A 57671-nucleotide genomic window follows, 5' to 3' on the forward strand; every position below is an offset into this window, starting at 1 on the left:
AATGCCGATCGTCACGACACCGTCCGAAATGTTCTGCTTCGGCAAGAACGCGACGGCAAGGAAATAACCGCGCTGGCGATAGAACGCCTTCACCTTGTCGACGATCTCGTTCAGACCGTCCAGGTCCACCTCGTGAAACGCATACGGGGCGAGCAAGGCAGTCAGTTCTTCGCTTGAGATGACGGTGTTGCCGGTAAAGCGAAAACCTTGCGGCGTAAAGCGCAGATCCGGCGCTTCGACCTTCGGCGCTGGCGGCGTCTCAGGCGGCTTGACGACCACGTTCGGGTCGGCAGGTGGCACCTGCTGCTGCGGCTTGATCGCCTCGAGCAATTGCCCCGAAGTCGGCGGAGCCGGCGGAGTCTGCGGGAATGCGGGCCATGCGGCACACAGGCCTGCCGTCAGCCAGGCTTTGCGATGCAACACGTTCAAGCGTGTCGGCGTCCTGCACGGGAAAAATGGCATTGGATGAAAACCCGGACGGTCCTTTTATGTTTCTTTCGCGTGCGATGCGCCACGCCCCCTAACCTGCAATTCGCCGAACCCTGAACGACCTGCCTGCAAAGTTCAGCGAGTTGCCGCCATGATGGGAAGAGCGCGTTTCCGAAACGTTCCCGTCCTTGATAGAAGCGCTTCAGCGCCTAAGATGCATGCGCGGGTGAGCGCTGCAGCACGCACAGCGCGAGCTTCCTTGCGAAGCCCGCGTCGCAGCTATGCGTTCGATTTCGGCACGCCTTCGAGTGCGAGCCGCGCACCGGCAACGCGCTGATGCGCCCATTGCCGCCGCTCGCGTGAGAGCGATTGATAGGCCGCTTCACGCAGCATCGGATGGCGGAATGCATAGCAGCCCGCACCCGTTGCCACGATGAGCCGCGCTTGCAAGAGCGTGGTCAGCAGCGGCTCGATCTCGCCGACACTGCGCCCCGCCACCTCAGCGAGTAACGCAGCGGTGAAGTCCCTGCCGCTCGCGGCCGCGAGCTGTGCCAGTGGCTTGGCAGCGCCGACGGAATCGATGCGTCCCATCAGCAATTCGTGCAGGCACGGCGGCACGGCGTTGGTCGGGATGCGCTCGGCATCGGCCGCCGCACGCGCGAGCGCCACCAGGTAGAGCGGCACCCCGTCCGCACGCCTCGCGATTTGCGCCTCCGTATCGGGCTCGAGCGCGGCGCCCTGCGTGAGTGTCGCGATCAGCTCCATACTCGATTCGGGTGACAGCGGTTTGAGCTGGATGCGGGCGATCGCGGTCGTCGACAGCCATGGCGCAGCAAAGTCGTCGCGTCCCACCAGGATCGGCAAGCGCCGGTGCAGCGGCGTCTCGACAAGGCGCGCCACGAGTTGCAAGGTGCCAGGGTCGGACCATTGCAGATCGTCGAGACAGATAAGGCCGCCATCCGGCACGGCTTCTTCGAGCAGCGCGAGCAGGTGATTCACAATCGTATCGGACTGGTGCGACGCGCATTCGAGCCGTTTCGACCGATCGCTGAACGTATCGCTCAAGGATTCGAACGCCGCTTGAGCGCGCGCGGTGTTCGGCACTGCGGCGTCACGCAGCCAGCGTCGGAACGGATGAAAAAGTGTCGTCGCCAATTCGGGGCAGCAGCGCAATTCGATTGCCGGCACGCCCCGGCTCTTCACAAATTGCCTGACCAGCGACGATTTGCCCGTACCCGCGTCACCGGTCATCAGCAGCGCGCGCATCGATAGCTGAGCGCACTGGCGCAATGCGTGGTTCAGTTGCGTCAATTGCGCATCGCGTCCGATCAGCGTGTCGCGCTCCTGCGCCGGCAGCGCGGCGTCCAGCGGCATCGCCAACAGCGCTTCCACTCTTTCGCCAGTGGAGGCATCGCTGACGAACACCTGACGCACGGCGCGGAAATCGCATTCCGGCAACAGCTCGGCAGTCGCGTCGCTCATGAGGACTTCGCCGGCGCGCGCGCTGTTGGCGAGCAAGCCGACGATACGCGTCAGCCGGCAGCCGAGATCCGGTTGATTCTCATGGGCGGCGCTGAGCGTGAGCCCGGTGTGGATGCCGAAGACGATATCGACGCTGCCGCGCTCGGGCGTACCAACCGCCCCGTCCGCCTTGATCGAATCACGGCATTCGAGCGCGGTTGTCACGGCCCGGCGGACAGCGCCCTCCTGCGTGACCGGAAAGCCGAAGTACGCGAACATGCCGCCGCCTGGCGCGTGCACGATATAGCCACCCGCTGCCCGCAGGATCGCTTCGCAGCGTTTGCGCGGCGCCACGAGTGCGGCGGCCCAGCTATCCGGATCGTCGCAACGCGGCACGGTGAGCTGGCAATACGCGACTGTGATCTGGCGACGCTCCGCGGCCTCTGCAAACATCGGCGCAACCGAGCGCGTCGGCGTCGCGACGAGTGCGAGCGTGTCGCGGTGCGGCGGGACGTCGAGCGCGGCCCGGCAGTCTTCGAGTTCGGCTTGCGCCTCGGTTCGGCGGCCGGCGCGCATCAGCAAACCGATCAGCAGTTGCCACGCGGATTCGTCCCAAGGTTCTTCAGCCGTCAGGCGGCGAGCATGGGCGGCCGCGCGGGTGAACTCGCCCTGCTGCGCAAATCCTTCAGTCAGGAATCGCCGCAAGCGCGAGATCGCACAGCGGTAAGCGACGCGGCGCGCGTCCATCCAGCGTCCGAATTCACCCGCGTCGTTGATCTGGATATCGGCGAGGAATTCTCCCCGGTAGAGCGCCGCAGTTTCGGACAACGCTTCGAGCCGGTCCGGCGCTGCGTCCGCGGCGGCCTCCACGAGCCGGTCGTCGGGCGGCAACTCGCCAATCGCTGCGGACAACGCATGAACGTCGACCCACGGCAGCGCGTCCGGCCTCAGGCACAGCAGATCACGATGAATCTCGAAGCACTCTTCGCCAAGCGCCGCTTTCACGTCGAACAGAATGCGTTTGAGCTTGCGCCGCCCGCTCCCAGGTTCTTCGCCGGGCCAAAGCAATTCGGCCAGCCAGTCGCGCGAATGCGCAGCCCCCGGTTGCGACACGAGCCACGCGAGCAGTGCACGCGACTTGTGATACTTCAGTGGGAGTACGATGTCGCCACGCTCGATACGCATCGGTCCAAGTAACGCGATGCGATTTGCATGCGGCACAGCAAGTTCGTCACTGTCCGAGCGATAACGCTGCAGCAGCGGCAACACCGCCGCCTGTCCTGCCGAATTTGATTCGATCACGAGCATGTCGTGTCCGCCCCCGCCGTGCGACGCCTCTCAGGTGCATCGCCGGACTGGATGCCTGCTCCAGTTAATTGTGAATGAACTCGCCCTGAGTCAGTGACCCGGGTTAGTGGTCTTTACTGTTAAGTATTGGCAGAGGACCGGATCCAAACTGGGAAGGTCCATTTTTTATCCCCATGGTCCGTAAGATTTCTAACGTCTCTTGCTGCGGCGGGTTCCGCTGCCCGGTCGCGGCAAGGACTTTTAACAAATAATATTCATCGTACTAATACAAAGTCGGCACTTGATTTGTATGCTGTGTTGACCTATGACAGCTATCGCCGCGACCCGCTCGGCCACGGCCAGAAAGGCGGCAGTGGCCCTCGCGCGATAAATCCACCTCGTCCTGCCAACTCCACTTACCGGCTCATCTCGGCGCGCATCCCGCCGCTCAGCACCCCCAGATCGCGCGCCGCCTTTGCTGCTTCGCTGATATGACGGACCCGCAGTTTCTCGACGATCTCTGGATAGATCCTTCGGTATACCTGGTTTGCAGAAATCTTCAGTGCCTGTGCGATGAGTGCCGCCGCCATGCCGCGGCTCAACATCTGCAGGACTTCAATATCACGTGCGGAAAGCTTGTATTCGTCGGTCGCCGCACGCGCCCGCACCTCGGCGCGCCACTCCACCAATTCGGCCGCCAGCACCCGCAGCGTATGACGACGCCGCAGCAGCAGATCTTGGGCTCTCGCGTCGCTCATCCCCGCAACCAGCAGATACGCCACGAAAGACTCGCCCGCCGTGCGGGCCGGTGAAATCACGCCGGTGGCAAAACCTGCCTCAGCAAATGCGTCGAACGCCTGACGCTGGCCCGCACTGCGGATCTCGATCTGGTCGCTCGGGCACGGCGCGCTGTTCGAACGTGCGTACTCCAAAAACAGGTCGTTCATGTACCAGCGCCGCTGCACGAACTTTTGCAGCAAGGAGAAACAGCCTTCTGACATGAAATGACACCAACTGATGCCCTGTTCCCGATTGGAGAGTTGATACGACGCGAAGATGTACTTCGCCGGCGCCTGGCCGCGCTGGGCGAGCACGGTCGATATGAGCTGCGCGAGCCGGGGTTCGCTGCGCGTCGCGCGAATCGAATCGAGGTTGCTCGCCCCCATTTTCAAGGTCCCGCCAGTTGTTCCGGTGCGCTCGCGCAGCAACCGATCATGACGCTCGAAAGCACGCTGATAGGCGACCCTCAACACGTCGCGATGAGGATCGCTCGCGACTGCCTCCATCAAGTCATTGGCACCGCGAATCCGCGTCGAAATGGTGACGCACATGCCATCAGGTTGCACGAGTTGCCGTTCGATCAGTTGTCCATCGGGGCTCGCCATCAACGATAGCCGCAGCCGCTCTTTCCCCGCCCAGGCGGTCTCAACGAACTCCAGGTCCACGGTACAAGATCCCCTTTCTCCGCGCCAGAAGACGCGGGAAGTCCAGCATTGCCTCGAGATCATGTGCACGCAGCCATGGGGGAGATGCGAGGGGGAGCTTTTCTGCAAGCAGCACATAGACGCGCAATATGCTTATTGCCACCTTAGGTCACCCGTACGTTCATTTTTTTCATCGGTCGTCGAAAGATCCGGTTTGCCGTGACGTTAGTGCAAAGCGCGGCGATAGAACATACCTGGAAATCAGTATTCCCACGCTGCTGCTGAACCTCGTTCGACATCCAGTCCGCGAATCTTACGAAGATTGCAGGCGTCGCGCATCGGACTAAAGTCCCATGCCGACGATAAATATCTGTGGGAGACTCCCGGTGCGAACCGGTCGTGACTAACGCCAAAGGCACTAGAACAATGAATCCTCAAGCGGCGCCGATGGCCGTGACCCCTTCCCCTTATGCCGATCAGATCTTTGCGGCGCAGATGGCGGCGCTGCGGCGCAACTTTCCTGTCGCGCTCGCGGGCTCGTTGCTCACGGTCGGCCTGATCGTCGTTGTATTAGACGGTAATTTTCCGCTGCGCGAATTGCTGGGTTGGTTCGCCGCGAATGCGTTCGTCACGCTCACGCGTACGGTGCTGGTGGTGAAGTACGAACGTGCGAGCCGGCAAATGGCGTCACTGCGGCGCTGGGAGCGTTCGATACGATGGTGCACGACGCTCGCCGGCGCGCTCTGGGGTCTGCCTTATGCGTACTGGCTATTTCATGCGCCTTTCGAACACCAGATGTTCCTGATCATTGGTCTGCTCACGCTCGGCACCGGCGCGATTTACGCGTATTGCATTCACCTGCCGCTGCTCTATGCGTTCGAAGTGCCTTATTTCATACCGTCGTTCGTCGCGCTTGCGCTGCTGCCGGGCACGATCGCCCATGCGCTCGGGTTGGCGGGTGTGCTGTACCTGGGGGTCACTTTCGCCTTTGCGCATCGCATGTACCGTACGCAGCTCGACTCGCTGCGCATCCGCTTCGAGAACACCGATCTGTTGCAACGTCTGGCGATCGAGAAAGAAGCTGCTGAGCGCAGCAATCTGGCCAAGTCGCAATTTCTCGCCTCGGCGAGTCACGACCTGCGGCAGCCGGTTCATGCGCTGAGTCTATATGTCGGAGTCCTACGCGAGGAGAAGCTGAATGCAAAGAGCCGTCAACTGGTCGATCACATCGGCCGGGCGACCGCGGCGATGGGTAGTCTGTTCGACGGCTTGTTGAATATCTCGCGACTCGACGCGGGCGTCATCAAACCGCGACGCCGCCATTTCCCCATCGGCTCGCTGCTCGATCAGATTCAACGCGAGTACGCACCGCAGGCGGCGGCACATCGGCTCATCCTGCGTTTGCGTTGCCCCGGCGCGCCCGTCGTCCATTCCGATCCGGTGTTGCTCGACCGCATCCTGCGCAATCTGGTCGACAACGCGATCCGGCACACACGACAAGGCGGCGCGTTGATCGCGTGCCGTCACCGAGGTGCGAACTTGCATGTGGAAGTGTGGGATACCGGCGTCGGCATTGCGCCTGAAGAACATGAGAGCATCTTTCTCGAGTTCCGCCAGTTGAGCAACCCTGAACGGGACCGCAACAAGGGCTTGGGCCTCGGCCTTGCCATTGTGCGTCGCACCGCCGACCTGCTCGGCCATCCGCTCGAATTGCGCTCGCGGCCCGGACGCGGCAGCGTGTTCGCGATCACGTTGCCGATCGGAGAGACGACAGCCGCCGCGCCGCTGTCGTCGCCTGCCGATACCGATACCGATACCGATAAGCAACGGTCCCGGGGCCAACTGATCTTCATCGTCGAAGACGATGCGGACAATCGGCATGGCCTGCGACTGCTGCTGGAAACATGGGGCTATCGGGTGATGGTCGGCAGCAGCGGCGATGATATCTTGCAGGCGACAGTCGACGCTGCCGAGAAGCCGGCGCTGATCCTGTGCGACTTCCGGCTGCGCGATCATGAGACCGGCATCGAGGTCATTGACCGTCTGCATGAGGAGTACGCCGACGACACGATCCCAGCGCTGTTAATTAGCGGTGACACGGATCCATCCCGGCTGATCGAAGCGTCCGCTCGCGCGTGGCCACTGCTGCACAAACCGGTCGACTCGGTCTATCTCCGGAGCGTGATCACGCAACTGCTCGCGCCTGCTACGCTCGAACGGGACGGCAACACTGTCTAGCGGTCAGTTCAGTTCGGCTTGCCGAATAGCCCACCACGGCGCGCGATGAGTACCGCTTGCGTGCGATTGATTACACCGAGCCCGGCCAGGATCGCAGTCATGTGCGCTTTGACGGTTTTCTCGGTCGTGCCCAGGCGCGCTGAGATTTCGCTATTGCGCAGGCCGTCGCAAACGAGTCGCAACACTTCGATCTGACGAGACGTCAATGCGCTTAGCAAGGCTGCGTCGTTGGATTGAGCGAGGCGGCGCCCGTTCGGGTGCATGGCCGCATAGGTGTCCGGCACGATCTGTTTGCCTTCGACCACGCCGTGGAGTGCGTCCAGCAATGTCTTGCTCGAAGCAGATTTGTGAATGAAACCTTGGGCGCCGGCGGACAAAGCCGCGTGCACGTCATCGGGGTCTTCCGAAGCGGACAGCACGAGAATACGAATACCCGGGCGCGCTTGCCGAAGACGCCGCAGCAAGGTACGGCCACCCAGGTCCGGCAAGTAGTAGTCCATCATCACGACGCTGATATCGGCGTGCGCGTCGAGCGCGGCAACGGCTTCTCTGCCGTTGGAAACCGCGTGCACGATGAAATCAGGCGTAGCTTGCGTGAGTGCGAGGACGAGTCCTTCGCGAAACATTGCGTGATCGTCAATCAACAGGATTGCTCGCATCAGATCCTCGGTCTCCGTGGTTGGGTCAGACGGCGGTAACGCTGGAAGTCGGACAGGACAAAGACAGGGGGAAACAGAAAAACGAAAAAGACCTTATGGATATATGTCCCTAAGGCTTTGATTTCTTTGGGCGACGCGAGAGGATTTGACTCTCCCTATCCCCTACAAATCAACGACCCACCATCGAACGTGCGGCGCCGGATGCACGGAAGTGTAGCAGGAACACGGCCTATGTTTGAGCCTCCGTCCGTAAGGGCTGCGGTGCAAATAAAAGGTGCGAAGAATCGCGGCTCGTTGATGGGTTGGTTCAAGATGCAGAAAGAACGGCATTCCAGACAGCGGGCGCAGCGGTATCCTTGAGGAGCAATTTCGCGAGGTTGAACTGACCTTTGCGAATGCGATGCATCAGTTCGATGCCGGAGATCGTAACGGCGCCGCGCCTGAAATGTTTGAAGCCGAGCATCACGTTCGTTCTGGACTTGGTGTTTTGATGGTTCTGCTCGATCAGATTGTTCAGGTACTTCGAGGGTCGGACCTTCGTGTCCTCAGGCAGCGGGCCATCGGCCTTCATTTCACTCACCGGGTTCTGTTGCAATAAGGCGATCCGCTATGATGTGCGGAACAACGTGAACGGCTGAAAGCTTGATGACGACGTTGAATCCGGCGGTGGCCCGAGGGCGTTGTCAAGTTGGCGTCTGTAGGCAAAATGTGCTGCGCATGCGTAGTTATCCTGATCAGATTGCTGTCTCGATTGCGGCTGATAAAGTCCAGCCATGCCATGTGGCGAGGCGTTCTATTAGTATGGCGCGATGACATGCCGCGTTCATCTGATGTCTGGGCAACGCGAAGTGCTGCCGAATCGGGCCGAAGCATGAGAGAAACGCCTGCGTGCGACGGGCGTCGCGAAAACCGCACATCTGGCGTTCGCGCCTACGGGTTGGCTGGTGACTGTTCTCGGCGCGGTTGTTTACGCGTGCGGCCGCTTTGACGAAAACGTGCTTTACCTGAGCGAGCTCAGGAATACCAGCCTTCGCCGCCGGATAACTGCGCAGTTGGTCGGTAACGATTTTGCGCGGCACCGGGTTTGAACGCAGCACCCGCCGAAAGAAGCGCTTGGCTGCAGCCTTGTCGCGCCGCTTTTGCACCAGCACGTCGAGTTCGACACCGCGCTCGTCAACCGCTCGCCACAACAGATATGGCTCGCCGCGCAGCGTCACGAACATCTCGTCCAGATGCCATGTGCTGCCCGGCTTGCGCCGCGCCGCTTTGGCGCAATGTGCGAATCCAGCGCCGAATTTGTCGCACCAGCAACGGATCGTTTCGTACGTGACCACGACACCACGCTCGAGCAACAACTCTTCGATGTCGCGCAGGCTTAGGCTGAACCGGAAATACCAGCGAACGGCGCAGCTGATGACGATAGCTGGGAAACGGTGGCCGTAATAAAGCGATTTCGTCTTCTTCATCGGTTCATTCTACCGCCACATCTCCAGCAACCTGACAGTGCCGTTTGCAGGTGTGGATGAAAGAAGACGAGGCAGCCAGGGCGATCGCAGCGATACCCGGCGTGGGCCTTCTAACCGCAACAGCAGCGGTCGCGACGATGGGGCATGCGAAGTCGTTCAGGTCCGGCCGCGAGTTCTCTGCCTGGCTTGGTCTTGTACCTGGGCAAACCGGTTCTGGCGGCAAGATTGAGCTATTGGGAATCAGCAAACGCGGCGATACGTATTTGAGGACGCTGCTCATTCACGGCGCCCGTAGCGTGATATTTCACGCGAAAGAATCCGGCGCATGGATCGAGCAGTTGCAAAAGCGCCGACCGCTGAACGTGGTGGTCGTGGCGCTGGCCAACAAGATGGCCCGAACGATCTGGGCGATACTGGCACATCAAAAGCCGTATGAAAAAGGCTACGTGAGCGTGAGGCCGATCCAGACAGTTAGTGTTTTGCGTTAGACAGCTTCGTAACATGGAATGGAACGTCAAGGTTGCGTTGGCATTTGAGTGTGATGACGAAACAGGTCGGACCGGGACTCACCAAGCCTGAGAACTTGTCAGGGACTAATGATCTCGTGGTGTGAATGAGGCGTGAGTCAGCGGATTTCATAGGGGCCCGCAGTGAAGCAGACTGCAAAAAGGCCGAATGTAGAGCTGCAACCCATCCTGTCGATCAAAACACACGAAAGCCTAGCGCAAAGGGGGCCGTTCATGTAGACAAGTTTGGTAAGGGCTTTGCTCATCGGGTGAAAGCGGCGCGGCGCAAGCCCGGTAGTACGTGGCACCTCGACGAGATGTTCATCACGCTGCGAGGTGAACCGTACCTGTTGTGGCGTGCGGTCGACGAACACGGTACCGAACTCGACATCCTAGTGCAAAAGCGGCGCGACAAAGCCGCAGCCAAACGTTTCTTCAAACGGGTGCTGCGCTCGAGCCCCGTGCCGCGCAAGATCGTCACCGATCAACTGCGCAGTTATCCAGCGGCAAAGGCTGAAATCCCAGAGCTTGTGAACGTGAAGCATGTGTTCGTGAAAGCAGCCGCTCGGTTGAACAACCGGGCTGAGAACAGCCATCAACCGACGCGCGAGCGCGAGCGTCGCATGCGCGGCTTTCGCGACCCGAAACGCACACAAGAATTTCTCTCGTGCTTCGGGCCGATCCGACAACACTTCGCACTGAAGCGGCATGTGATAAGCGCCTCACTCTATCGCAAACAACTCACAGCCCCGTTCGTTGCATGGCGAGAATTCGCCGAACTCGCCCAAAATCCGTCGGCTGCTTTCTGACCAGTCGTTACGTCCGCCGTCGTACCGTCTGACCCTCGACAAGTTGACAATGCCGCTCAGAGGACTGGTTCGAAGCATTCCTTAAAAGCGATGCTGCAAAATAAGTTTAACCGCCACCTGATTCGCCGTCGTCGAAGGCGAGAGTGATGAGATATCGGCCACTGCCGCGTGCCCCGTCGAATCGACGCCGCTGGCGTGCTGCCATACGCCGACCAGATTCACATTTGTGCGCTTCGAAATGAAATAGTTTCCGCCTAGGTGCCATTGCTCATAGTGTGCTCGCTCTGCACTCGTGTAGTCAAAAGAAGTGCCGACATCAATCGTCGGAGTAATTTGATATCGGGCGTTGACTTCATACGCATTAAATGTTGCAGACCCGCCCCTAAATGGCGTTGTCGTGGTCGGCAGAACATTGACGAACCGGGTGTTGGTAAATACTGCGCCTACGGTAACGGGATCAACGCTGTACGACGCCGCGACTCCCAGTACGTGCAGATCCTGAGCGGACGCGTAGCCAGAATACACAGGGCTTGCCTCCGGCGACGTGTACCCAGTGGCGCCAGGGTCCACAGATGATCCATACCCGACCACTGAAGGATTGTTGACATTTAGAAACGACACGGCTGCCAACAAGGAGCCTAAGGAGTACTTGGCGCCAACGCTGTAAATTCGATTGTGCTCTGTGCTGCCCGGCTGGCCGCCCGGGGCGTATAAACCCTCAAGTCCAAACCCACCTATCAGAGGGCTCGTGTACTTGATGGCATTATCAATTCTGAAAGTCGCGTTCAGGTTATCGAAGTCTCCCGGATGTGTTCCAAACCAAGACCACATCGCCGCCGCGCTTTGCCTACCGATATAGTCGAAACCGGGATCATACTGGCGGCCCAACGTGCCGGTACCAAAGGGCGTCTGCAAGCCGACAAATGCTTGTCGGCCGAATTCCCGGCCTCCTTGGGAAAGCTTGCCGTTGGAAGGATCAAAACCATTCTCCAACGTAAAGACTGCCTTGGTGTTTCCACCGAGGTCTTCGACACCCCGGAAACCCCACCGACTACCGTTAGTTTGGCCCGTGTCCATCTGCCATGCGGAAGCGCCTTTCTGATTGTTGGTATAGAGAATCCCCTCCTCCACCCAGCCATATAACGTTATCGAGCTCTGCGCATGAGCACTTATAGACAACAGTGAAAATATCAGTAGTGAAAACTTCTTATCCATCTTCTCCTCCTTTTTATTTTATAATCCTACCCTTAGTCTCGATCGCACGCGACTTTGATTAAGCGAGTGACGCACGATATACCACCTTCAAGAACCTCTGTATGTCGGACCTCCTAAATCAAAAACAATGCGCGTTCCTGGTTCCCTCCGATTTACAGAAAAACGTCGATAACCTTTCTCAACCCGAATATCAGAAACAACTCCCTAGACCTTATCCAATGAAATACCTTTCGTTTCGGGCATCTGCCAGGAAACTAGGAATGTCGCGGCACAGATTGCGATCACGTAAGAAACAAAGAGGTAATGGACGCCTTTTCCTGAGAGATATGCAGCCAAAAACGGCGCAGTGCCGCCGAAAACAGCGACCGAAATGGAATTGATCGCACCTATGGCTGTTGCTCTGACGCCAGTAGGAACTTGCTCGGACATGAGGGCAGGATGAATTGCCGTTATCATGGCCCATATAACTAATGCGACTGACTGAGAAACGAACAAGGTCCATGGTTGATTGGACAACATCCGATCTAACGGAAAAGACAAAACAATAAACCCGGCCGAAAACGCCATGCAGACGGTTCGACGTCCCACTCGATCGGACAGGGCACCGCAAATTGGTAAGGCGACAAGACCTACTAGTTGTGCCCCAAGACTGGCTATGAACGCGTCCTTACTGGCCATTCCTTTGACCGCAACGGCATAGGATGATGCGAACGCAGACCAGGTGTAGTACGTCACGCTTGCGCCAGCGGTTAATGTGACCAGTCGCAGAACGGCAGCCCGTGACAGCCCGCGTCCCCCTTGCGTTGCCTTTGCCTTTTCGACCTTCGGTGAGTTAACGCTTTCTTCGAAGACCTTGCTCTCTGCCATACCTCGTCGCATGAAGCTTGCATAAACGCCAAGTAAGGAACCGCCCAGGAATGGGACCCTCCACCCCCATGCCAACATTTGGTCACTTGATAGCAGGTGTGTCAACGAGGCGCCTAAGCCCGTCGCAATCAAGGCTCCAACAGAGACCGCGCCAAAGACAACGCTCGACCATAACCCGCGCGACCGGGCCGGAGCAATCTCGCAAATGTACGGATAAGAGGTAGCCCCTTCCCCGCCGTGTGCCAAGCCTTGCGCTAATCTCGCAACAATTAGGATTACCGCGCTGTAGATTCCGAGATGGGAGTACGAAGGAATCAAGCCGACGACGGCGCTGCCGATGGCCATCATCACTGTTGTTACTACCATAACGTACCGGCGCCCCCGAGTATCCGCCAACCGGCCGAAAAGAACGCCTCCGATCGGACGCGCGACAAATCCGACTGCAAACACAGCCAGCGTGTTCAGAAGAGCGGTTTGATCCTTTGTAGAATCGAAAAGATTCTTTGCAAGATACCCAGAGAAGATCGCATAGGACGTCCAGTCGAACCACTCCATTGCGTTTCCGATGCTAATAACTAGGAGCGATTTCAGAGCAGATACGCGCCCCATTGATTCGGATCGATTCTGTCCGACGCTGGCTTCCTGCAACGATTGAGAATAGGCATTTTTCATTTCGCATCCCGACATGAGAGGTATCCACCTACACGCCGCCAGAGGTCTATCATCTGCGTGATCCCGTGGTTGCGGTCGGCACCATTGAAGAAGTACGAAACAGCTCTTCTCCGCACCCTAGATCATTTGCGCTCACCGGCGGAATTGATTGCAGATGACGGACGCTGGCGATGTGTCACCTCCGGGGTTCATGAGAGCATGAACCTGAAGGAATGCCATAAGTACCAGGATGAGCCGTACGTCTGCGATTTCACTAACAACGTGGTCGTTTCCGTTGACGCTGGCCAACGGAGTTCACGCGCATCCTAATGTGGCGCTTGATACCCACGCTCCGGTCGTCGCATAGATGTCCACGTCGGGGAAATGCAGCTATACGCGATTGCGCCGGGAGCAAAGCCAGCAGCCAGCCGAAATCGATTGGAACCGACGTCGGTCCTCAACGGGCCGAGATTGATTTTCATTAACGTCTCCAATATTTTTTTTTATTTTCAATATTTCGAATGACGCGTACCGGCTGCGCATCCTGTAGCGAACGGAAGCGTCCATGCAGACTTGGCGTTGGCGTCAAGTCTCATTTCACCCAAGCTTGAATGGATCTCGCGGTTCGCCTGTCATTTCGACATAGACCGACTTCGTTTCCGTGTACTCACGGATGCCGTCGAGGCCGTTCTCGCGCCCGATACCACTTTCCTTGTATCCTCCGAACGGTGCGGCGAAGCTAACGACACGGTAAGCGTTGATCCATACGGTTCCAGCCCTCAGCTGATGGGCGACACGATGACCGCGATGGATATTTTGTGTCCAAACCGCCGCCGCCAAGCCAAATCTCGTGTCATTTGCGAGAGCAATCGCCTCGGCTTCATTGCGAAATTTGATTACGGACAAAATCGGACCGAAGACTTCCTCTCTCGCGATTCGCATATCGTTTGTGACGTTAGTCAGAATCGTGGGCTCTATGAAAAGCCCCCCGTTCTCTGAGTCTGCTGCCCCCCCGCTCGCAACGACGGCCCCATCACGCGCCGCGACATCCAGATATTCCAAGACCTTGTTGAACTGCGGAACGTTTGCCATCGGCCCCATTTCGGTATCGGAAGATATAGGGTCGCCGAGCCGGATCTTTCTCGACAGCGCGACGATCTTCTCCAGTAATGCATCGTGTACGCTCTCTTCGACGAGTAGCCGCGAGCCGGCCATACACGTTTGGCCAGACGCACCAAAGATCCCTGCGATGGCGCCATTCGCAGCTACGTCCAGGTCTGCGTCTGCAAACACTACGTTCGGCGATTTTCCTCCGAGTTCGAGAGAGACGCGAGTGAGATTTTGAGCAGCCGACGCCGCAATGGCCTTGCCCGTTTCGGTTGCGCCAGTGAAGGCTACTTTGTCGATACCCGGATGCTTTACCAAGGCAGCGCCGATTCGGCCCTGGCCGGTGATCACGTTATAAACGCCATCGGGAAAGCCGGCCTCCTTGATACGCTTTCCAAGCTCGATCGTCGACACGGACGCGTGCTCTGACGGCTTTACGACAAACGTACAGCCGGCGGCCAATCCTGGGGCAAGCTTATACGTAAGCAGTAGGCCCGGGGAGTTCCACGGCGTAATCGCAGCGACAACGCCGAGTGGCTCGCGGCGAGTGTAAATGAAGAAATTCGGCCTATCGGAGGCAACGACATCACCCTGAAGCTTGTCCGCCATCCCCGCAAAGTAATAGAAATGCTCTGCGATATATTGCCACTGGCCGAAGGTCTCGCGATACAACTTGCCATTGTCGGTAGACTCTATACGCGCAAGTTCTTCCGCGTCACGTTTTATGATGTCGCCGAGACGTCGCAACAACGCCCCGCGCTGGGTGGCGGTCAATGAGTGCCAAGGCCCTTCGTCGAAGGCGGACCTAGCTGCAGCTACTGCTCGGTCTACGTCAGCCTCTTCAGCGTCCGCCACCATTGCCCAAGGCTCACCCGTAAAAGGGTTCATGCATTCCATCAGCCGGTCCGTCGGGACCTCTTTCCCGTCAATAAACAGGCCGTACTTTCGGATAGCCTCGGCATTTCGATTCACACTACTGGTCATCTGATGTCTCCGCTTCATCTCTTTTCGGTGGCCTTTGTCGACAGGACACTCGAAGTCCGTCGGACGGCACGCAACGCAACGCACCGTGGCAAAATTCACGACGCGTGGCGCGCGCCTTGAGCCGCAGTCGAACGCGGACATGGGGAAGTCTTGCGTCCTACACTGCAAAGCCACAACTTGGTGACAACTAACCGCGATTAGCAAGTGAAGCGCGATTAGTCCCGGGCCAGAACTGCCTTACTTCTGTTCACCATTATGGGTGAGCAACGTGCCGAGTTCGAAGGGACCGTGAGCCGGCTTGTAGGTCTTCTTGTCGATGAATTGCGTGATCCCCGTGTTGTAGGAATCCTCAGGATCATTCGCACGAATCGCAATGTTCTTCGCGAGCAGATAGTCGTACGCCTGATCGAATGTCATCGTGCGCACCTGCCGCATTGCTTGCTTTGTAGCCCGAAGGACTGCGGGGCTCTTTTTCATCAGTCGCTGACACAAACGATCGATATCGGCGTCCAGCTGGTCAGCCGGGACGGAGTAGTTGATAATGCCGATCCGAGTCGCTTCCGTGGCGTCGAATGCATCGCCGAGGCAGGCATGATACAGCGCATGACGATAGAGAACGGAGTCAGCCACAACCTTCGCGACTAGCGCGCCAGGGAGAATCCCCCAATTAACCTCAGCGAGAGAGAACTGGGCTGTATCGGCAGATATCGCAAAATCGGTCGCTAGAAGTTGCATGAAGGCGCCGCCAACGCAGTAGCCTTCGATCACCGCAATCGTTGGTTTGTCGTAGTTATAAAGTCGGTCCCAGCGCCAACGGTTAGCGGTCTGCGCCATCCGCTTTGCCTGAAGGGGGTTCTTGTCCATTCCGCGGAAGAACTCATGCAAATCTTGCCCAGCCGAGAAATTGCCACCGGCACCCCGGATGATCACGATTTTGGTGTCGGGATCTTCCTCCAGTTCGACCAGTGTGCGATCCATCGCATCATGCAGTTCCGGACTCATGGCGTTACGCTTTTCTGGTCTATTAAACCAAATAGTCGAGACGCCGTTGTATTTCTCGACACGAACTACTGGCGGTTTGCTCTTCGTCTCCATCTTAATTCTCCATCATTTCACGTGGTTGGTGCTAACAATATCTCCCAAGCAGCCCAAGCGTGCCAATGAAATCGGTTCATGGCCTCATGATTCTTCTCTACGGCGGGGCACCCCAGTCATGCTCTCGCCGTTCATGCAGATTCGAGGGTAGTTTGTCGGATGCCTTGTTTGCTTCGATGTCGATGCGGGGAGACGCCAACGCTGCCCTGCGGGAAGGTCATTCACTATCAGCTCGTCTGAAAGGGCAGACTTCAATGGGAATCATGGCTCTCTCTCTGCTTACGCACGAGCCGTTACAAACGGTCTCTCACTGTAATGCGGACTTGGTAACGGCGGGTCACCACTGAGGCCCGCAATAACGAGAGTCCAATGCCAGATTTTTTTCGCTGTCTTACCGTTAGAAAGCGAGATAGGGCGTGATGTCAGGCGCTGGACCGATCGGCGACTACGGATGCCTGATCGCCTGAGCACTGCGGCTCGTGAGGACTGTCCGTCGTTATTCCAACTTCTCAAGCCTCTGCCGCAACTGCGCCCGAACATTGTTATAGCGACGACACTTCGGCTCAGATCGGCCGGTATCGGTGCGCAGGTAATGTGCTTCGTGGTCGAATCTTCGTGCTGGAAGGCTTAGCAGGTGATCTCGTCATATCGTCGCCGAGACGCCAAGTTCGTGCGTGGAATAATACTTTTGAGCCGCTTAGTATCGGGGACCGCGATAGCCACGCTGGCGTACCGAAGCGCTGGGCTGTCCATAGCCTTGCTGTCAAGCATTGGTACGCTATGCCATGTTTAAGCTGCACCTAGAGCTGAATTGATGATCCGCGACGACGTTTGCACCTTGCATGCTTATAGTAGATGAAGGCTTCTTTGCCGCAAGCCAGTCGGGTACATCAGCTCTGATCCGGCCGTTGTTGAACCCGAAGCAGCAGTGCGCATAGAACCGCTTATTCACGATCGCCACCATTACATTAGGATACCGAAATGTATCCACGATCCGCAACGAGGACGTCCAAGGGGCTCGGCCTCATCCGTAGCTACCGCTGCCATCAGGATCAGTGAGGTGGTGGCCAGCCGCGAGCGAAGGCTGACGGCTTCCCCGGACGTGAAAGACTTTAATCAAAGCATCATACCGTGCTCGCTCGGTCACAACACGCTGATGCCAGTCTTGCTAATCTCCGCCGCTCATGCCCCACGTCAGGAACTCGCGTGTCGCATCCGACAGTTCCAAAGTGAAGATGCTCTCGACTGACGTGTAGTCCGTATAGCCTAGCCTGGCCAGAGGACGAATCTTGACAATATCAATCTTGCCATCAGCGTCAATGTATTCGTCCTTAATGTGGACACCAACGACGCGGCCAATAACAACATGATGAGTTGTCTTCCAGTCAAGCCCGGGGAGAATCACGGTGGTGTAATACTTGCACTCAATACTGATTGGAGATTCAGCAACCCTTGGCGGTTTAACCAGCCTTGAGGGTGCCGCAGTCAATCCGGCTGCTTCCATCTCGTCTACGCCAGAATCAGTGATTTGCGCACTTAGGCTTACCGCCTCGCGCAGATCAAATGTCGCCATGTTGTACACGAACTCACCGGTCTCCTCGACGTTGATGACGGTGTCTTTGCGTCCGCCGTCCGGGTGTTGGCCTCCGCCGGAGAACATCAGATATCCAGGCTCGTAACCAACGTTGTTGAACTGGCTAAATGGCGCCAAGTTGATTCGTCCGGAACGCGACTGTGTGGAGATCCACCCTATCGGTCGCGGAACCATGCAACTCTTGTATGGCGAATGTTTGAGTCCATGGTCCTTTTTGTCCGGTTCATAAAACATTCCGCTTCTCCTTAAATAGATCTGTCTGAGCCCTTCGACCGGAATGGACGGAGGCCTTTATCGTTCTAGCGAGGCGTGGATCCGCCCAAGTCAACAGATTTTTCACCTGTACGAATCGCAATTCCTCGCGCGGGGAGGTCGTCAATTTCTGTTTGAAACGTCTTACGACGCCGAAGCATTCCGTGTAAACCCGCATATATCCGCTGCTTTCCCCAATCAAGAGGACGTGTAGCCAGCATCTACATGCTCCCTTACGCCCGAACGGCAATGCCGTGCTGATAGACAAGTAACCAAGACGCGCGCCGCATTAATCGACCGTTTGCCATGCAAGTTTCCACTTGCAAAGGACGACCCCCACGTCGAATATGGCCGCGGTTGGTCACACTGGCGAATGAAATTTTCTCATGGCTACATGTAGGCGCGCTGCACGCGGCAATGCGAAGCAATGTCATAATATGCAGTTCATATCGACACTGGTTTACGTCAGACACAAATATGCCGACAGGTCTGCCCTCGTTGAACCTCTTGCGTGCGTTTGAAGCCACGGCGCGACATCTCAGTTTTACACGCGCCGGGATCGAACTAAGTCTTACCCAGACGGCGATCAGTCATCGCATACGGGAACTCGAGGAGCTTTTGTCCGTGCAGCTGTTTGTCCGTCTGCAGAACGGCATTTCCTTGACTGCGGAAGGGCGTGGTTACCTGGAAGCAGTTCGGCCCGCTCTGTCGCAGATTGCTGCAGCGACCTACAGCGTTTCTTCAGCGCGCGACGACGTGTTAAACGTTGTTTGTCTGAGTGCGTTCGCCATCAGTCGCCTGCTCCCAGCATTGCCACGTTTTCAAGCGCTTTATCCGGATTTTCGCCTAAGAATTACGCCGTCCGCAGTGGCGGAACGTGCTACCTTAAAAGACTTCGATGTGGCGATTGCCTATGGGCTGGACGACTGGCCCGATCTCCACGCACAACGGATCAGTACGGAAGAAATATTTCCGGTCTGCGTACCGGCGCTGCTCGCGAAGGGCCCACCGCTACGTGGTCCGAGCGATATCACGCAATACCCAATCATCCGAACTGTTTCACCAATCATAACGGACGAATGGCCGGCATGGTTTCAATTTGCGGGAGTCAATTCGACTGATTTTTCCTCCGAGCTCTACTGTGAAGGCCTTTACTTCTCCATGTCGGCAACCTTGGCGGGCTTGGGAATTGGACTTGGACGAACGTCTCTTGTCTCTGACGAACTTCGAACGGGGCGTCTGGTCATGCCGTTTAACAGCCGAATGCCGTCTGATAGCGCCTACTTCGTCGTTAGCCGCACGGACCGGAGCGCTCTGCCGAAGGTGAAGGCATTTCGGGAGTGGCTGCTTGAAGATCTGATAGAGCCGACTCCCGGCACATCACGTTAAAAAACACCTCTGCCTTCGGGCTGATGCTAAGAAGCTGCGCGTTCCAACTCGACGCCGACTTCCCGCAGCACATCCAAAGTATGCTCGCCAAGTTTCGGCGGCGGGCGGTGCGGCTGATCTCCGCGGCTCCTATCCCTATAGACGGGTCGACGGATCGACGTCACCGCACCCATTTCAGGATGCTGGAGCACCATGAAACTGTCCAGGTGTTTGACCTGGGGATCATCGGCGACTTCCGTTACGTCATAAACTGGCGCCACCGGGACATCAAAACCGCTGAGCACGTCAAGCCAATGGTCCCTGCATTTGTTGGCAAAAATTTTCCCCGCGATGACTCGCAAAGCCTCGTAATTTTCGATACGGTCCATCCGTGTTTTGAACCGATCATCATCGAGCAGCGACGGACATTCAATCGCTTTGACGAAATTCAGCCAGAATTTTTCCTGAGACGACAGATGCACGGCGAAAAGCTTCTGGTCGCTCGACTGGAATACATAAGACTGTGAAGTATGCGCTCGTAGGTACGGGTCGGAGACGAGTTGCATTTGCGTGTAGTACGCGAACGGATCCGGAATGAATGCAAGCGTCGCATCAAGCATGTTGACCTCAATGCGACGCGCTACACCAGTGCGCTCCCGCTCCAGCAGCGCGGCAAGAATTCCTTGGCACGCATAATGGCTCGTCACGTTGTCGCCAATAGTCGGACCTGTGATGCGAGGATTCTGCGCGTCAACGAACAGGCTAGACATCCCGCTCATTGCCTGAGCAATCGCGTCGTACGCTGGTCTGGTCGCATATGGGCCATCAGGTCCGAAGCCGGTAATGCTGCAGCGGACGAGGCGTTTGTTGAGGCGAACCAAGTCGTCATCGCTGAAACCCAACCGGTCCAAAACCCCCGGTCGATAGTTTTCGAGGAGGACATCTGCGCTTCGCACCAAAGCAGCGAATGCCGATTTACCCTCTGCTGAACGTAAATCAAGCGCTACGCTTCGTTTATTCCGGTTGTATGCGCAGAAGTGCGGACTATAGCTACCGCCGCGAAAACTACGGAATGGATCTCCTCCGTCCGGGTTTTCCACCTTTATGACATCCGCGCCCCAATCGCCAAGCATCATACCCGCGAGCGGACCAGTAATCATGGTGCTCAGTTCTACAACTCGAATGCCTCGAAGCGTCTCCACAACTGTCATTTGAATTCTCCGGCCTCAGTGTCAACGAAACGACTATCGCCGCGAAATTGGACAATTACCAATGAAATTGGCTCATGAGCGTATGACATTTGACGGCATTGGCATTCTCAGCACGAGCGGGCTTTCCAGATCTCGCTCGGGGTAGAGACGCTCGCTTACTGCCTGTATGCAATCGATAATAACGGTTCAGAGGTTGGAGGAGCCATAGACCTGTCGCCCTGGGAGGCCACAGTGAAGACATAACCGCCTCATAGATAGCTCGGCGAGACAGTCCCCACGTCTCAATTCCGAGCTGTGCTATGGATGCCCCACTTCGAAAGAGCGCGGCGATACCCCATCACATTCGCTTGCCCCATCCTGTCAGAAAAAGTGATGTATCCCGATCCGAAATGCAGTCTGGTTGGGGCTGTCAGACGGCGCAAGCAACGGTATCGCGGCCTTGCCGACCCCATCCGCGTGCTGGCAGGTAACTTGAGCATAGACAACCGTCCGCCTCGACAGCGCATAAACATCGCCGATTCCTAATTCGGCGTAGCGGGTTCCCGCGAGCCACGAAAGATAGCCCCCCAGCGTCAACGAATTGGCCACGGTGATGTGATAGTCCGCACCGAGTTCCGCTGTGCGCACCCGTGTGGACTGTGTCTCTGTCGAGAGATTCACCTGGGTGAGCACGCCGTGCAGATCGAGCTTCGACGTAGCCTTGTAAAGCGCGGACAGACCGAAGATATCCTGTGTCTTCGCGACGAAGGTCTGACCGGCTGAGAGCGGCTGCCCAAGCAGCGAACTCAGGCCCAAGCCCGACACCAGCGGAATCGCATGATTGCGCCAACTGCTGTAGACAGCCGATACACGCAATGGCCCTTGCGAATAGACGATATCCGCGCTCACCACACGGCCGGGTTGTGTACTGGTATCGGCAAAACCATACAGCGCGCTCGCGGTGAATCCATATAACGTCGGTGTCGTGTACTTGACCGAATTGTTGACCGAATCACCAATGATTCCCAGATTGTCGAGATTCGCCGGATGAAACAGGTAGAACGTATATTGCACGCTTCCGTTCGAATTCACGCGCAGCGCATCCGCGGCAAGATCGAGTTGACGGCCCAACGTCAGCGCACCGAAGCGGTAACTCGAGAGTCCGACCCACGCAAAATGGCTGAACGCTTCGCCTGCTATCGTCCCTTGTCCCGTGTTTGATTTAAAGCCATTTTGCAGCGCGAATAATGCTTTGAGATCACCGCCCAAATCTTCGGCGCCGCGCAGTCCGAAGAAATCAGGAACGGCAACGGGACCGAGAGTCGCGGTACCGTGACTCAAATTATTGGTGTTGTACGTGATACCCTCGTCGATGCTGCCGTAGAGTGTGACGCTGCTTTGCGCATAAGCGCCAGATGCCAGCATACTCGACGCAATCATAGCCAGAGTCAGTTTTCTCATTGTTGACGGTCTCCTCACTTTTTGTTTTGCTTGTATCTCCACATACACACAGTCGCTGCAATCAGCGCGCAGGACACCGCGACGTGCCTGCCTGCGCGTCGATGCGGAGAGGGAGTGGATTGGCATGCAGCCGTGGTGCACGCCGATGCAGCATGAGCGAGCGTTACACGTCTTCTGGCAGAGGTTTGCCGTTGGTTTCCGGCAGGAAAGGTGTGAGCGACAGCCCGATGAGGTAGATAAAGCCCACCGTCACGGCCGCGTGACCGTAACCGCCGAAGCGCGCGATCAACGTACCCGCGACGAGCGGGCCCGACCACGCCAGCAAACGTGGCACATTGAAACAGAACGCAATTGCGGTGCCACGGATGCGCGTCGGGTACAGCTCAGGGAGCCATGTTGGCATCCACGTGTACTGACCGAGGCTGAAGATGCCAGTCACCGCCGACACCAGCAACAACAGTCCGATATCGTGTGTCCATAGGAACAGCACCGGCGTCATCACGAGGGCCATCGCGAAGAACGTGAAGGTCACGCGTTTGCGGCCGTACGCATCGGCGAGAAAACCGAGTCCGATATAACCAGCGATCGCGCCAACGTTGTATGCCATGCCCGCAAAGCTTGCCCAGCGCGCCGCCGACAGGCCCGCATGCGCGGCTACCGAGCCAATATACGGTGGCACCCACGTCGAGATACCCCACCATCCGAGCGTCGTCGTCAGTGACATGATTACGGCGATCAGCGTGCGACGGCGCAGCGCGGGCACGGAAAACAGATCGACCAACGTGAAGCGGCTCAGCACCTGCTCATGCTCGGACAATTCGCCGCCCTTGCGTTTGCGCGCGCGAATCTTGCGACGGTCGTCGTTGACGCGTTCCCACTGTTCCGATTCGGGAATACCCCTGCGCATCCACAACGTGACGAGTCCAGGCAGTACGCCAAGCAGATACATGTAGCGCCACGCCATTTCGCCGGACTGGCTCATGAACAGCCACACCAGCGACGCCACGAAAAAACCCATTCCGAGCCCGCATTGCATCAGCCCCGCGCCCTTGCCGCGATGGCGGTCGGGCCACAGCTCGGCCGTCATCGCCGTGCCGGTGGCCCATTCGGAGCCCATCGCAAGTCCGACGACAAAACGCAACACCGCGAACGATTCCCAGTTCCACGCGAACGCACTGAGGCCCGTGGTCAGTGAATACGCGAGGATCGCGACCATCATCATGCGTTTGCGACCGATATAGTCGGTCAGCACCCCGCCGACCAGGCCACCGACGCCCCAGCCGAGCAGCGTCAGTGCGATCACGAGACCGGCATAAAACGGAATCTGCGTGTACATCGCCGGGTCGAGCAGCTGACGCAGCGCGATACCAACGGTCAGGATGAGTGTGTAGGTTTCGTAGCCGTCGAACAGCCAGCCGAGATTGGAAGCGAACAGCGCGTTCCATTGCTGCCTGTTGAGCGAGCGATACCAGACCGGCAATGGTTCCGCATCCGACGGCGCCTGTGCGGTCAATGGCGTTAGATCGGACGTGCCGCGCCCGGGACTACCTGCGGGGTGTTGCATCGATTGTCTCCTTTGCTTCTTAGAATGCCGCGCGTGGCGCGCGGGTATTGCGTAACGCATCCCGATCTTATGGGCTGGCACATCCTCCTGGCGCGTGTGCCTTCGGCGGGCAATCAAGCGCTACTGTCGAGCAGCTTCACCAGTTCTGAGACGACGATGTCTGGCGTTTCCAGCGGCGTCAGATGACGTGCGTGAGGAATCACTGTCAGCGACGACCCCGCGATGCCGTCGTGCAGCGCACATGCCATCTCCGGCGGCGCCGCGTAATCCTGCTCGCCGACTAGCACGCTGCATCGCGCACGCACCTTCGACAATAATGGGCGGCCGTCAAACGCGCCGAGCATCCGGCAAGTCGACGCAAACGCGTGCTCGTCGTTGCGCAAAAACGTATCAATGCAGCGCTGCACGATCTCCGGATGCGCAGCGCGGAACGCGTCGCTAAACCAGCGCGTCGACTGGAATTCGACCATCGGTGTCAGCCCACCGGTTTCTGCTTTTGTCGCGCGCTCTTCCCAGTTTTCCAGGGCCGCTTCGCCATACCACGCGGTCGTGTCAAACAGTCCGACGCCGCGCGTGAGACGCGGCCACGTGCCGGCGAACTGCAACGCGACGCAGCCGCCCATCGACGCACCCGCGATTACCACGTCGTCGAAACGGAAAGCGGAGACCAGTTCGTGCACGTCCTGCGCAAACCGTTCGACGGTGTACAGCCCAGGCGGTTTGTCGGATGCGCCATGCCCGCGGCAATCGACGGTTAGCACGTGTGCGCGCGTCGCAAGTTGCGCGACGACCGGCTGCCAGAAATTGCGATCCATGCCGAGCGAGTGCAGCAATACGACCCGCGCGTTGCTATCGACATCGCCTTGAAGGCTGTACGCGATGCGGGTGCCGTCGCGTACGCGAATGTATCCTGAATCGACGCCACGCAAGGTATCCATTGAGGCTCTCTTAGTTACGGGTTGTTCAATTGAAGGTCGATCGGATGAACATCAAGCGATGGGCCGACTCAGGTGACTCAGGTGTGACCGATAACCGGATGCGGCTCGTAAGGCGCTTCGAGCGACGCTGCTTCTTCGTTCGTCAACGTTACGTCGAGCGCCGCCACCGCCTGATCGAGATGAAACAGCTTCGTCGCACCGACGACGGGCGCCGTCACGCCTTTGTGCAACAACCACGCATACGCGAGCGTCGCGTTGCTGATGCCCTTCTGCGCAGCCAACCCGCTGAGCACATCGACCACGCGTTTATCGCTATCACGGCAGTAGTACTTCTGCACGACGTCGTCGGTTTTCGCGCGGGTCGTCACATTGTTCTCGATGTTTCCCGACTCGCGCTTGCCCGCGAGAAAGCCACGCGCGAGCGGGCTCCATGGAGTCACTGCAATACCCTGATCGCGGCACAACGGGATCATTTCGCGCTCTTCTTCTCGATACGCGAGGTTGTAGTGGTTCTGCATGCTGATGAAGCGTGTCCAGTCATGCTCTCGCGCGATCTGCTGTGCTTTCGCGAACTGCCACGCTGCCATACTGCTCGCGCCAAGGTAGCGCACTTTCCCCGCCTTCACGACGTCGTGCAGTGCTTCCATCGTTTCTTCGAGCGGCGTGTCGTAGTCGAAGCGATGGATCTGGTACAGATCGATGTAGTCAGTGCCGAGCCGCGCTAGGCTGTCATCGACGGCCTGCAGGACGCGTTTGCGCGACAGGCCATCCGCGTTCGGACGCTTCGGCGGTTTGGCGCCGCCCACCGCGCCGCCTTTGAATGCCATCTCGACCGGATAGAACACCTTCGTCGCGATCACCGCTTCGTCGCGCCGGCAGAATTCGCGCACGAACTTGCCCGTCAACACTTCCGATTCGCCGGCCGAATACATGTCGGCGGTATCGAAGTAGTTGATGCCCAGTTCGACCGCGCGTTGAAAGAGCGACCGCGACGGCGCTTCGTCGAGTACCCATGGCCGCCATTCCGATGATCCGTACGACATCATCCCAAGTGCAATGCGTGATGCGGTCAAACCGCTATTGCCGATTTTTGTGAATTGCATGCTCACTCCTGCGTGGCGGATCGAATGGTCAAATCGGGTAAATAATCGAGTTGCGGATCCACTCGCTATCGAACACACAGGTACGCGCTTTGAACTTCAATCCATCGGGCGTGCGGCGGATCGTATCGATATAGCGGCCGACGTTGAACAGCTCGGAGAACGTATCGCGCTTAGTACGGATCACAATGTAGTTCGTCTCCGTGTGAATTTCTTCGTCGGTCGCCGCGACGATACGCGGTGTCGACACGACGTGTCGCTGGTAATACGGATCGTGATAGAGCGTCTCGCGCACGCCATACACACGGTCGAGCATCATGCCCTTGCCTTCGAGCCACATGATCGACAGCGGCAGCTTGGCATCGAAGTTTTCGCGCGACTGGATGCGGTAGTCGCATTGATCGATGAAGAAATCCGGCCAGCGCTCGAATTCGCCCGCATCGAGGCAGGCCGAATACTCGCTGTGCAGCGCGAGCACTTCCAGATAAACGTTTGTTGTATCAAGGGACTGCATCGCGTCAGATCTCCATCAGCTTGCGCCAGTATGCGTACATGCCGCGCAGCACGTTCTCGGTAATCGTGTGGGTCGATCCGCTCCAGTCGCGACCGCCCTGCTCGGCAATCGTCGAGCGTGCGCTGTCGCCCTGTTCATATGACTCCTGGCAGAACTCGAGCACTTCGCCGTCGTCGGCCGATACGTAGCCCGCAGGACCAAACATGTTGGCTTGCCGCATCCGGCGCGTTTCCATATCTGCGTCGTCGTCTTCGAAGCCGAAGTGCGTCCAGACGAAATCGAATGCACCCGTGCCGCGCGGAATAATCTGCCGCACCGACATGCTGTTCGACTGCTGTTGGACAATCAGATTGGGGAACAGCGTCAGCATCACGACAGTCGGACCGTTCCACCATTCCTCGCGCTTGATGTCGATGATGCGTTCATCGTGCAGATGCATATCTTCTTTAAAGCTGTGCAGCCCTGCGCTGACCTCGCCCTTGCCGGTCGCTTCACGCGTGGATTCCATCGCACCGTGACGTCCGTGCCTGTCCATCACGATGCGCGATTTCTGGTCTCCGCGGATCAGGCCGAACATCAGGAACCACGTATGTAACAAACCAACGTGATACGGATCCTTGATGTTCTCCTGCATCAGCTTCCAATTGCCTGGAATGCGCTGGCGAGCGTGGCCGTGAATCTTCAGCTTGCGGCCGTCGAACGTGCGGTCAAAGTACGGCAGGATTTCCGGGCCGAGATAGTCTTCGAGCGGTTCGACGTCGTGGTCAAACGACGCGAAGATCACGCCGTGACGCACCGCCACGTTCAGCTTGTTCAGGCTGTGATTCGCCGGATTGAAATCGGCGGGCATTCCACCGCGCACTTCACCATCTTTCTTCAGGCCACGACGGAACGGCACGCCGGTCAGGTTGCCTTTGAGGTCATAAGTCCATTGGTGATAAGGGCAAAGAAATTCCTTGCGGTTGCCGCTGCGCTCGCGGCAAAACGCGGCACCACGATGCGCGCAGATATTTTCGACCGCGTTCACCGAGCCATCATCGTTGCGCGCCAAAATCACCGAACGTTCACCGACCCATGTACGCTTGAAATCGCCCGGATTCGGCAGTTCGGCTTCAAGGCCGACGAAGTTCCAGTGCTTGCCATAGAAGATCAGTTCGAGTTCGCGCTGATATACCGTTTGATCGGTATAAACCCAAAACGGGATGCGGCTCGGCCCTTCGTCTTTCCATTTCGGGACGAACGAAATCGGAACAGGCTCAATGCTCATGCGTTGTCTCCAAAAATAGTACTTGCTGGACACATGATCAGCGAAAAGTCATGAAGGACCAATAAACGCCCACGAATGCACGATATAATCTGCAGCAATATCAGGACGAAATTGATGGAATTACGAGACCTCGACCTCAACTTGCTGCTGGTATTCGCCGAACTCGTCAGCGAACGAAGCGTCTCGAAGGCGGCGCAGAATCTCGGAATGTCACAGCCGGGCATGAGCAACGCTCTTAGCCGGCTGCGCACCCTGCTGGGCGATGACCTCCTGTTGCGCACGGGCCGCGGCATGCAGCCCACGCCTTACGCCGAACGACTTGCAGGCCCACTCAACGAAGCCTTGCGGCTGATCCACGGCGTCGTCAATCTGGAGATGGATTTTGATCCATCGACCAGCAATCGCAGTTTCACCATTGCAATGACGGATATCGGCGAGATCGACTTTCTGTCGAATCTGATGCATGCACTCGAGCGCATCGCGCCGGACGTCTCGCTTAGCACCGTGCGCAAAGGCGCGGACAATCTGAAAGACGAACTCGAAGCGGGCGCGGTCGATCTGGCTGTCGGGTGGCTACCTGATCTGAATGCGGGCATCTTCCAGCGGCGCCTGACTTCCAGCCAGTACGTGTGTACTTTCCGGAAGGGCCATGCGCTCGACAAAGGACACGTTACTCTCGAGGAATTCTGCGCAGCGGACCATCTTGTCGTCATCGCGGCGAATACCGGACACATGTTGGCGGAGCACGACCTGGAGAGGATGGGCATTCGCAGAAACGTAAGATTGCGCATCCCGCACTTCGCGGCTGTGGGTCATATCCTCAGTGAGACCGACCTGATCGCCACCCTGCCGGGACGGCTCGTCAACCGCAGCATCGTTCCGTTCGATCTGGCGTGGGCGCCGCTGCCCATCAAACTGGAACCGATTCCGCTCAACGTCTTCTGGTCGGCAAAATATCACCGCGATCCGGCCAACCAGTGGCTACGCAGCCTGCTGTTTGACACGTTCCGCGAAGCGGCACCCCGCCTTCCTTCCGCCATGACGGTCCCCACGCCTTGACATAGCGGCTTCGCCGCACATATTCAGCCGGGAAATATCGTTCATTGCTGGTATGGGGTTCCTGCGTGACTGCCATCACCTTAAGATCGGCACAAATCAGATCTTGAGGCGGAGACACTCATGCAGTTGCTTGTGCAACCCATCGGCCAGTCGATCGACTTCGGGGTCGGTGACAATCTTCTAGACACTCTGCGGCGGGCAGCCGTCCCGATCTCGTATAGCTGCTCTGCGGGCCGCTGCGGCACCTGCCGCTGCAAGATTATCGACGGATCGATCGAGGTGGGCGGCGATCGCGCCGACTGCTCGACGGATGCCGTGCTCGCCTGTCAGGCCACGCTGACGGAGAATTGCACAATCGAAATCCCCGAGCCGGATGAAATCGTCGTGCACCCAGCGCGCGTTCTGAAGGGCACGGTCGACTCTGTCGAGGCCCCTGCGCACGACGTGCGCATTGTGCGCTTTCGCACCAATCGGCCGCTGTCGTTTTCACCAGGCCAGTTCGCGACGGTGCAGTTCGGGCGGGGACTCGAACGCCCCTATTCGATGGCGTCCGTCGAAGGCGATGATCTGCTCGAATTTCATATCCGCATCGTGCCGGGTGGCGCGGTGAGCGGGCACGTCGCACGCACGCTCCGGCGGGGCGATACCGCGCGTATCAGCGGCCCGCTCGGTACCTCGTATCTGCGCCGCAAGCATGATGGTCCGATCATTTGCGTCGGCGGCGGCACGGGGCTTGCCCCGGTTCAATCCATCGTGCGGGCAACGCTAGAATCCGGCAATCGCAAGCCGGTTCATCTGTACTTTGGGGTGCGCTCGGAAGCGGATCTGTACGGCGCACCGACGCTCGCCGAACTGCATCAGCGATATCCGAATCTTCACGTACAGATCGTCGTCGCAAGCGGATCTGTGCATGCTGGACACCGTGCCGGACTCGTTCCCGATGCAATCGCCGCCGATTGGCCCGACAACCATGCATTGCAGCATTTTCGTGGATATGTCTGCGGTTCACCCCCGATGGTCGCGGCGGTAACGACTGCGCTTGTCGCCCAAGGACTGGACGCCGGCCGCATCTACGCCGACGCATTCTTTACGCAACCACAGGTCGTTTCACAGCCAGCGTGACATGACACCTCATACTTTTAATCAGGAGGCATCCCCCATGACAGAAGACTGGATTGATGTCGCGGCGCAAGCCGATCTGCCCGCCAACGATGTCATCGCCGTCACGGCCGGTGCACGCGAAATCGCGCTGTATTCGATTGATGGCGAGGTGTTCGCAACCGACAACATCTGCACGCACGGACATGCGCGCCTTTGCGATGGTTTTCTTGAAGGCAACGAAATCGAGTGCCCCTTGCATCAAGGACGTTTTGACGTCCGCACTGGCAAGGCAATGTGCGCGCCACTGACTGAAGATGTTCGCTCGTTTCCGGTCAAGGTCGTCGATGCGCGGGTATTCGTTCAGGTCGATTGAACGGCGACCGTCCCACCAACACAAGAATGCTGCATGGGAGACACGCTTGGAACTGAACCTCGAACACAAGGTCGCGATCGTCACAGGCGCCAACCGCGGCATAGGTGCCGGCGTTGCCCGCCAACTCGCCCAGGAAGGCATGAGACTGGTGCTCGTCGCGCGTGATGCCGCAAAGCTTGAAGAGACTGCCGACGACCTGCGTCGCCGTTACGGCGTTACCGTGCTGCCGCTCGCCTGCGACTTGCGCGAGGGCTCGTCGGCCTCAGCCGTGCTCCAGCAAACCATCGGGCGGTTCGAACAGCTCGATCTGCTCGTGAACAATGCGGGCGCGACCCGGCGCGGTGATTTCTTCGAGTTGACCGACGACGACTGGCAGGACGGTCTTGCGCTCAAGCTGCATGGTTACGTGCGCATGACGCGAGCGGCATGGCCACATCTCGCGAAAACCAACGGCACGACCGTCAACATCGTCGGAGTCGGCGCGTGGACCGGCATCGGCGAGTTCACGATTGGCGGCGCCGTCAATGCCGGGTTGATGAACTTCACGAAAGCAATGGCCGATCTCGGCAAACGCGATGGCGTCCGCGTCTGCGCAGTCAATCCCGGGCGAATCAAGACGGATCGCCTCGAACGCAACATTCAACGCATCGCGCAAGCCTCGGATATCGCGCCTGAGGAGGCCAGCGCCCGGCTGCTCAATGAATGCGGCATCAACCGTTTCGGCTCACCCGACGAGATTGGCCTGGCAGTCGCATTCATGGCATCGTCTGCCGCATCCTTTGCACAAGGTGCTATTTTAGACATCGATGGCGGCGAGACCCGCGCCATCTGACTTTCAACCCGACGCGCGCGCCAGGATGGCCGAATCCGCGCAAAGCCCCCAACCTCACATCGCCCAATATGTCCACCCCTTCGTCAGGAACCGAATCCCTGCCCGTGCTGCAACGTGCCTTTGCGCCGAAAGGGAAGCTACGTGCATCCATCAATCTCGGCAATCCAATCCTCGCGAAGCAGGATCCCCTCTCAGGTGAGCCCGTAGGCGTATCGGTCGACCTGGCGCGCGCGCTTGCCGAACGGCTCTCGCTCGAACTGGAACTGCTCGTATTCGACGCGGCCGGCCAATCCGTCGAGGCAGTCAGCGACGAACGGGCCGACGTCGGGTTCTTCGCCGTCGATCCCCTGCGTGCCGAAAAGATCGCATTCACCCCGCCCTATGTGCTGATCGAAGGGTTCTATCTTGTGCGCGCAGACTCGCCCGTGAGAAGCAATCGTGACGTCGATCAGGTGCACAACCGGGTCACCGTCGGAAAAGGCAGCGCATATGACCTTTTTCTCACGCGCGAGTTAAAGGCTGCGCAAATCGTACGTGCGCCTACCTCACCGGCTGTCGTGAAAATCTTCCTCGAACAGGGTCTGGAAGTTGCGGCGGGGGTCAAGCAACAACTCGAAGCCGACGCGAGCATAGCTACAGGACTGCGGCTGCTCAATGAGCGCTTCATGGTGATCCGACAGGCGATGGGTGTGGCGAGAAGTCGCGGCGATGCGACTGCTTCTGCCCTGCAGCGCTTTGTCGAAAACATGAAGGCATCTGGATTCGTTAGCTCATCGCTGACGCGGCACGGAATTGCCGGAGCTTCGGTTGCCCCGGTGCATTGTAAGAATACGAGGACGTAAGTAATCGTTCGGCTGGATGTAGCAAAGGGCCACGACAAAACAGAAAGTCGGCTTTCGACGTCCACTTGGATTGCCAGAGGCCGATGCCAACGTCAGCTACCACCCTTTTCGTCGCGGCTAGCATTGCAGCAGAAGGTGCTGCGACGCCCGGTCAAGCTTGGGCGGCAACGTTACCGCTCACTTCGACTTTCTTCGTCGAAGCGAGGCGGCATGTACAAGTAAGAAAATCATATGCCCGTGAGCAAATTTCATTGATACGGGTCTGCCTTCGCGGGGCACTGTCAACTTGCGGGACTTCGTCGATGTTGATGCATAAGGCACTGTGGCTCAGAAAGTATTCGACGGAGCTTGGGTGACATTGGTAAATTCGCGCCATGCGACGAACCGGGCCGCGAGGCGTTTGCGATAGAGAGAGGCGCGCAGCAGATGTCGTTTCAGTGCGAAGTGCTGCCGGATCGGACCGAAGCTCGACAGGAAGGCCTGCGTGCGCTTCGGGTCGCGAAAGCCTCGCATGCGTCGCTCGCGCTCCCGCGTGGGCTGATGGCTGTTCTCCGCACGGTTGTTGACACGGGCCGCAGCCTTGACGAACACATGCTTCACGCCGACCAGCTCCGGGATGTCGGCTTTCGCCGCCGGATAGCTACGCAATTGATCGGTGACGATCTTGCGTGGCACCGGGTTCGAGCGCAGCACCCGCTTGAAGAAACGTTTGGCGGCGGCCTTGTCGCGCCGCGTTTGCAGCAGGATGTCGAGTTCGACGCCATGCTCGTCGACTGCACGCCAAAGCAGGTAAGGCTCGCCACGCAGGGTGACGAACATCTCGTCGAGGTGCCACGTGCTACCCGGCTTGCGGCGCGCCGCTTTCACCCGATTGGCAAAGCCCGCGCCGAACTTCTCGCACCAGCGGCGAATCGTTTCGTAGCTGACCGTCACGCCGCGCTCGAACAGCAACTCTTCAATGTCGCGCAAGCTGAGCTGGAACCGAAAGTACCACCGCACCGCATGGCTGATGATCGTCGCCGGGAACCGGTGGCCGTGATAAAGCGATCTAGTTTTCGTCATCGCTTCATGTTACGCGAACACCCCGCCGACGTGACAGCGCCCTTCGCGGCGATAGTGACCGAAGCCGAAAAGGCATACAAAAAGCAGCTTGCCAGCATCCAAGCGCTTGAACCAGCTAGAGAGACGGTTCAACCCCCGAGGAAAAATAACAATTTTTATGACGATACACGGCGGTCGGCATGGTGGTTGGTGCTTCGATAGTCTTCGCCCTCTGATGGAAAAGCGCGGGCATGGACTGCTTGCGCCTGACCTGCCTAAAATGGGCGGGGCACGATGCCGCCGAGCGACGTGACGCTCGGGCATTGTCAACTTCAGGAAACGGGTCTGCCAAGATTCGGTTCTGTCGCATTAAGAACGGTGAGCAGAGAAATATCGAAATAATAAGGGATGCTTATTTTGATAACGAGTAGAACTGCTCAGCGGGAGTCTGACCGCTACTGCTGTTTTGCATCTGCCCTTTCGCAATCATGTGCATGAGCTCGATACCGCCCAGCAAAATACGGGCACATCGAAAGGTCTTGAACCCAAGCATCGGCCGGGTACGTCGCTTGATAGCCCGGTGGTCCTGTTCCACGATGTTATTCAGATACTTGTTCTGGCGGATCTTGATCGGCGTGTCGCGCCCGGCGTTGAGGGCCTCGAGCGCGGCCAGATTCGCCCCACTCTTGTCGATCGTGACCGTCTCGGGTTCGCCGTTATGGTCGATCGATTTTTCAAAGTAGCACTGCGCTGCAGCCAGCGTTGTCAAGTTGGCGTCTGTAGGCAAAATGTGCTGCGCATGCGTAGTTATCCTGATCAGATTGCTGTCTCGATTGCGGCTGATAAAGTCCAACCATGCCATGTGGCGAGGCGTTCTATTAGTATGGCGCGATGACATGCCGCGTTCATCTGATGTCTGGGCAACGCGAAGTGCTGCCGAATCGGGCCGAAGCATGAGAGAAACGCCTGCGTGCGACGGGCGTCGCGAAAACCGCACATCTGGCGTTCGCGCCTACGGGTTGGCTGGTGACTGTTCTCGGCGCAGTTATCCGGCCGCAAAGGCCGAAATTCCAGCTTTGGTGAATGTGAAGCATGTGTTCGTTAAAGCGGCCGCCCGCCTGAACAACCGCGCGGAGAACAGCCACCAACCGACACGCGAACGCGAGCGTCGCATGCGTGGCTTTCGCGACCCGAAACGCACGCAAGAATTCCTCTCACGCTTCGGACCGATCCGGCAAGATTTCGCACTGAAGCGGCACCTGCTACGCGCCTCACTTTATCGCAAACAACTCGCAGCCCGGTTCGTTGCATGGCGCGAATTCGCCGAACTCGCCCAAAATCCGTCGACTGTCTTCTGACCAATCGGCACATCTGCCGTAGTGCCGTCCCACTCTCGGCAAGTTGATAGTGCCAAGCGAAGCATTCGGCCTGACTCTTTGCGTTGTTGAAGATTCGATTAGTAACGTCGAAAGAAGGCCGGAATTGGCCCGCTATTGCCTAACGGCAGTCGGTGGTGTGCGACCCATTGCGGTCCTTCGATCTTCCTCGAAGCGGTCATCCTTCGAGCGTATTAACTAAGCCGCTGCTAGCCGCGAAACTGGGGCGCCGGTCGCAATTACGCTTGCGCCCCATGCTACTGAAGCGCTTGTTCGCTTTGCGCTTGCGTCTATTCGCGGCTAGTTGTCATCCTTACCAGCGCCTATTGGCCGGCGGCCGGTGACACTACGCTCGGGGTCGCGAGCGTGTTGTTACTCTTGGGAGCGCTGGTGCCAGACGTCGAACTGCTGTTCGTGCCATTCGGCAGACCCGAGTTCGGCGATCTGGTGGCCATGCCGCTGTCCGATTTGGTGGCGCCTGGCGTACCATAGCCGCCCGTTGCACCGTTCACCTGGTTCGTCTGGTTCGCCGGGCTAGCCGTGCTGCCGGCCGTGCCGCTGCCGTTTGAGCCTCCGGCCGTCTGTGCATAAGCGCCGCCCGACAACGTGAGTGCGGCGAGGGCCGCGATTAATGTGCTGGTTGCCTTGCTCATGATCTGTCCCTCCTGGGTTGGACTGGAATATAGACGCAGACGATCGCCGCCTGCTTGACCACAAGTCCAGCAATCACCGTGCCCCGTGTTTTTATCCGCACTGAAACGATGTGCGTCGCAGCGAGCATGGTGTGATCGATCGCCCCCCTACGTACACTGATCGCATCGCTCAATCTTGAAATCGAATCTTTGCCACTGTTCTACGGTCTCCACGCCGGTGCAGCGGATAGTGCAGTCTGCGTCGGCCGAATCGGTCATGAATCCATCTGATAAATCCACGACTCACGAAACGTCAACAAATCCGTTGGTCGATGAACGGGGCTCACTCCCTTCTGCAAACGCGAGTAGAACTGCTCGGCGGCAGGCTGGAGACCTGTTTCGTCACGCGGATCCTCCACTTTAGATCGCCTGAATTCACTCGACAGTCAACGCCCCCCCCGATTTCTTATCCGCTCCCAAATACCGTGAACATGGCTAGCAGAATCAAGGTGTCGTCGGCGTTGCGTGGGCACTTTAACGGGGTGTCGGGTCCACGGGTGAGCCCTATTCGAGCGGGCATTTTCTTTGCTGTCCGGTAGTTGGAGTTGGTGTTGGTCCGGAGGGCCGGCGGCGGAATCTCGCGGGTCTTGACTGGGAAGGAGGTTCTTCGATTAGGACCGGATGAAGATCCATTCAGATGTCCCGATGGCGCTGTCACGTCGGCGGGGTGTTCGCGTAACATGAAGCGATGACGAAAACTAGATCGCTTTATCACGGCCACCGGTTCCCGGCGACGATCATCAGCCATGCGGTGCGGTGGTACTTTCGGTTCCAGCTCAGCTTGCGCGACATTGAAGAGTTGCTGTTCGAGCGCGGCGTGACGGTCAGCTACGAAACGATTCGCCGCTGGTGCGAGAAGTTCGGCGCGGGCTTTGCCAATCGGGTGAAAGCGGCGCGCCGCAAGCCGGGTAGCACGTGGCACCTCGACGAGATGTTCGTCACCCTGCGTGGCGAGCCTTACCTGCTTTGGCGTGCAGTCGACGAGCATGGCGTCGAACTCGACATCCTGCTGCAAACGCGGCGCGACAAGGCCGCCGCCAAACGTTTCTTCAAGCGGGTGCTGCGCTCGAACCCGGTGCCACGCAAGATCGTCACCGATCAATTGCGTAGCTATCCGGCGGCGAAAGCCGACATCCCGGAGCTGGTCGGCGTGAAGCATGTGTTCGTCAAGGCTGCGGCCCGTGTCAACAACCGTGCGGAGAACAGCCATCAGCCCACGCGGGAGCGCGAGCGACGCATGCGAGGCTTTCGCGACCCGAAGCGCACGCAGGCCTTCCTGTCGAGCTTCGGTCCGATCCGGCAGCACTTCGCACTGAAACGACATCTGCTGCGCGCCTCTCTCTATCGCAAACGCCTCGCGGCCCGGTTCGTCGCATGGCGCGAATTTACCAATGTCACCCAAGCTCCGTCGAATACTTTCTGAGCCACAGTGCCTTATGCATCAACATCGACGAAGTCCCGCAAGTTGACAGTGCCCCCACCCCCTTCCCTTGTGGGCATGGTGCGGTGACAATATTGCTTCGTTGTACGCTTCACCAGGAGCAAAAGGTAGAAAGTTGCGGGCTGACTGATCTGTTTCATCGAGTCGAGATTGTCTCTGAGAAGGATGTGCGTACCTATGGGCGCCTACTGTCCCAGTTTGGCATCGATGCCCGACGATTTGCCATGGTTGGCAATTCGCTACGCTCAGATATTGCGCCTGTGGTATCGATGGGCGGTGGGGCGTACATGTTCCGTATCATGTGACCTGGTCTCACGAAGCAGACACCGATTTCACAGCGGACTCTTTGCACGTGGTGCAGGCAAGCAGTGCCGATGGCATCGCAAAGGCGGTGAGTGACCTCAATCTTCGCAGCTCGTCCTGAACAGGTCCAACCTATTGGGGGGCGGTCCAGCATAGCGTCTTCAGTTCAAGCCAGCGTCGAAGATTGAATCGCTACCGCGCCTGTCAAAGAGTGGACGGCAGTTGCCACCACTCCTCGAAGCCATCGCACTGCCTCAGAATGATGGGATCTCTCATGCCACAGTTGGTAATACTGTATCGGCGGAAAATCCATCGGTGTAGGCACCACCGCCAACGGCAGAATATTCGAATAGTACTCCGCAAAAATTCGCGTCGTTGTCAGTACCAGATCCGTTTGAAGGAGAACATACGGCGCAACGTTGAGGTGCGGCAACGTCACTGCAACGCTTCTTTTGAGCCGAAGACGTGAAAGCAGTACGTCGATCGTTCCGCGCCGACTGGTTGAATAAGCTATTGCCGCCACGTGATGCGCCTCAAGGTATTGCTTGACAGTCGGAAGATCACCACGCGCAAAAGGATGATCTCTCGAAACAAGACAAACCAACTGATCGGCAAGCAAATTTGTCCGATACAGGTGCGCTGGCGGGTCGGGCCAGTTGCCTATAACGAGGTCCAAACTACCTTCCTCAAGTGCAGCTTCGTAATCACACCAGGGCCCAAGCGCATGGAACTCAATATTGACCCGCGAAGCAACTCTACGAAAATTTTCAATGAGAGTTGGCATGAAGCGCGTGCTCAGATAGTCTGGAGAACCAATGCGATAGCATCGCTTCGAGCTAGCGGGGTCGAAAAATGGCTGGGGCGCCAGGATCTGCCCGATCCCTTCCAGAGCCTGCCTGACCGGCCCGAGCAACTGCGCGGCATAGGGAGTCGGGGCCATTCCGTTTTCGACCGTACGAGCAACACGTCGCCGCTGACGCCGCGCAACCGCTTCAATGCGGCACTAATCGCGGGCTGGGACTGGCCGAGCCTGGCGGCCGCACGAGTCACACTCTGCTCGGTCAGCACCGCATAGAGAACACGTAAGAGATTTATATCAATCGTTTCCCGCTTCTGGCTCATGCATCCTTTCCATTTGTTTCGACAAAAACCCACCTGATGGATGACGACTTTTCTGCGGTTGCCTGCAAGAAAGATCAACGCATTCCTGCCAACTGCGCACTCCAGTCGGAATCCATCAATCATGTGCCCGGACAGTCGAACTCCTACCATCCGGTTCAGTGTATCCGTCCGCTGCCCGTCCGAGCCGACGTTGTATCGGAGAGATGACATGATCAATTTGAAGCAGTCTGCCTAAGGCCATCTTCGCTTCCAGAAATACTCGAGTCGACACCACGGCAATCTGCCGATCGTGCATGCAAAGCACCTCTTTCAGTGGCGGGCTTTCGCTTTCCTCCAACCTCCAAACACCCGTCTTTTCGGCACGCGCCACTGCGCGATCCAGGACTGCTTCAGCGTGTCGAAAGACCTCTGAAGTAACATCACCGTAGCCTGCCTCCCACAAACAAAACGCCTGATAAGTGATCCGCGTGAGCTCGTTCAGATGATGCCGGCTGCCCGTTTCCATTGTGCAGCCAATCAATGCCAGATGGTTGGCCAACGAAAGATCACGCACGCACGTTTCTGGCATGGGCAAGAGAAAATGCTTAGGCCATCGCGCCGAACGCCTGATTGACTGCTTAGGCTTGGCATTTCGTGAACGCGGCATGGTGAATCCCAGGATAGCGAGGTTTCATTTACTGATTCTCAAAGAGTCTACTGTCGATTGAAAACTTATCCCGCTACGAAGCGGGCAATATATGGTGAGTTTTGACATGTTCAGTTTTCCTCTTCCAGCCAGCACGTACCGTGTCTTGCAAGCAGCGCGCTCGCGGCAGCCGGCCCCCACATACCAGCCACATAGAGCCTGGTGAAGCTCCCGGGAGCGTTCCATTCGCGGAGGATCGGCGCAATCCAGTTCCAGGCAGCCTGTTGCTCGTCGCGTCGGACGAACAGTGCGAGCCGGCCGGCAATCACGTCGAGCAAGAGACGCTGATAAGCGTCCATTTTGCGTCGCTGAAATAATTGATCGAATGCCAGATTGAGGTGGACCTTCTGCAGCGTCATGTCCAGTCCCGGCTGCTTTGCAAGCACGCCAAGCCGGATCAATTCATCGGGCTGCAAACGTATCAGGAGTCGGTTCGACCCGGGACGCAAGGCAATCGAACCCACTGCGGAATGAGGGACGGCCCGAAAATTAATAACAATTTCAGCTACGCTGGCGGCAAGCCTTTTTCCTGTGCGCAGGAAAAACGGCACACCGGCCCAGCGCCAATTTTCGACATCTGTCTTCAGCGCGACAAACGTTTCTGTGGAACTGTCCTGCCTGATACCTGGCTCGTCGATGTAACCGTCTACCGTTTCGCCCCTGACGGCACCGGCGCGATATTGGCCGCGCACGACATTCTGTCGGATATCCTCGGCGCCCATCGGCTTCAGGGCGTGCAACACTCGTAACTTCTCATCGCGCACCGAGTCTGCATCGATCGACTGCGGTGGTTCCATCGCGACGATCGCCAGTAACTGAAGCGGATGATTCTGTACCATGTCACGCAAAGCACCCGTCTGGTCATAGAAGGTTTCACGCCCTCCGACACCTAACTCCTCCGCCACCGTAATGTGTACGCTCTCGATCCATTCGCGACGCCAAAGCGGTTCGAATAAGGAATTGCCAAATCGCAATGCAAAGAGGTTCTGCACTGCCTCCTTTCCGAGGTAGTGATCGATCCGGAGGATTTGATCTTCGTCAAATATTTTTCCGACGGCGTCGTTGATCGCATTGGACGATTCAAGGTCGTAGCCAAGTGGCTTTTCCAATACAAGTCTGGCCCCCTCCGTCAGTCCGGCCTCCGCCAATGCATGGCAGACCGGCACAAACAAAGCGGGACCGGTCGCCATATAAAAAATGCGCGTGCCGTGAGTAGCACTCAGCGCGTCACTCAGAGACGAGAACACCTCCGGTTTATCCAGGTCGCCAGACACATAGACAATGCGTTCGAGAAACTCTCGCCACACCTGCATGTCGATCGTCCCAGAGATGTGCGGCTTGACCTGATCATTGACCCATTCCAGGTAGCCGCTGGGGTCCAACGCAGTCTGCGCGACGGAGACGATCTTGCCATCAAGATCGAGCATGCCGTCGCGGTGTGCCGCATAGAGCGCAGGCAGAAGTTTGCGCCTGGCGAGGTCGCCCGTTCCTCCGAACAGGACAAAAGCAAATCCCGTCGAATCTTCAACACTAGTAAAGCGTTCAGTCATGACACTCAAAGAAGATTGTGTACAGCATAGGGCCACATCGCCGCAAAAACCCGGACGCGATAGCGCGCCCCGATTGCAACGCCCGAAAGTGCCCACGTGACCGGTCCCGTTCAGATCGATTCTGACGAACCAACGAGCGCGTTGACCGTACCGTGTGCCGCCAGCCACGCACTGCGCCGCTCGAACAGACCGGGCGCGAGTCCGTTGACACGATCAATCAACGAGCGCAGATCACCACTCTGCAGCTTCCCGTTCTCCACAAGAACGCGACCGGCGACCATCGTAAGATCGACGTCTCCCCCTTGCACCGCATGTACGAGATTGTGGTGAAAATTCATCAGAGAGCCCGTTACCAGCGGCGTCATTCGTGGCGTATCGGTTCGCACCGCAATCAGGTCCGCCGACTTTCCCACTTCCAGCGAGCCCGTTTCACCGCCCAGTCCCAAGGCTTGCGCCCCCGTCGCGGTCGCCATCCGGCAAACGGACCAGCTATCCAGCGCAGCCGCATTGAGGCTCGACAACTTGGCCAGCAACGATGCGACCTTCATCTCCTCGAATACGTCCAGATTGTTGTTCTCCTTTTCCCCGTCCGAGCCGAGACCCACTGCCACGCCTGCCACGAGGAGCTTTTCGACGGGAGCTGCGCCGCTGGCAAGCTTCATATTGCTGACCGGGTTATGAGCGACACCGACACCCCGATCCGCCAGAATGGCGATTTCCCTGTCGTCCAGCCAGACACCATGCGCAAGTAGTACACGCGGCGCATCCAGCAATCCAAACTTCTCCAGCGCTTCGACTGGTCGCAAGCCGTAGCGGCGATGGGTCTCCTCCACGTCGAAGCGACTTTCGTTACTGTGCGTATGCAAACCAACGCCATACTCGCGCGTGATCGCCGTAGCGCGCTGCCATGCTGCAGGCACAGCGTAGAACATATGCTCCAGACCTACCCATGTCTGAATCCGGCCGCCCGCTTCACCATGCCACCGCCGGATCAGCGCCTCGTTTGTATCTAGGGTCTCGAAATAGTTGTGGTCCGGATGTTCGGCCACGTACGGCACCAGGACCGCCCGGATTCCCAGCTCTGCGGCGGCGCGAGCACTGCCATCCATATAGCGCCACATGTCGACGATCGTGGTCGTACCCGAAAGAAGCGCCTCCGCATAACAGAGCCAGGATGCCGCTTCAGCCTCTTCTGGCCTCAGAACGCGGTGCATCGGATCGATAAATTGTTGCAGCCAGTCCCACACGGGCAGCCCTTCAGCCGTCCCACGCAGCAAGCCGGAGTGACAATGCGCGTTGATCAAGCCTGGCATCAGCAGACGATCGCGTAGCCATCTGACCGACGCGTCCGGATAGTCTCGTTGGAGCGTCTCGCCGCTACCTACCGCAGCGATTCTGCCAGCGGAATCGATCACGACAGCGCCATCGGCGATGACAGCGTTATCGGCTGTCATTGGAACAACGTAATCAGCACGTATTAAGGTATGTCTCACTTGTTGATACTCCGTACGAGTTACTTACTATGTGCGAACGAGGCGTAAGCTATGGAAACCGGGCTTCCGGCACGTTGCAAACTGGAAACCCGTGCGATTTATGCATGCCATGTCCAGAAATCGGACCTACTATGCGGGGGTGTATGGACAAACCGCAGCATCGCAAACGATCCGGCTTGCGTAAAATCAGGATGTATCTAACTTCCAGATAGACCGCACATGCACTTCTCCTTTGACCAGCTTGAGGCGTTTGTCACGACAGCTCGGGCGCAATCGTTTTCTGCCGCTGCTCGTCGTCTGGGCAAGGTCCAGTCCGCTGTGAGCACGGCAGTGAGCAACCTGGAGATTGACCTCGGAGTGACGCTATTCGACCGGTCCGGCAGATATCCGGCATTGACGGCCGAAGGCAAGAGTCTCCTGTGCGAGGCCGAGTCAATTTTGTCGCATTGCGTATCCATGCAGGAGCGTGCGAACAGCCTCAACTCAGACGTGGAACCTCGCCTCGTGGGTGCAATCGATGACGCCATTCCCTACGCTGCGATTGCGAGCGCACTTCAGGGTTTCGATAGCGCGTTTCCCGACATCGGACTGGAAATCCGGCACCCCGTTCAGGACGACGTTCTGCGTGCTGTGCAACACGGCGACGTGATGCTCGGGCTGACGTTCGCGCAGGCACACTACCCGGACGAGATCGCGTTTCGGCGCCTCGGAAACATCAAACTTACCCACGCGGTGCACCACAAACATCCCCTGGCTCGCGCGGACCGGATCAGCTTTTCCCGACTGGGCGACTATCGGCAGATCGTCGTCATGCATAGCCTGAACCTTCCGACCGGTGAATACCTCAAAGCTCCACGTTGCTGGTTTGTCGAGAGCTACCTGATGCTGCTGGAAGCCGCCAAGGATGGCTTGGGGTGGATCACCCTCCCTAAGAGATTAATTGCGGATGAGCTCGCATCAGGCGAGCTCATCGAACTCAAACTGGACGCGTACCCGCATACCGAATGGACAGTCGGCACCGACCTGATCTGGAACACTGCAGCCAGATCCGGCCGTGCCGCGACGTGGCTACGAAATCAGCTCAGTAGCAAGGAAATCGACGTATAGCGAACAAGCTCGATGCCACGGGACAAGAAAGAGCACCGATTCTTGTCGAAGACGCACGTTTGGCACGCCTGCCATCCAGCAAACGTCGGTCAATCGGTGTGTATGTTTCCAGCACCTGCGACCTCCCAACGAAACGGGATCGACGCCTGCGCGCCTGCTCGGCTTACCGTGACGGCAGCCGCCGCGACTGCAAAGCCGATCACGTCGTCAAGCGTCCTCCGTTCGACCAGCCCTGCTGCGAGTGCGCCGACGAAAGTGTCGCCCGCGGCCGTAGTGTCCACGACGTTTGCCTTCACCGCAGGAACGTGGAACTCACGGTCGGAGGTACTCACTACCACCCCTGCCGATCCAAGCGTGACCAACACGACATTGCCGCCAGCGTTCCGCAAATGTCTTGCCGCCGCGAATGCCGAAGGCGTGTCTACAACCTCAATCCCGGCAATGGAGGCCGCCTCTGACTCATTGACGATCAGATAGTCCACCATCTCCAGCATGGCTCCGGGTAGCACATCGCTAGAGGCCGGCGCCGCATTAAGAACCGTCACCAGACCGTGCTTTCTTGCTTGCTGCAAACCAGCGAGGACTGCCTCTCGCGGAACTTCCAGTTGACACACCAATAGCGACGCCAATTCGACGAGTTCATCCGCAGCAAGTACGCTTTCGGCGGTTACCGCGGCATTGGCGCCGGCCGAAAGCATGATGCGATTGTCACCGTCTGGACTGATCGCAACTACCGCGACCCCGGAAGAGGTATCGGAAACGCGAGCAACGCTGTTTGTCTGGATGCCTTCCTGTTCCAACGCATCCAGAAGCGTCTGCCCCGCAGCATCCTGCCCGACCGCACCGACCATCGCGACGGTTGTACCAAGCCGCGCGCAAGCCACGGCCTGATTTGCACCTTTCCCTCCGCAATGGATTGCCCCTTCATCGCTCGCCAGCGTCTCTCCCGCCTCCGGCATGCGTCGAACATGCAGTACCAGATCGAGGTTCAAGCTTCCCAGAACGATTACCTGCGGGCTCGGAGGCGAATGCACATCGGATTCGAAATTGATCAAAACTGATACCCCACTTCAAGATAATAGCCCCAGCCAGTCGATCGATTCTGAAACTCTCCCTCACCGAAATTCAGCGCAACACCATTCCATTGACCACCATTATGGAAATATCGAGCAACTCCAATGAGCCTCAGATGACCACGTGAATACACCAGGCCGTTGGTCGCAACGAACGCCGTGTCAGTGCGTGAGTTGTCTCCCGTTTCCTCCCGCAGCTTCGATCCGAAATCGTAGTCAAAGAACCCGGCATAGCTCACGTCACCGCCCAGAAAATGTCCTAACGGATAAAAATAGTTCATCGCAAGCCTGTACCCGTCCCACGAGTCTTCATTCGCCGCGCCGTAGTTTTCCCACTGACGCCGCACATAAAGGTTTGCAGAAAGGGCAAGCGGCGTATGGGTGTCGATGTCCGTGCCCACTCCAAAATACAGCGTATTCTGACGCTGAGACTGGTTCTGACCCATGTCGTAGATCCAGTCGGTTGCCAGATATATGTGGCTGAAAGGGCCAAACTGCAGATTCCGTCCCGCGAGCGTATCCAGTGCTACCCGGGGTTCCTGTTCGCTAAATACCGGCGAGCCCTTATCCCAGATCCCCGAACTGTGCTGGCTACCAACATCGAGTACTTTTGGCGCGTCGACGTACCCATATAGATCAAACGGCCCTTTTCTACCGTAGTACTCGTACTCGAGATAGACGTCCCCCGTTCGATAGGGTCCAAAACGGGTCAGACTACTGTTGATGAGGCTTATCGTCTGATGAAGCCATGGTTTCTCGTCTGCGGTCGTCTTGAGCAACGCCGACTCGCCTACGCCAACCGACGGGCCCGCCGATTGACTCATCAATGTTGCTGCCTGATCGCTCGAGGCCATACCGTCGGTTTGCGCAACATTCGCCGCGTTGCTATCGGCCGCGTCCGCTGCGTGCGCGTTCGTTGCACCGAGAAAGAAAATACCTGCCCATAACGCCCCGGTTGCCGGGAATACGGCGGCGCGCGCCACCCTCGCCCAATATCCGCTGTGGGAGCGTGTCCCAGAATTCGTGAAACTCATCCCGTTCATTGATATCTCTCCGCACCAGTTTCTTTAAATTAGTAGTTCTAATTACATAATATTTATTAATGGCATTTGTACAATCAGTATTTCGCCTCTCAACACGAATGAGTCAGACAACGCCTGCGATGTCTGATGTCCGTGTGTTCATCTACGCAGAATCAGGTCAAAGTCAGCATCCCACCGCCGGTAGCGCTGATGACCTGGCGGTGGCCCGTCAGTCCCCTAGACAGTAATGCCCTGCATCAGCGTATTCCGATAAAGGTCAAGGAGCCGAATGGAATCGACTCCAACACATACTTGAACCGATGGACGTTCACCCCATGCGCCAGCTTTCGAACGGATCGTATGCCCTTTCGCAAAGCCGTCCTCAATCACGCGCACAGGGCCGGCCACCACGTCGAACAAGGACGGGTCAAGCAGATAGGCGACTGCCGACGAGTCATGCACATAGATACCGTCTTCTACGCCACTGCTTCGGTGAAACGCCTCGTAACCTCGGGAAACGTCCCAAATCATTTCTCCATCTTTCCCCGCCGATCGAGCAATATCTGCAAGATACTCGCGCGTCATGATCGTCTGCTGCGTGACGTCCAGACCCACTAGCGTGACCGGCCAGACGGCGCCGAATACTTCGTCGGCTGCGAGGGGATCACCAATTATGTTGGCCTCGGCCAAGGGGGTCACGTTACCGGTGTGGCCATGACATCCGAACGCCCCTCCCATCACCACAACCTCTTTTACCAGTCCTGCAATTTCCGGAGCCTCGCGAAGTGCGAGTGCAAGGTTCGTCATTCGACCAACGGCGACTATCGAGATTTCGTGTGGCCGTGCCTTTACAGTTTCGATAATGAATCTGTGCGCCGGCATGGATGAAGCCCGCCGACCAAGCACATCCGGAATCGCAATGTCACCGAGTGCGTTCTCGCCATGAATAAACGTCGGTGGCGGTGTCGCGACACCTTTCAGCGGATGACGAGCGCCCTCATACACTTCGGCATCAACGCCCAGCCATTCCGCGAGAAAAAGTGCATTGCGCGTTGTGGTGTCGATATCACCGTTGCCGTGGGATGTGGTAATTCCAATGAGGCGCACCAGAGGTGACCGTGCAAGGAAAAGCAGGGCCATCGCGTCGTCAACGCCTGGGTCTGTGTCAAAAATCACGTTCTTTCTTATCATTCATATCTCCGGGTTCAACATCTCACTACTACTTCAGTGTCGCCGTGCGTCGTTGACGCTGCCGCGCATAAAAAGCAAGTGCTATCACAGGCACCAGATAAGGAACTGCCTGTATCAACTCGCTTGGCGCGCCGTAGCTTTGAACTGTTACAGCTACTGCCTCGGCCCCACCTAGCACCAGGGCGGCGACGCCGGTTCCGTACGCAGTTCCCCCACCCATCACTTCTGCTGCGATCGCAATGAAGCCACGACCACCGGACATGTTTGCGCCAAACCAGCTGACATAGCCCATCGACAGATACGCGCCCGCCATGCCAGCGAAAATGCCCGACAGTACTAGAGCGGCAAGGCGTATTCTCGCGACCCGTACACCTGCGATAGCGGTCGAACTCGGATCCTGTCCCGCCGCTCTCAGACGCAGTCCGAACGTTGTGTTGCCTAGCATCAGCGAGACGGCAGGGACAGACACGAACGCGACATAAGTCATGATGTTCCGCCCCGACAGGATTGGACCGATCAGCGGGATATCGCTGACGAACGGAATCGCGATGTTCGGAAGTACTTTGCTATGTAGCGAGGACGACATGCCTTTATCCCCAGTAAGCCAATAAAGGCACATGACCGTACCGGCGGACGCCGCGAGATTCAGCGCAACACCCGAAAGAATCAGGTCCGCCCTTAGTATCTCCACGGCACCATTCAGCAGGGCTCCCAGCATCGCACCCACGACAATCGCACCCAGCAGGCCAAGAGCTGCCGATCCGGTATAGGCGCTGACCACCACGCCGGCAAGCGCGCTGGACAGCATCGTTCCCTCCAGTCCGAGATTGATCACGCCCGCGCGCTCGGAAAGAAGCGCACCGATGCCGGCAAGGAGAATGGGTGTCGCCACCCGCAGCATCGCGTTCACGACACCGATAAGATCGGGAATATGACTTTCGAAACTCATGGCTCAAACCTCCGTGTTGAGTTTCCGTGCGCCGCGGAGTGCACGCACGAGCATCCGCTTGACGCGAGGGCTCCTTGCTGTAATAGATACGGTCGAAAAAAGGATGACCAGTGCCTTGATGACACCCACTACCTCGGCTGGAACGGCGAAATTCTGCGCAAGCAGGTCACCGCCAACCTCAAGGTAAGCAAGAAAGATTGCCGCGACCGGCACAAAGACCGGATTGTTGTTCGCGAGGATTGCTACGACTAGACCATTCCAGCCAAGTCCCGGCAGATCCGTCCATGAAAATCGCGAGTACATGCCCTCGATTTCGATGGCGCCCCCGGCCGCTGCAATGAAGCCCCCGATGCAAGGTGCGATAAGCCCCACCATTACCGTGCGCACGCCGACATGGCGCGCGAAAAGAGGACTACTGCCGACGAGCCGAACTTCGTAGCCCCACCGTGTGTTGTAGAGATAAACCGCACTGAGCGCACAACAAAGAAGACCGATCACAAAACCAAGATGTACGCGTGTGCCTTCGAGTATCCGGGGCAGCTTGCCGTCGACCGGTATCCTGAACGAAAGCATCGCACCGGCGTTGGGATCACGCAGATGATAGTTGACGACGTACAGACCAATGAAGAGCGCGGCATAGTTCAGCATCAGGGAGCAAACCAGCTCCGATGCACCTACACTGGCCTTGAGCCATGCGGGAACGACGCAGACACTGGCCCCTACCACGCCCCCCACGGCGATCGCCACGATCGGCAGGAACGGTGCAGACATCGGGACCTTCAGGAGAACCCAGGTAGCCGCAACCCCGCCGAGAAAGAAGGCGCCTTCTGCCCCGAGGTTAGAGGCGCCTGCTTTAAACATCATGACGACGGCCAGACCGGTGAACAGTAACGGCGTCATCGCTTCCAACACATTGCCGAAATGACGCATGTCGTTAATCGGCCCAAACACGAAGGTGACAAACGCTGCGCGTGGGTCACCGAGGGAAGCAACGACGGGTAATAGCACCACGACGATGACGGCCAGAATGAGGCATAGTCGTGCACCCCGTCTGAGAATGTCTTTATGCATGGGATGCCTCCACACCAAGCATGGCGCGGCCAATATCCTCAGTTGTGAGGTTAGCGCTGTTATTGAACTGTGCAACAATCCGACCATCGTGCATGACGAGAACCCGGTCACTGAGCGTCAGCAACTCATCGAGATCTGAAGTAAGGAGAAGTACGGCCGTCTTCGATTTGGCCAGATCGAGAATGCGGCTGTGTATGGTGCTTGCGGCGAGCACATCGATCCCTCGTGTCGGCTCCTCGACGATCAAAAAACGCGGCTTGACACTGAATTCGCGTGCAGCAATCAGCTTTTGCGCGTTCCCACCCGACAACGATCCGAGCGATTGATCAGGCGACGTGCAACGAACGTCGTAACCATCGATCATTTCTCGCGCGAGCACCTCACATGCTTTTTTCTTCAGGTAGGGTCCGCAGCTCAGCCGGGACGATCTTCGAGCCAGGGCGATAGCATTTTCTGTGAGGCTCAGAGCAGGCGCGCCGCCAGCCTTGTATCGATCGGCGGGTAAATGCGAAATGCCGAGCGCGCGCAATGTCGATTTCGGCAGACCATGAATCTGGCTACCGCCGAGCAGTACCTCGCCAGTGTCAGGCACAGCATCGCCGGTCAGTACCTCGACTAGCCCCTCCTGTCCCGCTCCGTCAACGCCGGCGACGCCGACTATTTCGCCTTCCGCGACATTGAAGGAGACGTCGATTACCCTTGAAGACGAGCGTCGCGCGGCTCTGGACACCGCAATGACTTCTAGCGCCGTGTTCCCTTTCACCCGGTGGCTCTGCCGGGAAACTTGAGGTACTGCCTGTCCCATTGCGAGACGGGTAACCTCGGCGTCCGCGAGCGAGCATAGCGGCGCGCTTCCACTTACTTTGCCCGCACGCAAGACGGTAATGTGATTCGCAATCGCTCGCACTTCCTTCAGCTTGTGTGAAATGAAGAGGATCGTGACGCCGGAGGCTTTCAGCTGTCGCAAATGATCAAAGAGTTCGCTCGTTTCGACCGGTGTTAAAACTGCCGTAGGCTCATCGAGAATCAGCAAACGAACGTCGCGCGCCAGAGCCTTCAAGATTTCTGCCTTTTGCTTCATTGCGACTGATAGCGAGGCCACTGTGGCGCGCGGATCAATTTGCAGCCGATATTTGACGGAGAGTGCTTCAGCGAATGCGTTGGCCGCGCGACGGTTGAAGACAAACCCGCCAACAGTTGGCTCGAAGCCTAATGCAATATTCTCTGCAACGGTCAGCGAGGGAACCAGCGAGAAATGCTGGTGAACCATTCCGATTCCCGCCAGAGCGGCGTCTCGCGTTGATCGCAGTGACACATCTGTGCCGCCAATCCGGAGCATTCCTGCGGACGGTTGCTCAAGACCGAAGAGAATTTTCATGAGCGTCGACTTGCCCGCCCCATTCTCTCCGCAAATCGCGTGAATTTCACCGGCGCGAATCGTGAACGACACACCTGCCAGCGCTCGCGTGCCGTTCGGATAGACTTTCTGGACGGCCAGAAACTGGACTAGAGGTTCGGTCGACATATGCTTTACGCCCGCACCGATGCGCGCAGGGTATTCAAGGCCTGCGTGCTCATTCCAAATGCGGAAGGCACCTTCAGCTTCCCCGAAACAATCTCGGACTTGACCTGCGCGAGGCGTTGTTGCAAAGCAGGCGATGCAACCGTCCTGAACGCAGGACCTTCCACCAGGCCGACCGCATTTTCCGCCAGTCCGACTGCCTCGACCGCTCCGGTATGAAGCGACTTCGACCGGAACTGGTCAAACGCGCGGACGGTCGTCACATCGACCCGCTTGAGAACTGAAGTGATGATGCGGGCGGCGATGGCTGGATCCGTAGCGCTAAAGATCGCTTCCTGGTCGGAGTTGACGCCGATTGCATAGCCGCCAGCATCCTTGGCGGCAGCCAGTTGCCCGAAGCCTGTCTGACCTGCGCAGTTAAAGCCAATCGACACCCCCGACCGATACTGCGCGAGCGCCAGTTCCTTTCCCTTCGCTGCATCGTTGAAAGTTCCGGCATACGAAATCGCGAGCCTGATGTTACTGTCGACAGCCTGAGCCCCAGCGATGTACCCGACCAGATGGTCGTTTATCACCGGTATGTCCATCCCCCCAAGAAAGCCAAGGGAATGCTTGCCCGGTCCTGCGAGCGAGCCATCCTTCAGCAGGCTTGCGGCCAGAAATCCGGCAAGATAGGAAGCTTCATTCTGTTTGTAGACGATGGAGGCAACATTGCGGTTAGCGCCTTTTTCATAAGGCACTACCCCGTCGAACAGGACATAGGTCTGCTTGGGGTTGTCGGCGGCGACGTCAGCGATGACATCGCCCATTTCGTAGGTGCAGGCGATGATCAGATCCCAACCTTGCCCAGAAAGGTCTCCGACGGTGGGTTCCCATCGTGTGCGGTCCACCCCCATCTCGATCACCTTCGTTTCAACACTACCTGCGTTTTTAGCCTGAATCTGTCGGATGCCGGCTGCACCCAGGTCAAAAAATGACTTGTCGCCGAGGTTGCCATTGATGGCAAGTGCTATGCGCTGCCGAGCGGCGGCATGGGCAAGCGGCATACCCACGGACAGAGCGGCAGCGCCAAATAACTGGATTACGTGCCGACGGCGTTCATTCATGATTTCACCTTTAGTTAAACGTATAACTTTCGCGGAAAAAATAAAAGCACGTTACGTGCCAATCGGCCCCCGCGTTGCGGAGCAATGAAGCTGGACTCACTGTTGCACCAAGACTGGGACACCCACATGCTGTGCGCCAGACTCTTGTGCGTTGCGCCCATGAACCGTGTGAATTTGCAATTATGCTAGCCGAGTCGATACATCACCACTACTCGGGAAATCCCTTCTTCGTACTACGGCCACCATTTTGTTGCCTTCCCCGAGATCATCGATTTCGGCCTTAACTCGCCCCACGGCTCGCCGCTCACTGAAGCGCAGCTGCACGTTTTGTTCAGACGAAACAGGCAGCACGTCCGCTGCAACCAACGGTAAGATGGCTCCGCCCGGCTACGGCCAGGGTCCTCAGGCAATCGTAGCCTCGACTAGGCATCAAAAACATGAAGACATCGAGAACCGTCACGCTCAACGACGTTGCCGCTGAAGCAAAGACGTCAAACGCAACCGTTTCGAATTACGTCAATAAGACCAAGACCGTCAGTCCGGTCACCGCGAGGCGCATCCAGTCCGCGATCGACAAGCTGGGGTACCAGAAGGACTCCATGGCGGCCTGGTTTAAGACAGCACGCGCGGAACTCGTCATTATTGCCGTTGCCGACGCGGACACAACGTTCTTTTCGGATGTCGCGGATGCCATTGAGGACGAGTGTGAAGCCAAAGGGTGGAGCGCGCTGCGCGTGAAGATACGGACGCTGGAAAAGATGCTCAAGGGAAGTGATATGTCGGCGATCCTCAAACGCGCCGCGGGTGTGATCGTTTTGGGTCACCAGGGCGAATGGATTAGCGACCTTGATGCACTCTCCGCAGGTTTGCCACTGATCGCCTTGAACTGGGACGTACTGTCAGGATTTGGTAGCCAGGGACTTGAGGATCATTTAGCTGAAGGCAGTTTCCGGGCGATGGAAATCCTGTACCAGCATGGACATCGCGAGATTGGGCTAGTGACAGGTCCGCTTGATCTGCCGCGCGGTCAGGAACTCATGGCTGGAGTCAAACGTTTTGCACAGGCACATGAGGTCAATCTCCGTCGGCACTGGATACTGGAAACTTCATACGCCTTTCACGACGCCCGGGATAAGGTTCTGGCGATGTTCAACACAGGCGATATTCCGTCCGCGTTTTTGACCTTTGGCCCACAGTTCGCATTCGGGGTATTCCAGGCAGCCTGGCAGCGCGGACTTCGTGTGCCCACGGACCTCTCGATCATTAGCTACATTGATACCAAGCAGGCAGAGTTCAGCAGCCCGCCACTTACCACGGTCTCGCCGTCACTCACACAACTAGCAGGACACGTCGTGGCGCGGCTCGATGATTTTCTTGCCGGCAAAGCGAAAAGCCGCTCGACGATTCTCGAAATCATCGAACATCAGCGCGGCAGCGTGGGTCGAATTTCCAGGTAGGCGCGAGGGTGAAACAGCATCACCTCGATGCCGATTGATTCTGCCGGCGACTTGGCAACCTCGGTCCCTCAAGACCCACCTCGTCCAACGTGTCGCGGTCCCCTCGAAAGTAAGGTCCCTTCCACAAAATCAGTCAATGCGCGCAAGCGACACAAGGTCAATTGTTGTGCGATCGGCGGCACGCCTTGAGTGCGCGTGGGTATGAACACTGGACATTTCCTCCGGCAGCATGGATGGACCGCACTATGCATCACAAAGTGGGTGCGATTCAGCGGAAACGGAGAATCGCCGATCCTATTGCCCACCTGGCCAGCCTCACGAGCGAGGCCGCAGTGATTTCCTCGGATGTCATTCCGTACGGGCGGAAGGGAATTATCCACGCGCCGTAAAGACAGATGGTACGGACTTCGGACGTAAGCGTGTCGCCAATACCGTGTAGCAATAGACGTTGCGTTTGGCTACTTTGGTGCCGTAGAGCGAAGTAAAGTCGTCACCAAAAACGAAGCAAAGTCGTCAACACCGATTTCTGCGTATCTCGCACGACAGTTTCGGGACGAAGATTAATGGAATGCTCCTGAGCTATGAAGCGTGCGCCCCCGCCCCGAGGCTGCGAGGGCATTGTCACGTTGCTGAGGCAGTCGCGTAAGATCACGTGATGAAGAATGCAAAATCGCTTTATCACGGTCATCGCTTTCCGGTCGCTGTTATCAGCTGCGCCGTACGCTGGTACTTTCGCTTTCAGCTCAGCCTTCGTGACATCGAAGAGTTACTCTTCGAGCGCGGGGTGATCGTCAGCTATGAAACGATCCGGCGCTGGTGTGAATGGAATGAACGGCCCCCGCCAATCGGTGAGGATATCCAGGAGGTGCCTCCCCACTCACAGGCCGACGGTATCGAAGTGCCAATGCAGGAGGATCATAAGGATCTTCCCAGGCAAACCGGAGTGGCGATCATGAAACGTACGATCGTGGGTGTGGATATCGCGAAGAACGTGATGCAGGTTCATTGGGTTGACCCGGACAGCGGCGAGATCGTAAATAAACCCGTTAAAAGAGCGGCATTTCTCGAGTACTTTGCCAATCGCCGTCCCTGTCTGGTCGGCATGGAGTCCTGTGGCGGCTCCCAACATTGGGCCCGGCGGTTGATTGAAATGGGTCATCAGGTGAAGCTGATGCCAGCGAGATTCGTCAAGGCGTTTGTCACCGGTAACAAGAACGATTCGGCCGACGCGCGGGCAATCTGGATGGCCACGCAGATGCCCAGCAAGGAAGTTGCCGTGAAGACCGAAGCGCAGCAGGCCATTCTGGCGCTGCACCGGATGCGGCAACAACTGGTGAAGTTTCGCACGATGCAGATCAACAGCCTGCGGGGCCTGTTGACCGAATACGGCGAGGTGATGGGAACAGGTCGTCCCGCGCTGGACAGGGCTATCGCAGGTGTGCTGGAGAGGCTTTCCGGACGCCTGCCGACAATACTCATCGATACACTTCGCGAACAGTGGAACGGACTGAATACACTGGACCAGCAGATTGCCCAGATCGAGCACCGTTTGCAGGTGTGGATGAAAGAAGACGAGGCAGCCAGGGCGATCGCAGCGATACCCGGCGTGGGCCTTCAACCGCAACAGCAGCGGTCGCGACGATGGGGCATGCGAAGTCGTTCAGGTCCGGCCGCGAGTTCTCTGCCTGGCTTGGTCTTGTACCTGGGCAAACCGGTTCTGGCGGCAAGATTGAGCTATTGGGAATCAGCAAACGCGGCGATACGTATTTGAGGACGCTGCTCATTCACGGCGCCCGTAGCGTGATATTTCACGCGAAAGAATCCGGCGCATGGATCGAGCAGTTGCAAAAGCGCCGACCGCTGAACGTGGTGGTCGTGGCGCTGGCCAACAAGATGGCCCGAACGATCTGGGCGATACTGGCACATCAAAAGCCGTATGAAAAAGGCTACGTGAGCGTGAGGCCGATCCAGACAGTTAGTGTTTTGCGTTAGACAGCTTCGTAACATGGAATGGAACGTCAAGGTTGCGTTGGCATTTGAGTGTGATGACGAAACAGGTCGGACCGGGACTCACCAAGCCTGAGAACTTGTCAGAGACTAATGATCTCGTGGTGTGAATGAGGCGTGAGTCAGCGGATTTCATAGGGGCCCGCAGTGAAGCAGACTGCAAAAAGGCCGAATGTAGAGCTGCAACCCATCCTGTCGATCAAAACACACGAAAGCCTGGCGCAAAGGGGGCCGTTCATGTAGACACGTTTGGTCAAAGCTTTGCGTATCGCGTCAAAGCTGCGCGTCGCAAGCCGGGCACCACCTGGCATCTGGACGAAGTGTTCGTGACGCTGTGCGGCGAGCCTTATCTGCTGTGGCGAGCAGTCGATCAGCACGGCACCGAGCTCGATATCCTGCTGCAGAAGCGTCGCGACAAGGCTGCAGCCAAGCGATTTTTCAAGCGCGTGCTGGCCTCGTGTCCGGAAGTGCCGCGCAAGATCGTGACCGACCAGCTCCGTAGCTATCCAGCCGCAAAGGCGGAGATCCCCGAGCTCGCCCACGTCAAGCATGTCTTCGTGAAAGCCAGTGCGCGGCTAAACAACCGCGCCGAAAACAGTCATCAGCCAACGCGTGAACGCGAGCGCCGCATGCGTGGCTTTCGCGATGCTAAACGCACGCAAGCTTTCCTATCGAGCTTCGGCCCGATTCGGCAGCACTTCGCGCTCAAGCGACACCTACTGCGCGCCTCCCTCTATCGCAAACAGCTCGCCGTACGTTTTGACGCCTGGCGTCGATTCACTGAACTCACCCAAAATCCGTCTACGTTCTGAGCAAAGGCCGTACTCCCTACGCTGTCGCGCCGTCGAAAACTAACGTGACAAAGCCGGTCTAGATGTTCCATCACCGCCATCCCTGTGCATCTACACAGTACTGTTAATATATACAGCAATTGCTGCGGATTTCAAGGTAATGGCGTGAGGTCAAAGAGGTTTGACGGCAAATTCGAGGGCTCGCCAACGAAGAATCGGCAAAACGCCTATAATGTACAGGCATATTGCCGAAGGAGGCTCCATGACAATTGTTTCGTTCAAACCGACTGGCGCAGCCGATCCGCGACGGGCGGAGTTCAACGTGCTGGAGCAACTGCTCGACGCCCGGATTCAGTCCGGCGCAGATCTCGCGGTGATAGCGAACGCCCGTGTGGACGTTACCGTGATTGACCGGCTGTCAGAGCGCGGCCTAAAGGTGGACGAGCTCTCCTTCATCATCCCGCGACGAACGCTGACGCATCGGCGCCAGCATCACGAACGACTATCAATCGATGAGTCCGACAAGGCGATCCGGCTCGCGAAGATTCTCGCTCAGGCCACGTCGACCTTCGGTGACCCGGATAAAGCAATGGCGTGGCTCAGGAACGATCGGGCACGCTTTGGCGGAAAGTCCGCACTCGATATGGCCAGCACGGAGCACGGGGCGCGTCTCGTAGAGGAAGCCCTTGTCCAGATCGACGAAGGTTACTTCGCCTGATGATCCTTTGGAGAATTAGCAACTACGCGGATCTGAGAGGTATAGGTGGGCTCCGCGCTCCGGGGCGGTGGCATTTCGCGGGACAGCCCATCGTCTACCTAGCCGAACACCCTGCGCTGGCCCTCCTCGAGATTCTTGTCCACATGGAGATCGCCAGCGTCAGCCAGTTGCCGGACGGCTATCAATTGTTGCGCCTCGAGTTGGACGATGACGTTCCAGTCGCTGAAATCGCGGCCGCCGATGTCCCGGACGACTGGCGGCAAAATCCTGACTGGTCACGCGGTGCGGGCACGGAGTGGCTGCAGACAGAAACGAGCGCGGTGTTGAAGGTACCGAGCGCGGTCGTTCCTTTCGCCCACAACTTCCTGTTCAACCCAGCCCATCCCGCCGCTGACACCGTGCGGATTGTTGACGCACTCCATGTAAGGCATGACGACCGGATCCTTAAGCTGCTGACTCGAGGCTAAATATCCGTTCTGTCGACTTGGCCCGCAACCAATATCGGGAGTACCCTGAATGGCAACCGGCGTCGACTAAATAAAAGTTGCCGACAGGCCCTTCTTATTCTCGTTCGTTCTACTGCCGGTGTCCGGGTGCATTCTTCCGTATCGACAGCGTGACAAGAGCAAACAACCGGAAGTAAAGATAGTCGACGTGGTCTGCGTCGATGACGGGCGTCTGGCTGATCTCAAAGTGCCGAATCAGTTGGGTGTTGCCCACCTTCTTCAATGTGTTTGCTTCGTCGTCAAGTAATTGCTTAAAAGCAGGTTCCCCGGCAGGGACGTCAAGGATCTCCGTAATCGACTTCTTTGTGTCTTTCTCGTCGTCGAGACGGCTCGCGCCATGCCGATTGGTGACACCATAAAACGTGGCAGTGAACTGGTGCTGGTGCCATACTTGCGTGCCGTGAACAAGGGCCGAAAGCCTTTTTCAGGCAAGTAGTGACTGGTCCCGCGGTCCGTGCAGTGGGTACGGCCAGAAAAAAATGCAAGAGCAAGTCGATAGAGTGAACAACCGCGGTTCCGGCGCTGACGCATTGGTGTTTGGCGATGCTCCCACGGTATATGATCGCTGGCGACGTTGCCTTTCCGTAGCAGACATAGGTCTACGTGCCCGCCTGTCTACCTCCCGTTGAGCCTCCTAGCGCCGACACATACCTACTCAGCCCTGTGTTACGACACGATTTGTGCATTTTGAAATTTTGATATCGACTGTTCGCCGCGAGTTACCCTACCCCGCGTCACCGAGCATTGTGCCCGTGCATCGGGGCGCACCACATCGGCAAGCGTAGGCTGCACGCATCTCCTTAGACACGGTGCCTTCTGTGGCGAGTCCGTATGCGATGAACAGTTCCGCGCCGGCTCCGATGTCAGTGATCGCTTCAATGTATACCCTTCCGTCAGTCTCAACCGCCTCGCAGTTCGCCTCGCATGCGTGATTCAACCAGCGCGCACTATTTCCACCCAGAGAACCGTCGATCACGCGCCCGTCGGATAAGCCGAACAGGAAAGTGTGTCCCTCCTCGCCATACTGGCGATGACGACTCACCGCGCGCTTCCAGCTCATAACCGTGCCGGTGTACTCAAACAAGCGTTCGCCGGCACACAGCGGGCGTAAAGCGAACACGCCGCGACCGTGTACTCGCGAGCGGCGAACCGAAACTCTTCTCATCGTTGGATTGAGACTTTGATGGTAGACCGGCCCGAGCCGGAGGGGAATGGTGAAGCTGGTGTCAGCGATATCGTACGCCACACCCCCCGCGGTTTCAAAAAGACGCGGAAGAAGTGATGCTCTGCGCTTGACTTGGCGAACGGCCAGGTAGAATTGGACCTTCACCCTGAAAGGAGTCTGGAACGATGGCGCGATACAAGGAACTGCTGGAGCAGAAAAAAGAGTTGGAAAAGCGGATCGAGGAGGCTCGACAGGCGGAGGCAGTGGCCGCCCTTGAGGACGTGCGCAAGATCGTCACCGTTTTCGGTTTCTCGCCAGAAGATATCTTTGGCAAGCGACGCAAGGGTGCGGGCCAGGCGACGGCTGCGAAGTACCGGAATCCGGAAACGGGCGACACCTGGAGCGGTCGTGGACGACCACCGCAATGGATGAAGGGAAACGATCCCGAACGCTTCCGCATTGCAGAATGACAACTGCTGTGGACCTTATGCTCGCGTGCGCTGCACGAAGCGGCGAACGCGCACGGACGGAATGTCTGCAAGCGAAGGCGTACCCGGACGGCGTTGGGAACACCCCTTCTCACTATAGACGGGTTGGCGAATCGGAGATTCGCCTGCTGGAGTGGTGACG

Annotated in this window: 43 protein-coding genes and 9 pseudogenes (1 of these 52 only partly in view); 18 read left to right on the top strand and 34 right to left on the bottom strand. The window is 57.8% G+C overall.

Translation table 11 applies throughout. The features are described from left to right. From ACUN0E_RS02960 to ACUN0E_RS02970, 3 genes are all read right to left on the bottom strand, one after another. A protein-coding gene (locus tag ACUN0E_RS02960) for a ShlB/FhaC/HecB family hemolysin secretion/activation protein (RefSeq protein ID WP_445570363.1) crosses the window boundary here: on the bottom strand, positions 1–423 show its 5' portion. The gene continues 1299 nt to the left of window position 1, outside the view; 423 of the gene's 1722 nt are visible here — the first part of the coding sequence; it begins with the start codon at positions 421–423; its stop codon lies beyond the left edge, outside the window. Positions 424–708: 285 nt separating this feature from the next. Continuing rightward, positions 709–3192 (bottom strand): AAA family ATPase, encoded by a 2484-nt coding sequence (locus ACUN0E_RS02965; protein ID WP_445565591.1) that lies wholly within the window; start codon positions 3190–3192, stop codon positions 709–711. A gap of 401 nt (positions 3193–3593) precedes the next feature. Next, a complete protein-coding gene (locus tag ACUN0E_RS02970) occupies positions 3594–4622 on the bottom strand; it encodes a helix-turn-helix transcriptional regulator (RefSeq protein ID WP_445565592.1) in 1029 nt (342 codons plus the stop codon). A gap of 405 nt (positions 4623–5027) precedes the next feature. Here ACUN0E_RS02970 and ACUN0E_RS02975 point away from each other — a divergent pair, with 405 nt between their 5' ends. After that, positions 5028–6839 carry an ATP-binding response regulator gene (locus tag ACUN0E_RS02975; RefSeq protein ID WP_445565593.1) on the top strand — a complete coding sequence of 604 codons (1812 nt, stop codon included), beginning with the start codon at positions 5028–5030 and terminating at the stop codon, positions 6837–6839. Between the two features lie 8 nt (positions 6840–6847). Here ACUN0E_RS02975 and ACUN0E_RS02980 read toward each other — a convergent pair whose 3' ends face one another. The 3 genes and pseudogenes from ACUN0E_RS02980 to ACUN0E_RS02990 form a co-directional block, all read right to left on the bottom strand. After that, positions 6848–7498 (bottom strand): response regulator, encoded by a 651-nt coding sequence (locus tag ACUN0E_RS02980; protein ID WP_445565594.1) that lies wholly within the window; start codon positions 7496–7498, stop codon positions 6848–6850. A 307-nt stretch (positions 7499–7805) separates the two neighbouring features. Further along, positions 7806–8021 (bottom strand): annotated as a pseudogene (locus ACUN0E_RS02985) (DDE-type integrase/transposase/recombinase); the annotation flags it as partial. A gap of 211 nt (positions 8022–8232) precedes the next feature. Further along, positions 8233–8964, bottom strand: a complete 732-nt coding sequence (locus ACUN0E_RS02990) for an IS6 family transposase (protein WP_445565595.1) — start codon at positions 8962–8964, stop codon at positions 8233–8235. A 41-nt stretch (positions 8965–9005) separates the two neighbouring features. On the opposite strand from ACUN0E_RS02990, the pseudogene ACUN0E_RS02995 reads away from it, so the two are divergent. Then, positions 9006–9452, top strand: a pseudogene (locus tag ACUN0E_RS02995) (IS110 family transposase); the annotation flags it as partial. Positions 9453–9709: 257 nt separating this feature from the next. Then, positions 9710–10279 (top strand): annotated as a pseudogene (locus ACUN0E_RS03000) (IS6 family transposase); the annotation flags it as partial. An 81-nt stretch (positions 10280–10360) separates the two neighbouring features. On the opposite strand, the gene ACUN0E_RS03005 reads toward ACUN0E_RS03000, so the two are convergent. The 5 genes from ACUN0E_RS03005 to ACUN0E_RS03025 form a co-directional block, all read right to left on the bottom strand. Beyond that, on the bottom strand, positions 10361–11494 hold the full coding sequence (locus tag ACUN0E_RS03005) for a porin (RefSeq protein WP_445565596.1): 1134 nt from the start codon (positions 11492–11494) through the stop codon (positions 10361–10363). A 204-nt stretch (positions 11495–11698) separates the two neighbouring features. Then, positions 11699–13033: an MFS transporter gene (locus ACUN0E_RS03010; RefSeq protein ID WP_445565597.1), complete on the bottom strand. Its 1335-nt coding sequence runs from the start codon at positions 13031–13033 to the stop codon at positions 11699–11701. Positions 13034–13609: 576 nt separating this feature from the next. Beyond that, positions 13610–15103 carry an aldehyde dehydrogenase gene (locus tag ACUN0E_RS03015; RefSeq protein ID WP_445565598.1) on the bottom strand — a complete coding sequence of 498 codons (1494 nt, stop codon included), beginning with the start codon at positions 15101–15103 and terminating at the stop codon, positions 13610–13612. 237 nt (positions 15104–15340) lie between these two features. Next, entirely contained in the window at positions 15341–16198 is an 858-nt protein-coding gene (locus ACUN0E_RS03020; protein WP_445565599.1) for a p-hydroxycinnamoyl CoA hydratase/lyase, read from the bottom strand. 1168 nt (positions 16199–17366) lie between these two features. Then, complete coding sequence (locus tag ACUN0E_RS03025; protein WP_445565600.1) at positions 17367–18026, bottom strand: flavin reductase family protein; 660 nt, start codon at positions 18024–18026, stop codon at positions 17367–17369. Positions 18027–18521: 495 nt separating this feature from the next. Between ACUN0E_RS03025 and ACUN0E_RS03030 the strand changes: the two genes are divergently transcribed. Further along, positions 18522–19433 carry a LysR substrate-binding domain-containing protein gene (locus tag ACUN0E_RS03030; RefSeq protein WP_445565601.1) on the top strand — a complete coding sequence of 304 codons (912 nt, stop codon included), beginning with the start codon at positions 18522–18524 and terminating at the stop codon, positions 19431–19433. A 26-nt stretch (positions 19434–19459) separates the two neighbouring features. Here the strand turns inward: ACUN0E_RS03030 and ACUN0E_RS03035 are convergent, their stop codons facing one another. The 7 genes from ACUN0E_RS03035 to ACUN0E_RS03065 form a co-directional block, all read right to left on the bottom strand. Further along, positions 19460–20623 carry a CaiB/BaiF CoA transferase family protein gene (locus ACUN0E_RS03035; protein WP_445565602.1) on the bottom strand — a complete coding sequence of 388 codons (1164 nt, stop codon included), beginning with the start codon at positions 20621–20623 and terminating at the stop codon, positions 19460–19462. Positions 20624–20983: 360 nt separating this feature from the next. Next, entirely contained in the window at positions 20984–22063 is a 1080-nt protein-coding gene (locus tag ACUN0E_RS03040) for a porin (protein ID WP_445565603.1), read from the bottom strand. 163 nt (positions 22064–22226) lie between these two features. Beyond that, the gene (locus ACUN0E_RS03045) at positions 22227–23627 is read right to left on the bottom strand and encodes an MFS transporter (RefSeq protein WP_445565604.1); all 1401 of its coding nucleotides are present in this window, start codon (positions 23625–23627) and stop codon (positions 22227–22229) included. A 113-nt stretch (positions 23628–23740) separates the two neighbouring features. Next, positions 23741–24565, bottom strand: coding sequence for an alpha/beta fold hydrolase (locus ACUN0E_RS03050; RefSeq protein WP_445565605.1), 825 nt, complete (start codon positions 24563–24565; stop codon positions 23741–23743). 77 nt (positions 24566–24642) lie between these two features. Beyond that, positions 24643–25668 (bottom strand): aldo/keto reductase, encoded by a 1026-nt coding sequence (locus tag ACUN0E_RS03055; RefSeq protein WP_445565606.1) that lies wholly within the window; start codon positions 25666–25668, stop codon positions 24643–24645. A 28-nt stretch (positions 25669–25696) separates the two neighbouring features. After that, positions 25697–26179, bottom strand: a complete 483-nt coding sequence (locus tag ACUN0E_RS03060) for an aromatic-ring-hydroxylating dioxygenase subunit beta (RefSeq protein WP_445565607.1) — start codon at positions 26177–26179, stop codon at positions 25697–25699. Between the two features lie 4 nt (positions 26180–26183). Further along, positions 26184–27446, bottom strand: a complete 1263-nt coding sequence (locus tag ACUN0E_RS03065) for an aromatic ring-hydroxylating oxygenase subunit alpha (protein ID WP_445565608.1) — start codon at positions 27444–27446, stop codon at positions 26184–26186. Positions 27447–27587: 141 nt separating this feature from the next. On the opposite strand from ACUN0E_RS03065, the gene ACUN0E_RS03070 reads away from it, so the two are divergent. The 5 genes from ACUN0E_RS03070 to ACUN0E_RS03090 all read left to right on the top strand — a co-directional run bounded on the left by ACUN0E_RS03070 (position 27588) and on the right by ACUN0E_RS03090 (position 31653). Then, on the top strand, positions 27588–28505 hold the full coding sequence (locus ACUN0E_RS03070) for a LysR family transcriptional regulator (protein ID WP_445565609.1): 918 nt from the start codon (positions 27588–27590) through the stop codon (positions 28503–28505). A gap of 120 nt (positions 28506–28625) precedes the next feature. Next, positions 28626–29627 (top strand): 2Fe-2S iron-sulfur cluster-binding protein, encoded by a 1002-nt coding sequence (locus tag ACUN0E_RS03075; RefSeq protein ID WP_445565610.1) that lies wholly within the window; start codon positions 28626–28628, stop codon positions 29625–29627. Between the two features lie 37 nt (positions 29628–29664). Further along, the gene (locus tag ACUN0E_RS03080) at positions 29665–29979 is read left to right on the top strand and encodes a non-heme iron oxygenase ferredoxin subunit (protein ID WP_445565611.1); all 315 of its coding nucleotides are present in this window, start codon (positions 29665–29667) and stop codon (positions 29977–29979) included. A gap of 46 nt (positions 29980–30025) precedes the next feature. After that, a complete protein-coding gene (locus ACUN0E_RS03085; protein ID WP_445565612.1) occupies positions 30026–30811 on the top strand; it encodes an SDR family oxidoreductase in 786 nt (261 codons plus the stop codon). 68 nt (positions 30812–30879) lie between these two features. Continuing rightward, positions 30880–31653: a transporter substrate-binding domain-containing protein gene (locus tag ACUN0E_RS03090; RefSeq protein ID WP_445565613.1), complete on the top strand. Its 774-nt coding sequence runs from the start codon at positions 30880–30882 to the stop codon at positions 31651–31653. A 327-nt stretch (positions 31654–31980) separates the two neighbouring features. Here ACUN0E_RS03090 and ACUN0E_RS03095 read toward each other — a convergent pair whose 3' ends face one another. The 3 genes and pseudogenes from ACUN0E_RS03095 to ACUN0E_RS03105 form a co-directional block, all read right to left on the bottom strand. Then, positions 31981–32715: an IS6 family transposase gene (locus ACUN0E_RS03095; RefSeq protein ID WP_445565614.1), complete on the bottom strand. Its 735-nt coding sequence runs from the start codon at positions 32713–32715 to the stop codon at positions 31981–31983. A 391-nt stretch (positions 32716–33106) separates the two neighbouring features. Continuing rightward, a pseudogene (locus tag ACUN0E_RS03100) lies at positions 33107–33451 on the bottom strand (DDE-type integrase/transposase/recombinase); the annotation flags it as partial. Between the two features lie 59 nt (positions 33452–33510). Then, positions 33511–33750 (bottom strand): annotated as a pseudogene (locus tag ACUN0E_RS03105) (IS6 family transposase); the annotation flags it as partial. Between ACUN0E_RS03105 and ACUN0E_RS03110 the strand changes: the two are divergent. After that, positions 33735–34052, top strand: a pseudogene (locus tag ACUN0E_RS03110) (IS6 family transposase); the annotation flags it as partial. The pseudogenes ACUN0E_RS03105 and ACUN0E_RS03110 overlap by 16 nt on opposite strands. 341 nt (positions 34053–34393) lie before the next feature. Here ACUN0E_RS03110 and ACUN0E_RS03115 read toward each other — a convergent pair. Further along, a complete protein-coding gene (locus ACUN0E_RS03115; protein WP_445565615.1) occupies positions 34394–34723 on the bottom strand; it encodes a hypothetical protein in 330 nt (109 codons plus the stop codon). A gap of 727 nt (positions 34724–35450) precedes the next feature. Between ACUN0E_RS03115 and ACUN0E_RS03120 the strand changes: the two genes are divergently transcribed. After that, the gene (locus tag ACUN0E_RS03120) at positions 35451–36185 is read left to right on the top strand and encodes an IS6 family transposase (RefSeq protein WP_445565614.1); all 735 of its coding nucleotides are present in this window, start codon (positions 35451–35453) and stop codon (positions 36183–36185) included. Positions 36186–36672: 487 nt separating this feature from the next. Here the strand turns inward: ACUN0E_RS03120 and ACUN0E_RS03125 are convergent. From ACUN0E_RS03125 to ACUN0E_RS03140, 4 genes and pseudogenes are all read right to left on the bottom strand, one after another. Beyond that, positions 36673–37628 (bottom strand): annotated as a pseudogene (locus ACUN0E_RS03125) (LysR family transcriptional regulator). 115 nt (positions 37629–37743) lie between these two features. After that, positions 37744–38181: a hypothetical protein gene (locus ACUN0E_RS03130; RefSeq protein ID WP_445565616.1), complete on the bottom strand. Its 438-nt coding sequence runs from the start codon at positions 38179–38181 to the stop codon at positions 37744–37746. A gap of 203 nt (positions 38182–38384) precedes the next feature. Further along, the gene (gene zwf / locus ACUN0E_RS03135) at positions 38385–39863 is read right to left on the bottom strand and encodes a glucose-6-phosphate dehydrogenase (RefSeq protein ID WP_445565617.1); all 1479 of its coding nucleotides are present in this window, start codon (positions 39861–39863) and stop codon (positions 38385–38387) included. A gap of 110 nt (positions 39864–39973) precedes the next feature. Then, complete coding sequence (locus ACUN0E_RS03140; RefSeq protein WP_445570364.1) at positions 39974–41176, bottom strand: amidohydrolase; 1203 nt, start codon at positions 41174–41176, stop codon at positions 39974–39976. Positions 41177–41575: 399 nt separating this feature from the next. Between ACUN0E_RS03140 and ACUN0E_RS03145 the strand changes: the two genes are divergently transcribed. Continuing rightward, positions 41576–42463 carry a LysR family transcriptional regulator gene (locus ACUN0E_RS03145; protein WP_445565618.1) on the top strand — a complete coding sequence of 296 codons (888 nt, stop codon included), beginning with the start codon at positions 41576–41578 and terminating at the stop codon, positions 42461–42463. Between the two features lie 89 nt (positions 42464–42552). On the opposite strand, the gene rbsK is transcribed toward ACUN0E_RS03145, so the two are convergent. The 7 genes from rbsK to ACUN0E_RS03180 form a co-directional block, all read right to left on the bottom strand. Beyond that, on the bottom strand, positions 42553–43518 hold the full coding sequence (rbsK, locus tag ACUN0E_RS03150) for a ribokinase (protein ID WP_445565619.1): 966 nt from the start codon (positions 43516–43518) through the stop codon (positions 42553–42555). Beyond that, positions 43515–44579, bottom strand: coding sequence for a nucleoside-specific channel-forming protein Tsx (gene tsx / locus ACUN0E_RS03155; protein WP_445565620.1), 1065 nt, complete (start codon positions 44577–44579; stop codon positions 43515–43517). Before tsx ends, rbsK begins: the two co-directional genes overlap by 4 nt. Positions 44580–44795: 216 nt before the next feature. Then, on the bottom strand, positions 44796–45749 hold the full coding sequence (locus tag ACUN0E_RS03160; RefSeq protein ID WP_445565621.1) for a nucleoside hydrolase: 954 nt from the start codon (positions 45747–45749) through the stop codon (positions 44796–44798). Between the two features lie 28 nt (positions 45750–45777). Next, entirely contained in the window at positions 45778–46698 is a 921-nt protein-coding gene (locus ACUN0E_RS03165) for an ABC transporter permease (protein ID WP_445565622.1), read from the bottom strand. A gap of 3 nt (positions 46699–46701) precedes the next feature. Continuing rightward, complete coding sequence (locus ACUN0E_RS03170; protein ID WP_445565623.1) at positions 46702–47769, bottom strand: ABC transporter permease; 1068 nt, start codon at positions 47767–47769, stop codon at positions 46702–46704. Beyond that, positions 47762–49294, bottom strand: coding sequence for an ABC transporter ATP-binding protein (locus ACUN0E_RS03175; RefSeq protein WP_445565624.1), 1533 nt, complete (start codon positions 49292–49294; stop codon positions 47762–47764). Before ACUN0E_RS03175 ends, ACUN0E_RS03170 begins: the two co-directional genes overlap by 8 nt. A gap of 5 nt (positions 49295–49299) precedes the next feature. Continuing rightward, on the bottom strand, positions 49300–50397 hold the full coding sequence (locus ACUN0E_RS03180; RefSeq protein ID WP_445565625.1) for a BMP family ABC transporter substrate-binding protein: 1098 nt from the start codon (positions 50395–50397) through the stop codon (positions 49300–49302). Between the two features lie 437 nt (positions 50398–50834). On the opposite strand from ACUN0E_RS03180, the gene ACUN0E_RS03185 reads away from it, so the two are divergent. From ACUN0E_RS03185 to ACUN0E_RS03205, 5 genes and pseudogenes are all read left to right on the top strand, one after another. Next, the gene (locus tag ACUN0E_RS03185) at positions 50835–51854 is read left to right on the top strand and encodes a LacI family DNA-binding transcriptional regulator (protein ID WP_445565626.1); all 1020 of its coding nucleotides are present in this window, start codon (positions 50835–50837) and stop codon (positions 51852–51854) included. Between the two features lie 952 nt (positions 51855–52806). Next, positions 52807–53846, top strand: a pseudogene (locus ACUN0E_RS03190) (IS110 family transposase). A 257-nt stretch (positions 53847–54103) separates the two neighbouring features. Beyond that, a pseudogene (locus ACUN0E_RS03195) lies at positions 54104–54673 on the top strand (IS6 family transposase); the annotation flags it as partial. A gap of 241 nt (positions 54674–54914) precedes the next feature. After that, entirely contained in the window at positions 54915–55370 is a 456-nt protein-coding gene (gene parS / locus ACUN0E_RS03200; protein WP_408232143.1) for a type II RES/Xre toxin-antitoxin system antitoxin, read from the top strand. Next, a complete protein-coding gene (locus tag ACUN0E_RS03205) occupies positions 55367–55837 on the top strand; it encodes an RES family NAD+ phosphorylase (protein ID WP_445570365.1) in 471 nt (156 codons plus the stop codon). The genes parS and ACUN0E_RS03205 overlap by 4 nt, the downstream gene beginning before the upstream one ends. A 763-nt stretch (positions 55838–56600) precedes the next feature. Here ACUN0E_RS03205 and ACUN0E_RS03210 read toward each other — a convergent pair. Beyond that, entirely contained in the window at positions 56601–57041 is a 441-nt protein-coding gene (locus ACUN0E_RS03210; RefSeq protein ID WP_445570366.1) for an SET domain-containing protein, read from the bottom strand. Between the two features lie 185 nt (positions 57042–57226). On the opposite strand from ACUN0E_RS03210, the gene ACUN0E_RS03215 reads away from it, so the two are divergent. Beyond that, positions 57227–57511: an H-NS histone family protein gene (locus ACUN0E_RS03215; RefSeq protein WP_445565627.1), complete on the top strand. Its 285-nt coding sequence runs from the start codon at positions 57227–57229 to the stop codon at positions 57509–57511. Positions 57512–57671 lie beyond the last annotated feature (160 nt).

This window comes from Paraburkholderia sp. D1E, from assembly GCF_052682275.1.

Coding starts and splice junctions, on each gene's coding strand:
- ACUN0E_RS02975 (WP_445565593.1), top strand. CDS start 5,028: ATGAATCCTCAAGCGGCGCCGATGGCCGTGACCCCTTCCCCTTATGCC.
- ACUN0E_RS02980 (WP_445565594.1), bottom strand. CDS start 7,498: ATGCGAGCAATCCTGTTGATTGACGATCACGCAATGTTTCGCGAAGGA.
- ACUN0E_RS02990 (WP_445565595.1), bottom strand. CDS start 8,964: ATGAAGAAGACGAAATCGCTTTATTACGGCCACCGTTTCCCAGCTATC.
- ACUN0E_RS03005 (WP_445565596.1), bottom strand. CDS start 11,494: ATGGATAAGAAGTTTTCACTACTGATATTTTCACTGTTGTCTATAAGT.
- ACUN0E_RS03010 (WP_445565597.1), bottom strand. CDS start 13,033: ATGAAAAATGCCTATTCTCAATCGTTGCAGGAAGCCAGCGTCGGACAG.
- ACUN0E_RS03015 (WP_445565598.1), bottom strand. CDS start 15,103: ATGACCAGTAGTGTGAATCGAAATGCCGAGGCTATCCGAAAGTACGGC.
- ACUN0E_RS03020 (WP_445565599.1), bottom strand. CDS start 16,198: ATGGAGACGAAGAGCAAACCGCCAGTAGTTCGTGTCGAGAAATACAAC.
- ACUN0E_RS03025 (WP_445565600.1), bottom strand. CDS start 18,026: ATGTTTTATGAACCGGACAAAAAGGACCATGGACTCAAACATTCGCCA.
- ACUN0E_RS03030 (WP_445565601.1), top strand. CDS start 18,522: ATGCCGACAGGTCTGCCCTCGTTGAACCTCTTGCGTGCGTTTGAAGCC.
- ACUN0E_RS03035 (WP_445565602.1), bottom strand. CDS start 20,623: ATGACAGTTGTGGAGACGCTTCGAGGCATTCGAGTTGTAGAACTGAGC.
- ACUN0E_RS03040 (WP_445565603.1), bottom strand. CDS start 22,063: ATGAGAAAACTGACTCTGGCTATGATTGCGTCGAGTATGCTGGCATCT.
- ACUN0E_RS03045 (WP_445565604.1), bottom strand. CDS start 23,627: ATGCAACACCCCGCAGGTAGTCCCGGGCGCGGCACGTCCGATCTAACG.
- ACUN0E_RS03050 (WP_445565605.1), bottom strand. CDS start 24,565: ATGGATACCTTGCGTGGCGTCGATTCAGGATACATTCGCGTACGCGAC.
- ACUN0E_RS03055 (WP_445565606.1), bottom strand. CDS start 25,668: ATGCAATTCACAAAAATCGGCAATAGCGGTTTGACCGCATCACGCATT.
- ACUN0E_RS03060 (WP_445565607.1), bottom strand. CDS start 26,179: ATGCAGTCCCTTGATACAACAAACGTTTATCTGGAAGTGCTCGCGCTG.
- ACUN0E_RS03065 (WP_445565608.1), bottom strand. CDS start 27,446: ATGAGCATTGAGCCTGTTCCGATTTCGTTCGTCCCGAAATGGAAAGAC.
- ACUN0E_RS03075 (WP_445565610.1), top strand. CDS start 28,626: ATGCAGTTGCTTGTGCAACCCATCGGCCAGTCGATCGACTTCGGGGTC.
- ACUN0E_RS03080 (WP_445565611.1), top strand. CDS start 29,665: ATGACAGAAGACTGGATTGATGTCGCGGCGCAAGCCGATCTGCCCGCC.
- ACUN0E_RS03090 (WP_445565613.1), top strand. CDS start 30,880: ATGTCCACCCCTTCGTCAGGAACCGAATCCCTGCCCGTGCTGCAACGT.
- ACUN0E_RS03095 (WP_445565614.1), bottom strand. CDS start 32,715: ATGACGAAAACTAGATCGCTTTATCACGGCCACCGGTTCCCGGCGACG.
- ACUN0E_RS03115 (WP_445565615.1), bottom strand. CDS start 34,723: ATGAGCAAGGCAACCAGCACATTAATCGCGGCCCTCGCCGCACTCACG.
- ACUN0E_RS03120 (WP_445565614.1), top strand. CDS start 35,451: ATGACGAAAACTAGATCGCTTTATCACGGCCACCGGTTCCCGGCGACG.
- zwf (WP_445565617.1), bottom strand. CDS start 39,863: ATGACTGAACGCTTTACTAGTGTTGAAGATTCGACGGGATTTGCTTTT.
- ACUN0E_RS03140 (WP_445570364.1), bottom strand. CDS start 41,176: ATGCCAGGCTTGATCAACGCGCATTGTCACTCCGGCTTGCTGCGTGGG.
- ACUN0E_RS03145 (WP_445565618.1), top strand. CDS start 41,576: ATGCACTTCTCCTTTGACCAGCTTGAGGCGTTTGTCACGACAGCTCGG.
- tsx (WP_445565620.1), bottom strand. CDS start 44,579: ATGAACGGGATGAGTTTCACGAATTCTGGGACACGCTCCCACAGCGGA.
- ACUN0E_RS03160 (WP_445565621.1), bottom strand. CDS start 45,749: ATGATAAGAAAGAACGTGATTTTTGACACAGACCCAGGCGTTGACGAC.
- ACUN0E_RS03165 (WP_445565622.1), bottom strand. CDS start 46,698: ATGAGTTTCGAAAGTCATATTCCCGATCTTATCGGTGTCGTGAACGCG.
- ACUN0E_RS03170 (WP_445565623.1), bottom strand. CDS start 47,769: ATGCATAAAGACATTCTCAGACGGGGTGCACGACTATGCCTCATTCTG.
- ACUN0E_RS03175 (WP_445565624.1), bottom strand. CDS start 49,294: ATGTCGACCGAACCTCTAGTCCAGTTTCTGGCCGTCCAGAAAGTCTAT.
- ACUN0E_RS03180 (WP_445565625.1), bottom strand. CDS start 50,397: ATGAATGAACGCCGTCGGCACGTAATCCAGTTATTTGGCGCTGCCGCT.
- ACUN0E_RS03185 (WP_445565626.1), top strand. CDS start 50,835: ATGAAGACATCGAGAACCGTCACGCTCAACGACGTTGCCGCTGAAGCA.
- parS (WP_408232143.1), top strand. CDS start 54,915: ATGACAATTGTTTCGTTCAAACCGACTGGCGCAGCCGATCCGCGACGG.
- ACUN0E_RS03210 (WP_445570366.1), bottom strand. CDS start 57,041: ATGAGAAGAGTTTCGGTTCGCCGCTCGCGAGTACACGGTCGCGGCGTG.
- ACUN0E_RS03215 (WP_445565627.1), top strand. CDS start 57,227: ATGGCGCGATACAAGGAACTGCTGGAGCAGAAAAAAGAGTTGGAAAAG.